The following is a 55,403-nucleotide window of genomic DNA, read 5'->3' as shown; positions in this document are numbered from 1 at the left end:
TATGAGGTGCGTCGGCTGGTCGGCTGGTTCGATGACAAGTTCCATCACGAGGTGACGTCGAAACTGCTTTATGAGCGGGTGAACAAGAAAGTCACCAAGCAGGGCTTTCCCGACAGCGGCAATGTCAAGGCGGGTGCCAAGGCGATCAAGTATCATCTCGACTACATGGCCTGGCTGCTCGACCACCGGCGCTGGCTGGCCGGCGACACGATGACATTGGCCGATTTCGCCGCCGCTGCGCATTTGTCGGCGCTGGACTATATCCGGGACGTGGACTGGAACCGAAGCGAGGCGGTCAAGGATTGGTATGCCAAGATCAAGTCGCGCCCCGCCTTTCGGTCGATCCTCGCGGATCAGGTTCCGGGCTTCCCGCAGCCGCCACATTATGCCGATCTCGATTTCTGATCCCGAGGACGGCGTGGGGGCCAGCCCCCACACCCCCGGAGTATTTCGAACGAGAAGAAAGAGACCCCCGCGATGGATTTGAAGCGGCGTGTGCATGAGCAGGCTTTGGCGGAAGGGTTTTCTCTTTGCCGTGTCTGCCGGCCGTGGGACGTGCCGGATGTGCCAGCGCGGCTGAAGGCCTATCTCGATGCCGGATATCACGGGCAGATGGCATGGATGGAAGAGCGTAGCCACTGGCGCGGAGCGCCGCAGGTGCTGTGGCCGGAGGCGCGGTCCGTCATCATGCTGGCGGAGAGTTACGGGCCCGATCACGATCCGCGCGACATTCTCGACCAGGGCGACAAGGCGGCAATCTCGGTCTATGCGCAGAACCGCGATTACCATGATATCGTCAAGAAACGGCTCAAGCGGCTGGCGCGCTGGCTGATTGCGGAGGCGGGGGGCGAGCTCAAGGTGTTCGTCGATACCGCGCCGGTGCCGGAAAAGGCGCTTGGGCAGGTCGCGGGATTGGGATGGCAGGGCAAGCACACCAATCTGGTATCGAGACAGTTGGGATCGTGGTTCTTCATCGGATCGGTGTTCACCACGCTCGACCTTGAACCCGATGCGCCGGAGGTCGATCATTGCGGCTCGTGCCGGGCTTGCCTGGATGTTTGCCCGACCAACGCCTTTCCGGCGCCCTACAAGCTGGATGCGCGGCGCTGCATTTCCTACCTGACGATCGAGCATCACGGACCGATTGACGAGACCTTGCGCCCGATGCTGGGCAACCGGATCTACGGATGCGACGATTGTCTTGCAGCATGCCCCTGGAACAAGTTCGCAAGCCGCGCGGCGGAGGTGCGATATCATGCGCGAGAGGATCTTCTCGCGCCGGATCTCGCGGAATTGGCAAAGCTGGACGATGCCGCGTTCCGCGCACGCTTCTCCGGCTCTCCGATCAAGCGGATCGGCCGCAACCGGTTTGTGCGCAACGTGCTCTATGCGATAGGAAATTCCGGCGCGGCGCCGCTCAGGCAGGTAGCGCGGGGTCTGGCCGACGATCCTGACCCCGCGGTTGCGGACGCGGCGCGCTGGGCGGTGCGCAGGCTCACGAAGAGATGAGCCGGTGTAATACGGCTTTTCATTCGTTCGGGCGGCCCCATCTATAGGGCAGTTCCGAAAGGGAGATGAGTCATGGCGAAGTATGAAAAGACCGACGCGGCGATCCGGAGCCTGACGCCCGAGCAATATCGCGTCACGCAGGAAAACGGCACGGAGCGGCCCGGCACCGGTGCCTATCTCGACAACAAGGAGCCGGGCATCTATGTCGATATCGTCAGCGGCGAGCCGCTATTCGCCAGCGCGGACAAGTTCGAGTCGGGCTGCGGCTGGCCGAGCTTCACCAAACCCATCGAGCCGGCGCATGTGAACGAGTTGCGCGATACGACGCATGGGATGATCCGCACCGAGGTGCGCTCCGCGCATGGGGACAGCCATCTTGGCCATGTGTTCCCCGATGGGCCGCAGGATCGCGGCGGTTTGCGGTATTGCATCAATTCGGCCAGCCTTCGGTTCATACACCGCGATGACATGGAGGCCGAAGGCTATGGCGACTATCTCGATCAGGTGGAGGATGTGGCATGAGTGAACGCGCTGTTCTGGCGGGGGGATGTTTCTGGGGAATGCAGGATTTGATCCGCAAGTTACCGGGGGTCGAAAAAACTCGCGTCGGCTATACCGGCGGCGATGTGGAGAACGCGACCTATCGCAATCACGGCACACATGCCGAAGGGATCGAGATCATCTTCGATCCGGAGGTGATCTCCTATCGCAATCTGCTCGAGTTCTTCTTTCAGATCCACGATCCAACCACGCTCAACCGGCAAGGCAATGATCGCGGGATGAGCTATCGGTCTGCGATCTATTATGTCGACGATGCGCAAAAGGCCGTCGCCGAGGATACGATCGCCGACGTGAATGCTTCGGGCGTCTGGCCGGGCAAGGTCGTCACCGAAGTCGAACCGGTCGGGGATTTCTGGGAAGCGGAGCCGGAGCATCAGGATTATCTGGAGCGGTTTCCCAATGGCTATACCTGCCATTTCCCGCGCCCGGATTGGGTTCTACCAAAACGCGACGCGGCGGAATAGAGCGTTTTGCCCGGCGTAGGGGGCGGCTTTTCGAATAGCCGTCCCGCCTTGCGGTCAGGCGTTCGAGCCGCCGATTCGCGGCTCGATGCCGGCGCGCAGCCGTGCGATATTGGCGCGGTGGCGCCACATGATGAGCGCGACGAGCACCAGCGTCAGCGCGAAGATTCCGCCTTTACCAAGCAGGATGCACCACAGCAGCGACCATGAGGCGGCGACGAGCGCGGAAAGGCTGGAAATCCGGCTGATCGCCGCTGCCGCCAGCCAAGTCGCGCAGGACAGCAGCCCGACCGGGAACGACAGCGCGAGCATGAGGCCGAGGAAAGTGGCGACGCCCTTGCCGCCCTTGAAGCCGAGCCAGACGGGGTAGCAATGTCCCAGGAACGCCGCAAGCGCGGCGATCTGGGCAGCCGACTCGCCGGCCGACATCCGAGCGAGCAGAACCGCGACGACCCCTTTGCCGCCATCGAGAAGCAGTGTTCCGGCGGCCGCCGTTTTGTTGCCGGTCCGCAGCACATTGGTTGCGCCGATATTACCCGATCCGATCGCGCGCAGATTTCCGAGGCCCATCGCACGCGTCAGAAGCAGGCCGAAGGGGATGGAGCCCAGCAGGTAGCCGATCACGGCCCAGAGGCCCAGCGCGGCGAGGCTCGTATCGATCTCTGGCATCAGGCGCTCCGGTAGACAGAGGTTCCGTTGACGAAGGTCTGCACAACCTTACCCTGCAGGCGCGCCCCGTCAAAGGGTGTGTTCTTGGACTTCGAGCGCAGCTGGAACCGGTCGAGGATGACGGGCTTGTCGGGATCGAATAGCACCAGATCGGCCGGCGCGCTCTTCGCCAGCCGTCCGCAGTCCAGTCCGAGACGTCGCGCCGGATTGAGGGACAGGGCGCGGAACAACGTCGGCAAATCGAGATCGCCGGAATGGTAGAGCCGCAGCAGCACGGGCAGCATCGTCTCCAGCCCGACAGCGCCGCTGGCGGCTTCCTCGAACGGGAGGCGCTTGCTTTCCTCGTCCTGCGGCGTGTGGAACGATCCGATCACGTCGATCAGCCCGGTCCGCACGGCTTCCACGACCGCCTGGCGGTCATCTTCGGCACGCAGGGGCGGCTTGACCTTGAAGAAAGTGCGATAGTCGGCAATGTCGAATTCGTTGAGCGTGAGATGGTGCATCGAAATGCCCGCCGTCACGTCGAACCCGTTGCGCTTGGCCCGTTCGAGCGGTGGCAGGGCGCGGGCGGTGGTGATCTGGTCGGCGTGATAGCGCACGCCGGTCATCTCCACGAGCGCGATATCGCGGTCGAGCCCCATGCGCTCGGCCATGGGAGAGACCGCGGGCAGCCCTCTGAGCGATGCGAACTTGCCCGATGTCGTCGCGGCGCCGGTCGACAGGGCCGGATCCTGCGGGTGGCCGACGATGAGCGCGCCGAGGGCGCGGGCATAGGTCATGGCGCGGCTCAGAACCTTCGTGTCGCGCACGACGCGGTCGCAATCGGTGAAGGCAACAGCACCGGCATCCATCAGGAACCCGATCTCCGTCATCTCGCGCCCCTCGCGTCCCTTTGTGAGAGCGGCCATAGGCAACACGTTCACAGGCGCCGCCTCGTTCGCGCGGCGGCGGATGAACTCGAGAACTTCGGGCGTGTCGATCGCGGGGCGCGTATCGGGCCGGGTGACGATGGTGGTCACGCCGCCTGCGGCGGCCGCCTGACCGGCTGAGCCGTAGCTTTCCTTGTGTCGCTCGCCCGGCTCGCAAATCTTCACGCCGATATCGACGATCCCAGGGGCGAGGCATTTGCCCCCGGCGTCGATCCGCGCGTCCTGCGGGACGTGATCGGTGCCGATCGCCGGGTCGGGCGTATCGAACACTTCCGCGATCACCCCGTTGCGCAGAAGAACCGAACCGGGAAACACGCGCCCCGCTTCGGGATCGATCAGCCGGGCATTGGTGATTAGCGTCGTCATGCGGTCTGCTCCGTCCGCGCGCGGGCTTTGTTGATCGTGTCGATCACCGCCTGCGGGTCTTCCTGATACTTGATGAGATGTTTGTCCCCGGTCGACGTCACGATCTGGACAGAACCGGCAAGGCTGCGCAGCGCCTTGATGTTTCCGAGCGTCGTATGGCGCTGGTAAGGCCCGTTCAGGCTCTGTCCCTCGAGCGTCCACACTTCGTCCAGAACTTCGGACGCCATATACCAGCCGCGCATAACCACCGCGGCAAAGCCTGCGACAGCGCCGGTCCAGACATGCGGATTGCCCAGCAGCCACAGAACGAGCATCGCACCGCCCATCGCGATGGCCGTCATCACCGCATGGGCGCGGATATAGGTCGTCCTGTCGGGGCGGAATTCGATCATCGGTGTTCGCTCGGCGTCAGTTCACGACGAAACGCGCGACGAGGATGCCGATGACCAGAAGGAAAAGCAGACCCAGAACGAGGATCCAGAGCGCCGAGCCTTGTTTCTGCTCCGGCGCCTTCGCGCCGCCGCCGATGCCTTTCGCGGCTTCACTGCGCACCGGCGCGCCGCGCGGGGAGGGGCTGGGTTCGTTGAACGTGCCGATCCAGCGCAGCGGTGCGGAAATGTTGAGTTCCTGTTCGGTCTGATCGAAGGCCTGCGACGGCAGGATCAGGACGTGACCCTTGAGCGCATCGAGTTGCGCGCGCATCGCCTCGAAATCCGCGCCGCTCACGTCATGGGCCTGCGCCAGATATTGCGAAAGCGTCATTTCCCCCAGATCGCGGATATCGACGACCTCGACAAAACTCTCGCGCAGCGATTTGGCCCCGAGCGCGTATTGCACGGGCCATTCTCCGGTGCCGGCCTGATGGGTGAACCGATCCACCGCGTCGCGGGGCAGATCGATGTGAAAGACCCGGATCACACCCCGTTCGCTGCTCTTGATCGTCATCGGCGTGCTCATGCCATCACTCCCTTGTCCATTGCACTGCGCCGCTCGCGCAGCGATCGCGCCAGCAGGTCCATCGCGGCCATGCGGACGGCAACGCCCATTTCCACCTGTTCCTGAATGACGGAACGGTTGATATCGTCGGCCAGCGTGCCATCGATCTCCACCCCGCGATTCATCGGACCGGGATGCATGACGATGGCGTCTTCCTTCGCATGGGTCAGCTTTTCGGCATCGAGCCCGTAACGATGGTAATATTCCCGTTCCGACGGGATGAAACCGCCATCCATCCGCTCCTTCTGAAGCCGCAGCATCATCACCACGTCCACATCGCGCAGCCCCTCGCGCATATCCTCGAACACCTCGACGCCGAATTCGGCGATCCCGGCGGGCATCAGCGTCGGCGGGCCGATCAGCCGCACGCGGTTTTCCATCTTGCCCAGCAGCATGATGTTGGAGCGTGCCACCCGGCTATGGGCGATATCGCCGCAAATGGCGATGGAGAGGCGATGTAGCCGCCCCTTGGCGCGCCGGATCGTCAGCGCATCCAGAAGCGCCTGTGTCGGGTGTTCGTGCCGCCCGTCGCCTGCGTTCAGCACCGCGCAATCGACCTTCTGGCTCAGCAGATCGACCGCGCCGGAATGGGGGTGGCGCACCACCAGAAGATCGGGCCGCATCGCGTTCAGCGTCATCGCGGTATCGACCAGCGTTTCGCCCTTTTTCACCGACGAGGCCTGCATCGCCATGCTCATCACATCCGCGCCCAGCCGCTTGCCCGCCAGTTCGAAGCTCGCCTGCGTCCGGGTGGAGTTCTCGAAGAACATGTTGATCTGTGTCATGCCGGCCAGAACATCCGTGCTGGTCGCCCGGCTTCGGTTGCGATCGGCATATTTGTCCGACAGGTCGAGCAGCACGGTTATCTCGTCCGGGCGCAGCTGTTCGATCCCCAGAAGATGTCGTTGCGTGAAGGTCATGCGTCGTCCTCGCCGGTCAGCCTTCCGGTTATAGGCGGGCCGCCGCGGGCCAGCAAGCAAACGAGCGATGCGATGCGCGCTTTTGTGCGGCGCGGCTTGGCGGTAGGGTCCGCGCATGGATTCGCAACTGGATTGGCACGCGGCGCGGGCGGCGCTGGAATGGCAGGTTGACCTGGGCGTAACCGAGACGATCTCGGATATCCCGGTCAACCGCTTCGAACAGGTGCCGCCGCCACCCAAGGCGGGGGTTGCGGGTGCGGTGCCGGCTCCCGACGTTCCGGTGCAGCCCGAGGCCGGGCCCGATCCGGTCGCCGAAGCAGAAGCGGCGGCACAAGACGCGCCGGATCTTCAGGCCTTGCGCACGGCGATGGCGGCTTATTCGCATTGCGAGCTGCGCAAGGGCGCACGCAATCTGGTGTTCTGCGACGGCAATCCGAAGGCGAGGGTGATGATCGTCGGTGAATCGCCCGGCCGCGAGGAGGACCGCATCGGCAAGCCTTTCGTCGGGCGCGCCGGACAGCTTCTCGACAGGATGCTGGCCGCCATCGACATGGGCCGCGAGCGCGAGGATGCGCAGTCGGTCTACATCACCAACGTCCTGCCGTGGCGCCCGCCCCAGAACCGCGATCCGAAGGCCGAGGAAATGGCGATGATGCTGCCCTTCCTCAAGAGACATATCGCGCTCGTGGACCCGGAAATCCTCGTCGTGATGGGCAACTTTTCCTGCCAGGCGCTTCTGGACAAGCGCGGCATCACCCGTTTGCGGGGGCAGTGGCACGATGCGCTTGGAAAGCCCGTTCTGCCGATGCTGCATCCCGCCTACCTGCTTCGCAACCCGTCCGCCAAGCGCGTGGCCTGGGCGGATTTGCTCGACCTGCAAGCGCGCCTGAACACGAAAGCCTGAGACATGAGCCGTATCGACGACAGCAAGCAATTCCTGCCCATTCGCATCGCCGTTCTGACGGTGAGCGACAGCCGGCAGGCCGATCAGGACCGTTCAGGCGATACGCTGGCTGGACGGATCGAAGAGGCGGGGCATATCGTGGCTGACCGCAAGATCCTGCGCGACGAGCGCGCCGAGATCGCCGCGCAGCTTCGCGCCTGGTGCGATCACCCGGAGATCGACGTCGTCATCTCGACCGGCGGCACGGGCCTTACCGGGCGCGATGTGACCGTCGAGGCGCATCGCGATGTGTATGAGAAAGAGATCGACGCATTCGGCACCGTGTTCACCGTGATCTCGTTTCAGAAGATCGGCACGAGCGCCGTGCAAAGCCGCGCAACCGGCGGCGTGCGCAACGGCACATATCTCTTCGCCCTGCCGGGCAGTCCGGGTGCCTGCAAGGACGCCTGGGACGAGATTTTGCGCGCACAATTCGATTATCGGCATCGCCCCTGTAATTTTGTCGAGATTTTGCCGCGTCTCGACGAACATTTGCGACGGAAATAACGCCCTCATCCGTGTTACGGTTGCACAGTTGTTGGAAAATATTCGGATCTGCCTATTTGTTCAGTCAGGTCTGTTTGTGAGGATGGTCGCCAATGCGCTTCTTGCGCCGTAGCCTGACCGGGCTTTTCCTGTTGTCGCTGACGCTCGGCCTGCTGGCCTTTGCCGCAATAACCGTGCGCGACGCCGTTCAGGACCGAATTTCGCAAGAACCGCGACGTTTCGAACAGCGCGAACGCGTGTTTGCGGTGAATGTCGTCCCGGTGGAGTTTCGCACGATCACGCCCGAGTTGACCGCCTTCGGGGAGGTGCAAAGCGCACGCACGCTGGAAATTCGCGCCGCCGCCGGTGGCCGCATTGTCGAACTTGCCCCCGATTTCATCGAGGGAGGGCAGGTTTCCGCGGAGCAGGTGCTTGCCCGTATCGACCGCGCGGATGCCCAGTCGGTGTTGCAACGGGTCGAGAGCGATATCGCCGATGCGCGGGCCGAACAGCGCGAAGCCGAGCGCGCCCTGATCCTCGCGCGCGATGAGCTTGTCGCCGCCGAAGATCAGGCGGCCCTGCGCGACCGTGCGTTTCAGCGCCAGCGCGATCTGGAAGATCGCGGCGTCGGCACTGCGGCTACGGTCGAGGTGGCCGAACTGGCCGCCGCGCAGGCACGTCAGGCGGTGCTGTCACGCCGCCAGGCAGTGGCACAGGCGGAGGCGCGGATCGATCAGGCCGAAACGCGCCTTTCGCGCGCCCTGATCGCAAAAGACGAAGCGCAGCGCCGTCTGGACGATACCGTCGTGACCGCCGGATTCAGTGGCACGCTCACGGATGTTTCGGTTGTCGAAGGCGGGCTTGTCGCGCCGAACGAACGGCTTGGCCGGCTGATCGACACCGACGCGCTGGAAGTGGCGTTCCGTGTCTCCACCCAGCAATTCGCGCGCTTGCTGGATGCCGAGGGCGATCTCGTCCCGGCAGAGATCAGGGCCACGCTCGATGTGTTCGGCACCGATCTCACGGCGACCGGCACGCTCAGCCGCGCGGGGGCTGCGGTGGGCGATGGGCAAACCGGGCGACTGCTCTTCGCATCGCTCGACGCGGCGCGGGGGTTTCGGCCCGGCGATTTCGTGACCGTCACGATCGAGGAGCCGCCGCTCGAACAGGTTGCGCGCGTTCCGGCCTCCGCGCTCGATGCGGCAAATGAAGTGCTTGCGCTTGGTCCCGACGACCGGCTGGAAGCGATCCCCGTCAATCTGGTGCGCCGGCAGGGCGATGACGTTCTGATCCGTGCCGATGGTCTCGATGGCCGCGATCTCGTGGCGCAGCGCACACCGCTTCTGGGCGCCGGGATCAAGGTCCGTGCGGTGCGCGAAACCGGAGCGTCCGCAAGCGCGGAGCCCGATATGGTTGAGTTGACCGAGGAGCGCCGCGCGCGGCTGACGGCCTTCGTCGAGGCCAATCTGCAAATGCCCGAGGAAGCGCGCCGCCGCATTCTCGATCAATTGTCGCAATCCTCGGTTCCCGCCCGCGTCGTCGCGCGGCTCGAATCGCGCATGGGCGGCTGAACGTGGCGCGCTCTCTTCCGGGCCGGGCGAGCGGCGTGCTCAGCTATTTCGTTCGTCACAGAACGGTTGCCAACCTGCTGTTGATCCTGATGCTCGCCGCCGGCCTGCTGACCTTTCCCAACATGCGCGCGCAGTTTTTTCCCGACGTGATCGTCGACAGCGTCAGCGTTTCGGTGAGCTGGGACGGTGCAGGCGCGGAAGACGTGGATCGCGGCATCGTTCAGGTGCTGGAACCGGCGGTTCTGGCGGTCGAGGGCGTGGAAAGTTCCGAAGCGACATCGCGCGAAGGCAGGGCCAGCATCCGGCTGGAATTCGAGCCGGGATGGGACATGTCGCGCGCGGCGGATGATGTGCAAACCGCCGTCGATGCCCTGACCACGCTACCCGAGGAGGCCGACGATCCGGTCGTTCGCCGGGGCGCGTGGCGCGACAGGGTGACCGATCTGGTCATCACCGGCCCGGTGGGTGTCGATCAACTGGCGCGTTTCGCCGATGAACTGAGTGTGCGGCTCTTCAACGAAGGCGTGACCCGAACCACCATTCGCGGCCTCTCAGCGCCGCGCACGGTCGTCGAAGTGCCTTCGTGGCAACTTATCGCGCATGACATCACGATGCAGGACATCGCCGCCGCCATTGCGCAGGAGGTCGATGCCGATCCGGCGGGCGATGTTGGAAACGCCAATACCCGCGTGCGCACTGGCGTCGAAAAACGCAGCGCCGATCAGATCGCGGGCATCGTCTTGCGCTCGCAGCCGGACGGATCGAACCTGACCGTCGGCGATATCGCGACGGTTCTGGTGGAGGGGATCGACCGCGAGCGGAGTTACTTCGTCGGTGACAATCCCGCCATTTCCGTCAGGGTCGATCGCAGCGACCGCGGCGATGCCATCGCCATTCAGGAAACGGTTGAGGAGGTCGCGGCACGGTTCGAGGCGTCGCTTCCCAATGGCGTGTCCATCGATCTTATCCGCACGCGCGCCGAGGCGATTTCCGGGCGGCTCGACATTCTTCTCGACAATGGGCTGACCGGGCTTGTCCTCGTCGTCCTGCTGCTCTTTCTGTTTCTGAACGTGCGCACCGCCTTCTGGGTCGCCGCCGGTATCCCGGCGGCCATGCTGGCGGCGGTGGCGTTCATGTGGGCGGCGGGGATCACCTTCAACATGATCTCTCTTTTCGCGCTCATCATCACCTTGGGGATCGTTGTGGACGACGCAATCGTCGTGGGCGAACATGCAGATCACCTCGCCCGTGACGGTTTGCCGCCAACACTTGCGGCGGAGCGCGCGGCGCAGCGCATGGCCATGCCGGTCTTCGCCGCGACGCTGACCACCGTGATCGCCTTTTTCGCGCTGGTGGCGGTCGGCGGGCGCTTCGGCGATCTGATTGCGGATATTCCCTTTACCGTGATCGCCGTGCTGCTTGCCTCTCTGGTCGAGTGTTTCCTGATCCTGCCGAACCATATGGCGCACGCGCTGTCGCATGGGGCGCGGCGGCACTGGTATGATGTGCCCTCCCGCGTCGTGAACCGGGGGTTCCGCTGGATCCGCGAAGCGCTGTTCCGTCCGCTGATGGCGGGGATCATTGCCGCCCGATACGCGGTATTGGCGGGCGCGGTCGTTCTGTTGGCGCTACAGGTCGCAAGTTTCATTCGCGGCGACGTTCAGTGGCGGTTCTTCAATTCGCCCGAGCAAAGCTCTGTCACCGGCAATTTCGCCATGGCTCCGGGGGCAACCCGCGCCGATACGCTCGAAATGATGCGCATCTTTCAGCAGGCGGTCGAGGATATGGGCGCGGAACTGGAAGAGCGGCATGGCGTCAATCCGCTCGAATACGTGATCGCCGAGGTGGGCGGAAATGCCGGGCGGGGGATCGCCGGGGCGGACACGAAGGATGCCGACCAGCTTGGCGGCATTTCCATCGAGTTGATCGACGCGGATGCCCGCCCCTATTCGAGCGCCGCCTTCATCGGTGAATTGCAGGACAGCATCCCGCGCCATCCGCTTGTCGAAACGATCAGCTTCCGAAGCTGGGCCAGCGGCCCGTCGCGCGATGCGCTGGGCGTGCAGTTGTTCGGGGCCGATGCCGAAACGCTCAAGGCCGCGGCCGAGGATCTGAAATCTGCATTGGCGCGCTATCCCGAAGTGTCGGGATTGGAGGACAATCTCGCCTATGACAAGGAAGAGCTGATCCTCGAACTGACCCCGCAGGGCCAAGCGCTCGGCTTTACCATCGACGCGCTGGGCCGCGTGTTGCGCGCGCGGCTTGGCGGGATCGAAGCCGCCACCTACCCGGATGGCCCGCGCAGCGCGGAGATCCGCGTCGAACTGCCCTCGGGCGAGCTGACCGCGGATTTCCTCGAACGCACGCAGATGCGCACGCCCGCGGGTGCCTACGTGCCGCTCGCCGATATCGTCAGCGTGGAGCGGCGCACAGGGTTTTCGACCGTCCGGCGCGAGAACGGCATACGGCTCATCTCAGTGACCGGTGACATTTCCGAAGACGACGCGGCGCGTGCTAATGAGATCACGGAGGCACTATCGGACGAAATCCTGCCTCAGGTTGCGAGCACGCATCAGGTCGAATACCGCCTGTCCGGTCTAAGCGAGCAGGAAGACGCCTTCCTTGCCGATGCGCGCACCGGGCTCATCATGGCGCTTCTGGCGATCTATGTGGTTCTGGCGTGGATTTTCGCCAGTTGGACGCGGCCGCTGGTCGTCATGTCGGTGATTCCCTTCGGGCTGGTCGGCACGATCTACGGTCACGCCTATTGGGACGTGCCGCTGAGCATGTTCACCGTTGTGGGGTTGCTCGGCATGACGGGGATCATCATCAACGATTCCATCGTTCTGGTCACGACCATCGATGAAAAGGCACGGACGCGCGGGCTCGTCCCTTCGATCATCGACGGCGCGGCGGATCGCCTGCGGCCGGTGTTTTTGACCACGGCGACAACGGTTCTGGGGCTTATGCCGCTGCTTTTCGAGCAATCCAACCAAGCGCAGTTTCTCAAGCCGACGGTGATTACGCTCGTCTACGGGCTGGGCTTCGGGATGTTTCTCGTGCTTCTGATCGTGCCATCCCTGATCGCCATTCAAAGCGATTTCGGCCGACTCATCCGCACGGCCCGACGCGGACTGAGATTTCGGCGCCGCCGCATGCGGGCGGTCTCAATCGTGGCATCGGCTTTGATCGCGATCTGGTTCGCTGCCACGCTTGGATCCGTGGCCGTCACCGGCGCGCTGCCGGAGCCGCTTGCGGGCACGCCTATCGGAGCGGGCGGCCTTGGCGCAGGTTTTGCCCTCTTCACCGCTGGCGCTGCGGTGATCTGCCTCGCCGTTTATCTGGTCGCGGTGATCCTGTTCGCCGTGGCCGCCCGACGCCCCGCAACCTAATCGCGCTCAAGAATGACGAAGTGCTTTTCGGTTGTCTCGATCACCTCCCAGAACCCGCGAAAGCCGTTCGGGATCAGGAAGCTCGCGCCTGCGCCGAATTCCTGCCGCGTGCCGTCCTCATGGATGAGAGCACATTTGCCGCGCAGGATGTAGCAATATTCATCCTTGTCGGTGAACGCATGCCATTTGCCGGGGGTGGACACCCAGCGCCCGACGCGCAGGCCGACGGCATCGTCGGAATGGGCGATCTCGATCTCCTGCCGGGGATCGCCCTCAATCACGCGATCCGGCTCGTCGGCAAGCCGGCGGGTTTTGGTCTCGGCGTCGAAGGAATGAAGGTCGATGACGTGGTTCGTCATGCCGGTGTCTCCTCTGTCAGACGCGCCGCGGCGGCCGCTTGTGCGCAGGTCACGGCGATCATGTGAACGATGTCTTGTGCGGAGCAGCCCCGCGACAGGTCATTGGCGGGTTTGGCAAGCCCCTGCAGGATCGGGCCGATTGCTGTGGCTCCACCGATCCGCTGCGCGATCTTGTAGCCGATGTTGCCGCTGTCGAGGTTCGGGAAAACGAACACATTGGCATTGCCGCCGAGTGGCGAGTCCGGCGCCTTCGCCGCCGCGACGGACGGTACGAAAGCGGCATCGAATTGCAGATCCCCGTCGATCAGCAGGTCCGGCCAAGCTTCCTTGGCAAGAGCGGTCGCTTCAGCCACCTTTGTCACCGCCGGGTGCTGCGCGCTGCCATGGGTCGAGAAGGACAGCATCGCCACGCGCGGAGTAGCGGCGGTCAGTTCGGCAAAGGACCGTGCGGACGCGCCGGCGATCAGCGCCAATTCGCGCGCGTCGGGATCGATCACCAGCCCGCAATCGGCAAAGACATAGGCTCCGGGTTTGGTATGGTGCTCGGCTTCCAGCAGCATGAGGAAAAAGCTGGACACGAGCGGCGCGTCCTTGTGCGGGCCGATCACCTGAATGGCCGTGCGCACGATTTCCGCGGTCGAGGTCACCGCGCCGCCGATCGTGCCATCGGCCCGCCCCGACGCGACGAGCGCGGCGGCATAGACATGCGGATTGCGCACAGCTTGCCGCGCGGCCTCCGGCGTCACGCCCTTGTGCTTTCGTCTTTCGTAGAACACCTGCGCAAGATCGTCCTGCAGCGGCGAGGTCTCTGGATCGTGCAGGTCAATCCCCGGCTCGACGCTCAGTCCAGCACGGGCGAATTGCTCCTGCATCAGCGTCATCGGACCCACCAGGATCAGCTGCGCAATGCCACGATCCCGCGCGTCCGACGCGGCGGCCACGACACGCGGATCGGCGCCTTCGCTCAGAACGATGGTTCGGTTCGTATTGGCCGCATTGGCCAGGATCTGTTCAATCGGGTTCATCTGCCTGTTCCTCAATGCCCGAGCAATGCAACGCCGATCAGCACGAGCGCCGCGATAAAGATCGTCTCGGCGACGATCAGCAGGATCGCCTGCCCGCCGACATCGAGGATGCGCTTGAGCGACGTTTTCATACCCACCGCCGCGATCGAGATGAGCAGCGCCCAGCGCGACAGGCTCGACATCGCGTCCGACACGACCGCCGGGATCAGGCCGAAGGAATTGAGCGCGGCGAAGAACAAAAAGCCGATCACGAAAAAGGGCAGAAGCGGCGGGCGCTTGCCGTCCGTCGCGGTATCCTCGACATAGCGGCGCATGACGAGCGAGATGACGAGCACGACCGGCGCCAGCATCGCCACACGGATCAGCTTGACCAGCGTCGCGACCTCGCCGGTTTCCTCAGACACAGAGAAGCCCGCGCCGACGACCTGTGCGACGTCGTGAATCGTGCCGCCAAGGAAGACGCCCGCGACCTCGTCATTGAACTCGAACACCTGCGCGAGAATCGGGTAGGCGACCATCGCCACGGTCGAAAGCACGGTGACGGACAGGACAGTGAAGATCAGGTTCCGCTCGGAATGTTCATTGCGCGGAAGAACGGCGGAGATCGCCATCGCAGCCGAAGCGCCGCAGATCGCCACCGATCCGCCGGTCAGCAAGCCAAAGCGCCAGCCGCGTCCGAGGATGCGTGCGCCCAGAAGCCCGAAGCCGATGGTCGCCACGACGCCGGCTATCACCAGCCCGATCAGATCGCCGCCCAGCCCGATCATCAGCTCCGCGCTGATGCGCACGCCAAGAAGCGCAACGCCGATCCGTAGCACGGTGCGAGCGGTGAACTCGATGCCCGGTTTGCATGCGCCTTCCTCGGCGAGAAAGTGAAAGGCGATGCCCAGAAGCAGCGCGAGCAGCATTGCCGGCGCGCCGTAATGCTCAGACAGGAACTGCGCCGCGACAGCGATGACAGTGGCGACGAGAAAGCCCTGAATGTTGGTTTGAAAGGTCTCACGCAATGTCGTGGTGACCGTCTTCGGCGTCCAGGCCAGTTGCATGACACACCTCGTATCGGGAAAAAGAAAAAGGTCCCGGCCCTGCGCGGGGCCGGGACCGGGATCATGTGCGGTTATTCCGCGGCGTGCGCCATGTCGGAGGACGAAACGCCTGCCACCTGGACCGGCTTCTTCATCGCGTCGCGGCGGAACGGATCGCCCAGCTCCTGGTTGATCATCGCCTCGATCAGCGTCGTCTTGCCGTTCTCCATCTGATCCTTGATCGCCTGGTTCAGCGCATCGGTCAGCTCTTCCATGGTGCGCGCAACAACGCCCTTCAGGCCGCAGGCCTTGGCGATGCCGGCATAGCTGACCTGCTCATCGAGTTCGGTACCGACGAAATTGTCGTCGAACCAGAGTGTCGAGTTCCGCTTCTCCGCGCCCCACTGGTAGTTGCGGAAGACGATCTGCGTGATCGGCGGCCACTCGCCCCGGCCGATTGCCGTCAGCTCGTTGACCGCGATGCCGAAAGCCCCGTCACCGGCGAACCCGACGACCGGAACATCCGGGCGCCCGATCTTGGCGCCGACGATGGCCGGCAGGCCGTAGCCGCAAGGCCCGAAAAGACCCGGAGCGAGATACTTCCGGCCTTCCTCGAAGGACGGGTAAGCGTTGCCGATGGCGCAGTTGTTGCCGATATCCGAAGAGATGATCGCATCCTTCGGCAGCGCCGCCTGGATCGCGCGCCACGCCATGCGCGGGCTCATCCAGTCGGGCTTGGCCGCGCGGGCACGTTCGTTCCAGTTCGTGCCGGGATCGTCTTCCTCGTGATCCATCGAGCTGAGCTGCTGCGCCCATTTGGATTTCGTCTCCGCGATGCGGTTGCGGCGCTCCTCGCGGCCCTCGTCACCGGCATTGTCCGACAGTTGCGACAGAATACCGTTCGCCACCTTGGCCGCATCGCCGACGATGCCGACGGTGACTTTCTTGGTCAGGCCGATGCGGTCGGGGTTGATATCGACCTGGATGATCTTGGCATCCGTCGGCCAGTAATCGATCCCGTAGCCCGGCAGTGTCGAGAACGGATTGAGGCGCGTGCCGAGGCACAGAACGACATCCGCCTTGCTGATCAGCTCCATGCCGGCCTTCGAGCCGTTATAGCCCAGCGGTCCGGCAAAGAGCGGATGATTGCCGGGGAACGCATCGTTGTGCTGGTAGCCGACGCAGACCGGCGCATCGAGACGCTCCGCCAGTTGCTTGGACGCTTCGATGCCGCCTTCGCTGAGAACGACGCCGGCGCCGTTGAGGATGACCGGGTTCTTCGCGTTCGACAGCAGCTTCGCCGCCTCGGCAACCGAGTTGGAGCCGCCCGGGGAGGATTCGAATTCGATCGGATCGGGGATCTCGATATCCACCACCTGTGTCCAGAAATCGCGCGGGATGTTGATCTGCGCCGGGCCGCACAGACGCTTGGCCTGGCTGATGACGCGGGTCAGAACCTCCGCCACGCGGGACGGATCGCGCACCTCCTCCTGATAGGCGACCATGTCCTCGAACAGCTTCATCTGCTCGACTTCCTGAAAGCCGCCCTGACCGATTGTCTTGTTGGCGGCCTGCGGCGTGACCAGCAGGAGCGGCGTGTGGTTCCAGTAGGCGGTTTTCACGGCGGTCACGAAGTTGGTGATGCCGGGGCCGTTCTGCGCGATCATCATCGACATCTCGCCGGTGGCGCGTGTGTAGCCATCGGCCATCATCCCGGCGGAGCCTTCATGGGCGCAATCCCAGAAGGTGATGCCGGCGCGCGGAAAGAGATCGGAGATCGGCATCATGGCCGAACCGATGATCCCGAACGCATGCTGGATGCCATGGCGCTGCAGAACCTTCACAAAGGCTTCTTCGGTGGTCATTTTCATAGGTTTTCTCCTTGAAACTCGAGGGATTTCAGATGACTTCGTCTTTGAGGTGATACCAGACATAGGCTATGCGCTGGCCCATCCTGCGGAACGGTGTCAAGGGGCCGTGACCGGGAAGCGGCGAAGTGAAGATCGGCAGATCGAACGCCTCCGTCTTTTGTCCGGCGACAAGCTGCGCCATGCGGCGCCCGGCCTGCGCGGAATACATCACACCATTGCCGCCATAGCCCATCGCGTAAAAGATGCGCGATTGCGGATCGGGCTGGAAAATGCGCGGCATCATGTCGTGGCTCACATCGACCCAGCCCCACCACGAATAGTCGAGGCTGATCCCGTCGAGCGCGGGAAACTTGCGCGCCAGACCCTTGCGAAGCAATTGCAGATGCTTGTCGTTCTCCGCATCGCGCCCGGTGACGGCACTGCGCGATCCGATCTGCACCCGGTTGTCCGGCAGCAGGCGGTAATAGTGCCGCAGCGTGCGCGTGTCGGTCAGCGGCGACTTGACCTGGATGCCGCACTCGTCGAGCTCGGCCTTGGTGAGCGGCCGCGTGACCATCGAGTTCGACAGGATCGGCATGAGCCGATGCTTCGTGCGCTTGTGCAGACCGACGGGCGTATAACCGGCGGTCGCGATGGCAACCGACCTGGTCTTGACGATGCCGCCGGGCGTGCGCAGGTAATGCCACTCGCCGCGCTGTTGCCAGCCCATGACCGGGCTTGCGGTATGCACCTTGGCACCCAGACGGCGGGCCATGCGCAGGTAGCCGTAGGCCAGCTTGGCCGCATGAACGCAGGTGCCGTCCGGCTCCCAAAGTGCGCCGGCGGCTTCCTGATCGCGAACGTGGTTTTCATGCAGTTCCTCGCGCGACAGGATTTTCGCGCCATAGCCGAACGTGTCGTTGAGAACCCGGCATTCGTTCTTCAGCCCGTCCATGACCTTGTCGCGATGCGCGATATAGTAGTGACCGCCCGGTTGCGGATCGCATTGCACATCGTCATCGGCGATCAGGTCCTCGAACAGTTCGAACGCCTCGGACACCTCGCGGTGCATCCCGCGTGCGACATCCACGCCCCAGCGCTTGATCCACTGGGATCGCTTCAGCCGGCCCGAGGAAATCTGCGCCTGCCCGCCATTGCGGGTGGAGCATCCCCAGGCCACGGTGTTCGCCTCCAGAACCACCGGCTTCATGCCGTGATCCTTGGCGAGGTGGATCGCGGTGGACAGGCCGGTATATCCCGAGCCGATGACGACCACATCCGCCTCGATATCGGCGGTGACGGGGCCGTCATCGTCGGGCGCGGGGCCCGCCGTGCCGATCCAGTAGGTCGGCGCGAAATCGCGGTTGTGTCCCGGCCCTGCATCGAGGATCGGGTCGTATTTCGGATCGTAGCTGGACTTGGGCCAGGTCAGAGGGATAGAGCCATCGGGCATCGTCATGTCCTCCAATGAAACGGTGGGTGAGCGGGGGTTAGGCCTTGAACGGGGGGCGCTGCTTGCGCAGGGCCTGCTTCACGACGATCTTGCCATCGCGCAGCGTGAACAGATCGGCGCCTTCGGCTTCGACGCGCATGCCGTTCGCGTCGGTGCCCGAAAAGGTCCATTCCGAAACCGCGCGGTCGCCATGCACGAAATGCGAATGATGATCCCAATGGGCATCCTTCATGCCGCCCCAGACGGCCGAGAACGCATCGGCGATGGCCTTGGCGCCTTCGATCTTGGTGCCGTATTTCTCATCGCCGCCAACGGTGTAGAAAACGCAATCATCCGCGAAATGGGTCATCACGCCATCGATGTCGTGGCGGTTGAACGCGTCGAACGTGTCGGCGAGGTCTTGCGCGGTCAGGGTCTTGTCGAGTGTGGTCGTCATCGGTGTCTCCTTCATTTCCTGGGTGTTTCGGGATCGTCCCGGTAGGGCACGATCATCGTCGGTATCTCGGAACGGCGCAGAACGCGCTTTGCCGTCGTGCCGAGAAAGGTATGCGAAAGGCCGTGGTCATGCGCTCCCATCACGATGAGATCGCAGCCAAGCTCCTTGGCGCGGCGCAGGATCACTTCGGCCGGATAGCCGTCCGTCACCTCGACCGATGTGACCTGATCGCGGATCGCGCGATCCTCGTCATCGAGCGCGGCCCAGAAGCGGGCCTGGCGTTCCTCGAGGATCTTGCGCACCATCTCGTGGCGGCGCTGCGCGGCGGTCTTGCGCGCTTCCTCGTTCAGCACGAACAGCTCGAAAGTGATCTTGGCGTCCTCCGACACCGGCTCGTTCACATGCAGCACATGGATATCCGCGCCCATCGCCTGCGCAATGCTGGCGGTGTGAGCCAGTGCAAAGGTCGAATTATGCGTCAGGTTGGTGGCGAACAGGATATTCGTGATTGACGGTTTCATGGTCCCGGCCTCCTCAATAACCCAGCAGCCGTGGCAGCCAGAGCGACAGTTCCGGCACATAGGCGATGATGAAAATGGCGATGGTGTTCACCAGCGCGAACGGCAGCGCGCGGAGCGAGATTTCCTCGATGGTGATATTCGAGATGCCCGATGCGATGAAAAGGTTCTCCCCCAGCGGCGGGGTCTGGAACCCGATGCCGAGCGCGCAGACCATGACCACACCGAAATGGATCGGATCGATCCCGACGCTATAGGCCACGGGCAGCATCACCGGCACGAGGATCAGGATCGTCGCCAGCGTTTCCATGAACATGCCGACAAAGAGAAGGAAGAAGATGATGAGCGCCCAGATGATGTAGATATTCGTCGTCATGCTGAGCATAGAGTCCGCGATCAGCGCGGGGATCTGGTTCTCGACCAGCAGGCGGCCGAACACCGTAGCCGTGAAGAGGATGAGCAGAACGCGCCCGGTGAGCCATGTCGTCGCTTCGAGCGACTGGAAAAGCGATTTCCACGTCAGTTCCCGGTAGATCACGACGCCCACGAAGATCGTGTAGGCGATGGCGACGATGGCGGCCTCGGTCGGGGTGAAGAAGCCGGTGTAGATCCCGCCAAGGATCACGAGCGGCGCCATCAGCGACCAGAAGCCTTTGTAAAGCTGCGTGCCGATGAGCGAGACCGACCAACCGTCAGCGCTGCCCGAATAGCCGCGCTTCTTGGACAGAAGATAGTTCATGAAGAGCAGCGAGGATGCGATGAGGAAGGCCGGGACAAAGCCCGCGATGAAGAGCTTGGAGATCGACACGGACTGGAACGTGCCATGTTCAGCAATTGCTTCGGCGGGCGGCGCCATACCGAGCGCGGCGATGCCGAAGATGACCATCGGGATCGACGGCGGAATGACGATGCCCAGACCGCCCGAGGAGGCCGTGACAGCAGAGGCATAGCCGCGGTCATATCCACGGTTGATCATCGCCGGGATCATCAGCATCCCCACGGCAGCGGTGGTTGCCGGACCCGAGCCGGAGATCGCGCCGAAGAACAGGCAGGCCATGACCGTCGCTGCCGAGATACCGCCGGTGAACGGGCCGGCGAAGCTTTCGGCGACGCTGATGAGCCGCTTGGAAATCCCTGCCGCTTCCATCAGCGCACCCGCCAGGATGAAGGCCGGCAGCGCCATCAATGGGAAGGAGCCGACCGAGGTGAAGGCGATCTGCACGAACTTGATCGGGTTGTCGCCCAGGTAAAGGAACGAGATCAGCGACGAGACGCCAAGCGCCACGGTGATCGGCGCGCCGATCAGCAGCAGGACCAGGAACGATCCGAAAAGGATGGACGTGATTTCGGCTTCCATTGGATCAATCCTCCTTGCGCGCGGGATCCGCGTCGCGCAGGGTTTCCGCCTTGATCGTGTCAAGGTCGATCTGGTCGGGATCGGCGATCTCTTCGCCGCGCACCAGCTTGATGTAATTGACCTGAAGGATACGGATCGTCATCAGCGTGAAGGCGATGGGCAGGACGATATAGACCCACTTCATCTCGATCCCGAGCGTCTGGCTTTTCCAGAACTTGTTCATCTTGTTGAAGACGAAATCGTAGGACATCCAGATGAAGATCACGTTGAACCCGATCCAGAACAGGTCGGCGAAGGCTTCGATGTATTTGATGTAGCGATGCGGCAGGAACCGGAACTGGAACGTCACGCGGTTATGCGCGCTTTTCAATGCGGCGTAGCTGGCGCCGAAAAAGACGAACCAGACGAACATATAGACCGACAATTCCTCGATCCACGAGAACGAGTAGTCGAACACTTCCCGCGAGATGATCTGAACGAAAAGCAGCAGCACGAAACCGCTTAGCAGGGTGCGGCAGATGATGCTTTCTATGTTGTTGAAGATCTTGGCAAACATCGAGGCACTCCTTGGTTGGTCGGAGAAGCGCATGAGGTGCGCTTCTCCGCTCGGTCGCGGTCACACAGGGAGAGGTCTTATTCAGTGACCGGGTCGCGACCGATTTCCGCAAGGGCTTCGTTCAGCTTGTCGATACCGCCGATCGAATCGTAGAACTGCGGCCAGACCGCCTTGGTGGCCAGATCAATGAACTCCTGCTCATCATTCGCCGGATCGGTGATCTCCATCCCGCGCGAGACGAGCTCTTCCTTGATCTTGGCTTCCTGATCGCGAAGATACTGCTCGGAAAACTCCGTCGCGGCCTGACCTGCGGCCAGCACGGCCTGTTGTTCTTCCTCGGAGAGATCCTGGAACACCGCCTCGGAAATCACCAGCGGCTCGATCGAGAAGAGGTAGCGCAGGTTGGTGATATATTTCTGCACTTCGTCGAACTTCATCGCGTAGACGGTGATATAGGGGTTGTCCTGACCGTCGACCACGCCGGTCTGCAGGCCTGCAAAGGTTTCGGACCATGCCATCGGGGTCGGGTTCACGCCCCAGGACTGATAGGTTGCGATCATGATTTCGTTCTTGGGAACGCGGATCACCAGGTCTTGCAGGTCCGCGACCGTCTCGACCGGCTTCTTCGAATTGGTCAGAACGCGGAAGCCGGAATAGGCCCAGCCGATGATCCGAACGCCCGCGTCGCGCACCGTGTTCTCGACCAGTTCCTGACCCACCGGCCCTTGGGTCAGCTTCACCGCATCCTCAAGGCTGAGGATCATGTAGGGCAGCGTCAGCGTGCCGACGGTGGGCGAAAAGGGTGTGATGTTGTTGATCGCAAGGATCGAGAAATCGAGAAGGCCAATCGCGGCGTCGTTCACAGTGTCCTGCTCGGAGCCGAGCTGACCGTTGAGGAAGAGCTTTCCGGTATGTTCGCCGTCGGTTTCCTTCTCCAGCGCCTCGATGAACGCCTTGCCCAGCGCTTCCTGCGTGCCGCCGGCCCCGTCGCCGACCGCGATCTTGAATTCTTTTGCCGCCGCCGGTGCAACGGCCAGAAGCGCGGCAACCGAGACCGCTGTGCCCATTTGGGCAAATTTCCTGATGAAGCTCATGACTTCCTCCCTGAGATTTTTAATGAACACCGGCAGCCCCCTCCGACTGCGGTGTGTGAAGCTCCTTAGCTTGCACCGAAGCGTTCGAAAATGATACATTTTGAAACCGATGTTTCATGGATTGGAAACAAGATCCGCATGTCCCCGCCGATCCCCACGCCCAAACTGACCGACGCGGACATAAAACTCTTGAGCGTTTTCAAGACGGTGGCCGAATGTGGCGGAGTTTCCGCTGCGGAGCCGGCGCTGAATATCGGTCGTTCGACAATCTCGAAATACCTGTCCGACCTCGAAATCCGGCTCGGATTGCGCCTGTGCAGCCGCGGGCCGGCGGGATTCCACCTGACCGAAGAAGGCTTGCAGGTGCTCTCCGCCTGTGACGATCTTTTCGATTCGGTCAGCACCTTCTCGACGCGTATCAACGAGGTGCGCTGCACCTTGGCCGGCACGTTGCGCCTCGGTGCATTCGATCACTGCATCACCAACGAGGAAGCCCGCCTGAGCAGCGCGCTTCGGCTCTTTTCCGAGCGTGCGCCCGATGTGTCTCTGGAGATGTCGCTGCTGACGCCGAACCAGATCGAGCTTCAACTGATTCAGGGCACGCTCGATATCGGGATCATCGCCATGCACAGGCCTTCGCCGATGCTCGATTACCTGCCTGTGCATAGCGAGCGCATGTATCTCTATTGTGGCCGCGCGCATCCGTTTTTCGACCGCGAGCCCGGCTCTATCGAACCGGAGGAAATACACGACACCAGCTACGCCGGCATTTCATTCAATTCCCCGAACCTCATCTATGGTCAAAAGCTGGGTCTCGATCCCAAGGCCCTTGTGCAGAACGAGGTAATGCTCGCCGCGCTCATCATTTCGGGGCGCTATATCGGCTTTATGCCCGATCACATGGCGGCACCGTTCGAACGCGCGGGACAAATGCGCCGCATCCTTGCCGAGGACATCCACTATCAGAGCGACTATGGCGCCGCGACGCGCCGCGCGCCGGAGCCGAGCCGCGTGACGCGCGTCTTTCTCGAATGCCTGCGGAAATGCTACGCCGAGCCGAGCCGCCTTGCGGTTCCAGCAGGGCGGTTCTGATCACCGCGAACAGCCCTGAATATCAACGGTGCGCCGGTCTCCGATCACGGTAAAGCGTAGCTTCGACCTGTCGAGCGCGAAGCTGCCCCCCTCGACATGGACCATCCGCGTGCTGGCGTGGAGGACATCGCCCTCGCGCCGGCTGTCGGGTTCGGCGACCCAGACATGCGGATTGCCTGTCTCGATCACGACATGCTCGGTCCCGCCGGTCTCGGGCATGTCGATTCGTGTCTGGAGCACCACGCCGCCTTCCCTCGCCGGTGCGATCCTGCAGGTCACTTCCCGCACCCCGGCCTCGGCGGCACTGTAGGGCATATCGGCCAAGGCGGCGGCGATGGTCGGATCGGGCACCGTGCGATTCCCGCGAAGCGTCGCTTCGAAGGCCAGATGCGCCGGAATGCAGATATCCTTGCACAGGCCGAACTGCATCTCGCCGGCGATGGTCATGTCGGCCCCCGGTTCATACGCCGCGAGATGCAACGGGATCACCACGTCCCGGCGATATCCGACAGACCGCATTTCCTGTTCGAAGAATACATCCGGCGTCGGCCAACTGGCCGAGACCTGCGCCACATTGCGCGAGCCGGACCAGTCGAATTGCGGCGGGATCCCGACATCTCCGGGCGCACGCCAATAGGTTTTCCAACCCGGCTCCAGCACGAGATGCAGCGCGGCCATGTGGCTGCCATCGGCCATGCGCCAGCCCGGCCGCAATTCGGCTTTGGCAAGCCCCGGCGTTTCCGCAAGGGCGGAGTGTGCGGCGACAAAGACAAGCGCGGTGAGGATGAGAGATAGAAAACACTTCATGAGGTTTCAAATGGCCGCTGCGTGCACGAATTGAAAGTCACAAACCGGCGATGGCACGCGAACATCCGTGATCTGCGCCCTTGCAACCGCGCCCCCGGAGCGCCACCTTGAGCATGTGAGCAAGACCGACACCGTGACCGAACTGACCGGACAATTGCTGATCGCAATGCCGGGAATGCCCGACCCGAGGTTCGAGCATAGCGTCATCTATATCTGCGCCCATTCCGACGACGAGGGCGCGATGGGTCTCATCGTCAACAAGCCGTCGGCCGATGTGACCTTCGACAACCTTCTTGACCAGCTATCCATCGAAAGCCGCGCCGACCAGTCCGGCACGCGCGTGCATTTCGGCGGCCCGGTCGAGTTGGGGCGCGGGTTCGTCCTGCACAGCTCGGATTTCATGTCCGAGCTTACCACGCTGGAAGTGGATGACGCGATCTCCATGACCGGAACGCTCGACGTTCTGGAGAATATCGCGGCCGGCACCGGACCGGAAAAGAAGCTTATCCTTCTGGGCTATGCCGGTTGGGGGCCGGGGCAGCTGGAGGCCGAGATTGCGGCGAATGGCTGGCTGATCTGCAGCGCCAGCACCGATCTGGTGTTCGGCACCGCCGATTCCGAAAAGTGGCAGCAGGCGCTGGCCTCGCTCGGGATTTCGCCGCTGATGCTGTCCTCCGAAGGCGGGCGCGCCTGAAACCGGCGATCAAGGGGCGCTGCCCCTCGGCGCTGCGCGCCTCACCCCGAGATATTTATGAAACGAAGAAGCATCAGCCGCGCGCCCGAAAGAGCCAGACGCCGTCTTCCGACAGGCTGCGCGTGGCGCGACCCGTGTGCCAGAGGTGCAGGCAATGGGCCATCGCCTCGACGAGCGCGAGCCCGTATTCCCCATCGCCGATGCTCCGCTTGAAAAGCGGCGCGAAGCAGGCGCCGGCGGGTTTGGGCGTGGACAGGTGCGACTCCAGCCGCTTCAGCGCGCCGTGGTGGTTCTCGACAAGCTGGCTCAGCCGCAGCGGCAGGCCGGTAAAGGGCAGCTTGTGACCGCCCAGCACCAGATGATCCTCTTGCGCCAGGGCCGACAGCCGTTCGCAGGCTTCGAGCCAGTCGGCCACGGGATCGGCTTCGGGTTCGGTTGCGTAGACGCCGATATTCGGACTGATCGAGGGCAGGATCTGATCGCCTGCCAGCACCAGATCGTCATCGCGCGACCAGAGCGTCGCATGCTCGGGCGCGTGGCCGTTGCCGATATGCACGTCCCAGTCCCGCCCGCCGGCGCGCAGGCAATCGCCCTGTTTGATGCGGGTATAGCCAAGCGGCATCGGCGCGACGCAATCGGCGAAGTTGAACGGCCGCTCGCCCGCGCGTTTTTCGAGGATCGCCGCATCCATCCCGCAGCGCTTCCAAAAGATCAGCGTTTCCGGCCGTGGCCGGTCCTGTTCGTCGAGCAGCAGCATGCGCGCCATCAGCCAAGCTGTTCGGGTGGTGACGAGTTCTGCGCCGTGATCGCTCTGGAACCAGCCGGCGAGGCCGATATGGTCGGGGTGGTGATGCGTGACGATCACCCGTCGCACCGGCTGGCCGCCAAGCGGGCCAGTCAGCAGCCGGTCCCAGATCGCGCGGCTGCGGCGGGAGGCGAAGCCGGTATCCACGATTGTCCAGCCATCGCCGTCGTCCAGCGCATAGACGTTGACGTGATCGAGTTTCATCGGCAAGGGCAGGCGCATCCAGAGCACGCCTGGCGCCACTTCGGTCGCTTCGCCTTCGGCGGGCGGCTCGGGCCAAGGGTAGCGGATGCCGGATGTCGCGCGATCCTTCACGATGCGAGATCTTCCGCGCTGAGCGCAAAAAGCGCATCCGCGCCTTGCCGCGCATGGGCCAGAAGCCCGGCATGTTCCGGCAGAAGCCGCTGGATGTAGAATTCGGCCAGCCGGGCATGTGGCCCTTCGGGATCGGCCAGTGCCGCCTTGAGGTGAAAATGCGCGCCCAGCACGCGGGCGAAACCGTGCAGGAAGGGCATCGATCCGGCCAGCCGGTCCTTCGGCGCCTGCTCGACCATCCATTCGACCGTTTCGCGCAACGTCTCGCAAGCCTGCCAGACCGGATCGACGAGCGCCGGAAGGGTGCTCCGCGCGGCCTCGGCCTCTGCTTCCATCTCGTCGAGCAGGCGATAGGCCGCTTCGCCGCCATCCATCAGCTTGCGGCCCACCAGATCCATCGCCTGGATGCCGTTGGTGCCTTCGTAGATCGCCGTCACGCGCACATCGCGCGAAAACTGCGCCGCGCCCGTTTCCTCGATGAAGCCCATGCCGCCATGCACCTGCACACCCATCTGCGCCACGGCGATGCCGGTATCGGTGCCGAAGGCCTTTGTGATCGGCGTCAACAGTGCGGCGCGCGCCGCCCATTCGGGATCGCCGGTGGCGGTCTGCATGTCGATGGCGACGGCATTGGCAAGGGCAATGGCGCGGGCGGCGAAGATATCGGCTTTCATGGTCGCGAGCATCCGGCGCACGTCGGGGTGATCGGTGATGTTGCCGCTCTCCGTTTTGCCCTGCCGGCGCCCTTCGGCATAGGCCAGTGCGTGCTGATAAGCGCGTTCGGCCACGCCGATCCCCTGCACGCCGACGCCAAGCCGCGCGTTGTTCATCATGGTGAACATCGCGCGCATCCCGTCATGTTCGCCGCCGATGAGCCAGCCGGTCGCGCCGTCATATTGCATCACTGCTGTCGGGCTGCCATGGAGGCCCATCTTGTGCTCCAGGCTCACCACCTTGAGGCTGTTGGCTTTTCCCAACGCACCGCTGTCATCGGGCAGGATTTTCGGCACGAGGAAAAGGCTGATCCCTTTCGTGCCGGGCGCGGCATCCGGCAGGCGGGCCAATACGAGATGACAGACGTTGTCGGTAAAATCGTTGTCGCCCCAGGTGATGTAGATCTTCTGCCCGGTGATCGCATAGGTGCCATCGCCGTTCGGCACTGCCTTCGTGCTGAGCGAGCCGACATCGCTGCCGGCCTGCGGTTCGGTCAGGTTCATCGTGCCGGCCCATTCGCCCGAGATCAGCTTGGGCAGGTAGAGCGCCTTGATATCGTCCGAGGCGTGATGCTCCAGCGCTTCGATCTGGCCCTGGCTCATCAGCGGGGCGAGTTGCAGCGACAGGCATGCGGCGCTCATCATGTCGTTGATCGCCGTCGTCACGGCCATCGGCAGGCCCATCCCGCCATGGGCCGGATCGGCGGCGATCGCGATCCAGCCGCCCTCGGCGATCGCGCGGTAGCCCTCGGCAAAGCCCTTCGGCGTGCGCACGACCCCGTTCTCCAGCCGCGCGGGATCGAGATCTCCGGCGCGTTGCAGCGGCGCCAGAACCTCCTCGCACATGCGTCCGGCCTCAATCAGCACCGCTTCCACGGTTTCGGGTGTCGCTTCGGCGAAACGGTCCGTCGCGGCGACCTGGTCGAAACCTGCAATGTGATCGAGGATGAAACGAAACTCGGAAACGGGTGCGCGAAATGGCATGTGTAATGGTTCCTTGAAACAGGCGAACCGCCGGGAGCGGCTTGGCAATCGGTGGTCCGGGCGATAAGCAATCGCCAGTTTGCGGGCAAGCCTGTCGAAAGCGGTGTGCCCCTTCAACCGAAACGCGGCGTCACGGGATGGGCGGCTCATCTATGGAACTTCTGAGCGATACAGATGAGGGTCGCGCGTGCGCGACGGATCTTTTGTGCAAAGGCCGGCTCGTCGCCTTTCCGACGGAAACGGTCTACGGGCTTGGCGCCGATGCCTGCGACGACCGCGCGATTGCGCGCATTTTCGAGGCGAAAGGCCGGCCGAGTTTCAACCCGCTGATCGCGCATTTTTCAGATGTCGAGGGCGTGAAGCGCCATGTCCACTGGACCGATGACGCCGAGGCACTGGCACATGCCTTCTGGCCCGGCCCGTTGACGCTCGTTCTGCGCAAACGCGAAAACAGCCCGATTTCCCGGCTGGTAACCGCGGGGCTCGATACGCTTGCCGTGCGCGTTCCGGCGCATCCCACAGCCAAGGCGGTGCTGGGCGCGTTCGGCGGGGCGGTCGCTGCGCCTTCGGCCAACCTTTCTGGCCAGATCAGCCCGACGCGGGCCGCGCATGTCACTGAGGCAATGGCAGACCGCATCGACGCGGTGATCGACGCGGGGCCATGCAGCGTCGGGGTGGAATCGACCATCGTTGGCTTGACCGACAGGCCGGTCCTGCTGCGCCCCGGTGGGGTTTCGGAAGACGAGATTGTCGCCGTCCTTGGTGGCCCGATCGCCATTCGCAAGAATGTCGAGGCGATTTCCGCGCCCGGACAGATGATTTCGCACTATGCGCCGGACGCCGCTGTCCGGCTCAATGCCGTCGATTGGCAGGACGGGGAGGCGCGGCTCGGCTTCGGTCCGGTCGAGTGCGATCTGAACCTGTCGGAGCGCGAGGATCTCGTCGAAGCCGCTGCGCGGCTCTTCGATCACCTGCACCGGCTCGACAGCGAGGGCGGCCGTATCGCGGTATCCCCGATCCCGCATCATGGGCTGGGCGTGGCGATCAACGATCGCCTGAGCCGTGCCGCCGCGCCGCGTGACTGAAGCCTAGAATTTCCAGAGCGCCGGAACGAAGCTGTAATCCTCGCCTTCGCGCATGACATGGCCGACACCGGGGAAGGGGAAGTGATAGCCCAAAACCGCCATCCCGTCCGCCGCCGCCATGTCTAGCAGCCGCTTGCGTGTGGCGACGGTCTGGTCGCCGTCCATGTCGAACTCGTTATACCAGCCGGGGTGCGCGAAATTCGTATAGGCATGGGTCATCGCATCGCCCAGCGCGATAAGCTGCTGCCCCCCGCTTTCCACCACGACCGACATATGCCCCGGCGTGTGCCCCGGCGTGTCGATCACCCGCACGCCCGGCGCGATCTCGGTGCCGTCCTGCACGAGCTGCCATTCGGCCCCGTCTACGTTCAGCGAGTTCTGCGCGCCGACGACGAATTGCTGCATCTCGGCAGGCACCTGGCTGGCAAGCCCGTCCTGCGTCCAGTAAGTCTTTTCGGTCTCGCCGATGAAGTATTCTGCATCCGGCAGGATCGCCTCGTCGAAATCGTCGCGGATGCCCCAGATATGGTCGGGATGTGCGTGGGTGATGACGACATGCGTGATCGTCGAAGGATCGAGCCCCGCCGCTTCCATGTTCTGCCAGACCCGCCCCGCCGTATCGAGGAACCGGTTGCCCGATCCGACATCGACCAGAACGCGCGCGTCGCCGATCTCGATATGGATGTGGTTTGTGTGCGAATAATTCGTTTCGGTCGAAAGGTAGTGCTTCGCCAGAAACGCCTGCACCTCGTCGTCGGGCGCATTGACGCCCAGCCCTTCAACCGAAAGCCCCAGATAGCCGTCAGAGACAACCGTGATCTTCGCCTCGCCCAGCGTAAAGCGGAAATGCCCCGCGTTGGTGCCTTCAGGCGCGCCCAGACTGGCAAACGCCTGCGCACCGGGCAGGGCGAATGCCGGCATCGCGGCCGCGGTTTTCAAAAAGGTGCGACGTGTCGGGCGCAGCAGCATGATGTCTCCTCCCAGAGATAAATTCAAAGATGCGAATAACATACCGCAAAGCCTCGCGGCAATCGCGAATCACGCGCCGTCGAAGCGCAGCACCGTCACATGCGTGTCGCCATAGCGCCGGGCGTCGAGCCGCGTGAACTCTTCCGGGGCAAGCTGAGCCGCGCTTTCCTCCCAGACGACAAGCGCCTCGGGCGCAAGCCATGCCCCCGCGACCGCCGCGGAAAGCGCCCTTGCGCCCAACCCCTTGCCATAGGGCGGATCGAGGAACACGAGCGTCGCCCGCTCCTTCTCGCAGCGCGGCAACCGGGTCGCATCGCGCGCGATCACGCGGCACTCCGAACAGCCCAAAGCCGCGATATTGGCGCGGATCAAACCGAGCGCCTTGCGCCCGTCATCGACGAACACCGCCGTCTGCGCCCCGCGCGACATGGCCTCCAGCCCCAGAGCGCCGGTGCCGGCGAACAGGTCGAGCACGCGCGCGCCATCAAAAGGCGCGCCGAACCGCCCGCCGCCCAGCATGTTGAACAGGCTCTCGCGCACGCGGTCCGAAGTGGGGCGCAAATGCGCCGCCGCATCGCCCTTGCCGACGCTCGCCAAGGAATGCCCGCGCCATTTGCCCGCGATGATCCTCACGCCTTGAGCAGCGCCTTTAACTCGCTTTGCGGATCGGCAACCAATTCAGGATCGGCGCTGCGCCCCGCCTCGATCAGCCGCTTGCCCACCATATAGGCGCGCGGATCGTTCATCGCGTCGATGGCGAGCAGCCGACCGTCCCCGTAATACCAGTGCGAGGCCGTGGCGCCCTCGCCCTCGCGCACGACAACGCGGTCGTGGCCCATGTTCAGCCCGGCGATCTGCAGCTTTACGTCATACTGGTCCGACCAGAACCACGGTTTCGCATCGTAATCGCGCCCCGCGCCCATGATGTTGTCGGCCACGCATTCCGCCTGATCAATCGCGTTGCCCACGCTTTCCAGACGCAATTGCTGCCCTCGCCACGGGAAGGACGCGCAATCGCCCGCCGCCCAGATATGCGGATCGGATGTGCGCCCCTGCGCATCCGTCTCGATCCCGTTCTCGATGGTCAGACCTGCGCTTTCGGCCAAGGCGACATTCGGCAGGATGCCGATGCCCATAATGACGAAATCCACGTCAAGCGTGCTGCCATCGTTCAGCACCGCGCCCGTGACGGTGCCGCCTTCTCCGGCCAGATGATCCAGCCCGACGCCTTCGCGAATGTCCACACCATGCGCCTTGTGCAGTTCGCGGAAATAGTCCGAAGTCTCCGGCGCCGCGACGCGTTGCAGGATACGCCCCGCAACTTCGACCAGCGTCACGTCCAGCCCGCGCTTGGCGGCAACCGCAGCCGCCTCAAGCCCGATATAGCCGCCGCCGACGATCAGCACGCGCGCGCCGTTCACAAAACGCGGTGCCATGGCGTCAACGTCCTGCAAACCGCGCACCGCAAGCACAGCCTCCAGATCGCCACCAATCGCAGCGGGCAGGCGGCGCGGCTGCGATCCGGTCGCGAGGATCAGATCGTCATAGCGCAGCACATCGCCGCCCACCGTCACCGTTTTCGCCTTGGGGTCGATCGCCGTCACCGCATTGCCCAGGCGCAGATCGATCCCGTTATCGGCATAGTAACTCTCGGGCCGCAGATAGAGCCGTTCGCGATCCATTTCGCCCAAGAGATAGGCCTTGGACAGCGGCGGGCGCTGGTAGGGCGGGAACGGCTCTTCCCCGATCAGGGTGATCCGCCCCTCATACCCCTTGGCCCTGAGCCGCGCGACAGCCGATGCCCCGGCCTGACCGGCCCCCACAACGATGACGTGACCCATGCGCGCTCCTCTGCCGAATTATGATATTGGTGTCGTTGCCGCGAACCCTATATGCCGTAGCAACGAAAATGCAATTCCACAGGAAGGACACCATCATGGCAATTTCCACGGGCGACACGCTCCCGGACGCGACACTGGTAAAACTGGGCAAGGACGGCCCCGAAGAGGTCTCGCTCGCGCAGCATTCCAAGGGGCGAAAGCTGGTGATCTTTGCCGTTCCCGGCGCGTTCACCCCCACCTGCCATAGCGCGCATGTGCCCAGTTTCGTGCGCACCAGGGATCAGTTCGCCGAAAAGGGCGTGGACGAGATCATCTGCGTTTCGGTCAACGATCCCTTCGTGATGCAGGCCTGGGGCGAGGCGACCGGGGCCAATGACGCCGGCATTACCATGCTGGGCGATCCGCAAAGCGCGTTCACCAAATCCATCGGCATGGAGTTTGACGCGCCGCCAGCGGGTCTTATCGCGCGGTCCAAGCGCTATGCGATGCTCGTCGAAGGCGGCAAGGTCAAGGTGCTGCATGTCGAGGAAGGGCCGGGCGTCTGCGAAGTATCCGCCGGCGAGTCGCTGCTGAAAGAGCTGTAAAGCCTGCGTTCGGGCCCGCCGCTCAGACCGGGTGGCGGGCCTTGTTGTAATCGCACCAATCCTCGATTTCGGGATAGTAGCGCTTGCGCCAAGCCCGCACGCGCGGGTTCATCATCGCCCGCCATTTGCGCGGAAAAAGCGCGAAAAACGTCATCACCGGGTAGCCATAGGGCAATTGCGGGGCATCTTCCTCCGAATGGGCCTGCAACAGCGGAAATCGGCGGTCGGGCTTGTAGTGGTGATCGGAATGGCGTTGCAGGTTGATCAATATCCAGTTCGACGCCTTGTGCGATGCGTTCCAGCTATGGCGCGGTTTGACGTGCTCGTATTTGCCGCCGCCCAGGTATTTCCGCGTCAGCCCGTAATGTTCGACGTAATTGACCAGTTCCAGCTGGAAGATCGCCGAGGCCGCCTGAAGCACGAAGATCAGCACCCCGAGCCATCCGCCAATCGCGAAGGCCAGAAGCACGAACGCTGCTTGCAGCGCGCCATAGCGCCAGAACGGGTTGCGCCGGTGCCACCACGGCAGCCCCTTGCGCGCCAGCATGTCCCGTTCGGCGCGAAACGACGAGACAAGGCAGGATTTCAGCACGCGCGGATAAAACCGCCAGAAGCTTTCGTTATAGCGCGCCGTCACCGGATCGCGCGGCGTGCCGACATGACGGTGGTGCACCAGGAGATGTTCCGAACGGAAATGCCCGTAAAGCGCCATCGCCATCAGCAGATCGCCCAGCCAGCGCTCCCATTTGTTGCGCTGGTGCATGAGTTCATGCGCATAGACGATCCCGATGGTGCCTGACAGAACGCCCATCCCGATGGTGACGAAGTAAATTTCCAGCGGACCAAGGTGATCTGTGCGCGGAATATACCAGACCAGCCCGAAGATCATCGCGAATTGCAGCGGCGCCCAGATCAGGGTGATGAGCCTGTGCCAGAACAGCGCGCTGTCGCGGGTTTGCGGGTCGAGATTATCGGTATCCAGCCCAAGCGCCGCATCCAGCGTCGCGAATACGCCCCATGTCGACAGCATGGGGACCAGAACCCAAAGGCCGCCCAGCGTCGCTGCGGCGAAGACGAGCGGGATCATCAGCAGCGAAAGCCAGAAGGGCAGCGCGGCGCGCAGCGGAAGGCGGGTGGGGGGAGCTGTACTGTCGGCCATGACGAAACGTCCGGTTCGGGCGGATACCAGCAGATTAGCAGCCGCGATGCGGCTTCGCCAAGCTCAACCTTTGGTCAAGAGGTCATAGGCCTTGCGCATCACCGTCGGCAGATTGCCCGCGTCGAACGCATCCGCGCTGATGAACGCTCCGCTTTCCGGTTCGCGCTCCATCGGCACAAGCGCGGTCTTGACCGTCAGACGCAGGTGAAAATGCGTAAACGTGTGCCGCGCTTCGGCCGGCAGGGTGCGCCATTCGGCGCGGATCGGCGGGGCGTCCTGCGGGTCGTCGCCCCACTCGCTGCCGGGCCAGCCGAGCATGCCACCCAGAAGCCCGCTGTCGGGTCGCTGTTCCAGAAGCCAGGCCCCGTCCACGCGGCGAGCCAGATAGGCAATGCCGAACCGTGTCGGTTTGCGTTTTTTCGGCGTCTTCTTTGGTAAGTCCTTCGCCGTTCCCGCCGCCCAGGCCGCGCAAGCCTGCCTCCAGGGGCAAAGTCCGCAGGCCGGGTTGCGCGGCGTGCAGATCGTCGCGCCCAGATCCATCACCGCTTGCGCATAGCAGCCGGGGCGCTCCATGGGCGTGAGCGCGCTGGCATAGCCCATCAGAAGAGGTTTCGCAGCGGGCAGGGGCGTGTGTTCGTCATGAACCCGCGCCATCACGCGTTCGACATTGCCATCGAGGATCGTCTCGGGTCGGTCGAACGCGATGGAGGCAATCGCAGCGGCGGTGTAAGGCCCGATCCCCGGCAGCGCGATAAGCCCGTCATAAGTGTCGGGAAACACGCCGCCATGATCGTCCCGCACCGCCCGCGCGCATTTCAGCAGGTTGCGCGCGCGGGCGTAATAGCCCAGCCCCGCCCAGGCGGCCATAACGTCGGCATCCTCGGCCCCGGCGAGATCGCGGACGGTGGGCCAGCGGGACGTGAACGCCTCGAAATAGCTTTTCACTGCCGCGACGGTGGTTTGCTGCAACATGATCTCGGACAGCCACACCCGATAGGGATCGGGCCGCATCCCGGCGCGGCGCGCATCCGGTCCGATGCGCCAAGGCAGCGCGCGGGCGTGGCGGTCATACCAGTCGAGCAGCGCGACAGGGTCAGGCTGCTCACAAGGGGCTGACGGGGCTTTGATCGGGGCTGTCATTTCAAGGCTGGTTGCTCCGGGCTCGCGGCACTAGAATAGTCTTCAGGACAGGGAGTCAAACATGCGACCGCGCACGGGTCAGACAAAAGGGTTCAAAAGCACGTCGAGCCTGCTTCAGACGCAGATCCGCAAGACGTCCGAATCGCGGGGCTTCGCGCAGTCGCGGCTGCTCACCCATTGGGAGGAAATCGCCGGGCCGGACATCGCGGCGATCAGCCGCCCGGTCGAGGTGCGCTATGGCCGCGGCGGGCTTGGCGCGACGCTGACCTTGCTGACCACGGGTGCGAATGCGCCGATGCTCGAGATGCAGAAGGAAGCCCTGCGCGAGAAGGTGAACGCGGTCTATGGCTATCACGCGATCTCGGCGATCCGCATCACGCAAACCGCCGCGACCGGGTTCTCGGAAGGACAGGCGAGCTTTCAGCATCGTCCCAAGGCTCCCCCGCCCGAGCGGACGCCCGATATCACGCCGCAGGCCCGGGATACGGCGCGCGGGGTAGAGGATGAGGGATTGCGCGCGGCGCTGGAACGTCTGGCGGGCAATGTCTATTCCAGAACGCAACATCGGACCTGACGGGTCGTTTTAACAGAATGAAGGGTTTCGCAATGAAACAACGCTTGATGACCATCGCCTTCGCGACTGCCGCACTGATCGGCGGCAGCGCCGTTCTTGCCCAGGAAACGGAAGAGGCGGGCGATGTGGCGGTGCAGGAAATGACCATCGGCGCAGAAGATGCACCGGTCGAGATCATCGAATACGCTTCCTATACCTGCCCGCATTGCGCGACGTTTCATGATACCGTTTTCGAAGAGTTAAGGAAGGACTACATCGAGACCGGGAAGGTGAAGTTCACTTATCGCGAGGTGTATTTCGACCGCTATTCGCTTTGGGGTTCGCTTGTCGCGCGCTGTGGCGGGGAGGAAAAGTTCTTCGGCATCACCGATATGATCTACGATCAGCAAAGCGACTGGACCCGTGCCGGTTCGGAAGCCGAGATCGCGGAAGCTCTGCGCAAGATCGGGCGGATCGCCGGGATCGAGAACGACACGCTCGAAGCCTGCCTGAGCGACGGCGAAAAGGCGCGTTCGCTGGTCGAATGGTATCAGGCCAATGCCGAAGAGCATAATATCACTGCAACGCCGTCATTCGTGATAGATGGCGAGACCTATTCCAATATGGGCTATTCGGAATTCCAGGAAATCCTGGACGAACAATTGTCCAATTGAGTTGTTCCGGTCAATCACCGGGAATTGATGCGCAAGACGGGAGCCGGCGAGGGATTGCCGGCTTTTTTCGTATATAGGCGGCTTCTTGATTAGGTCCGCCCCGGACCTATTGTTTCGCGCGCGAAACATTGTGTCCGCTTCGGACCTATTAACCATCTGTTAACAAATGTATTTTTTAAACGCGAAAAGATACGCCAAAGCTACAGGTTATTCGAGAAGATTAGAATTCGGTTAGATTCCGCTGTGCCAACCGTTACGCCCCTTCCATCCCTCGGGCTTTTAAATATCTCTGTTCAACGCGGTTGCGCCGGTGCTCGGCAATACTGCGCGTAAAATTGGAAAGGTAGGATCATGGCTGTAAAACTGACCCTTGTTCGAGACGGAGATGAGGCTGAGCTGGTCGTCACCGCGACGGAAGCATCCGAAACCGGTCTCGAATTCTCGTTCGATTCGAAAATTCTCGCGGAAGGCGCGGCTCTCGAAGATCTGGATCTGGGCGAATCCGGATCGTTCAGCACAAATTCGACGCGCGTCGATGATGTCATCGAAACCACCGTAAGCGGCCGGTTGAGCGTGCCTGTCGCGGTTGGCGATGAAATCCTCTCCTATGAGTTCGACCTGCTGTCCGATGGCCGCATTGAGGTGCAGGAGTTCACCGGCTCGACCGGGGGCGTCGATTTCGACCAGCCGGAGCTTGCCATGCTCGATTTCGCAGGGCCGACTGCCGATCTGATCGATGGCACCTTTGCCGTTGGCAACGACCTCACCGTGAATTTCTCGAAACTGCCCGATGCGGACGATTCCGACGACATCACCTTCGACGTCCAATGGCTCCGCGACGGGGCCGAGATCGACGGCGCAACCGGCAACACCTATACGCTCACCGACGATGACCTCGGCGCGGAAATCTCCGTTCAGGTAAGCTATACCGACGACGATCAGGACAACCGGGTTGTCAAAAGCGCCGACAATGAAACAGTCACAATCGCCGGTGAGACGATCGAAGGCACCGCCGGTGACGATGATCTGGTCGGAACGGAAGGGGCCGATATCATTCGCGGGCTGGCCGGGGATGACCGGATCGAAGGCAAGGCAGGCAGCGATCTGATCGATGGCGGCGACGGGTTCGATACCAGCGTTCATTCCGGCCCGCAAAACAGCTACACGCTCGCTGTCGCGGAAGACGGTATCACGTTGACCGACCGCCGGGACGATGGCGACGGAACCGACGGTCTTGTCGCGATCGAGGCGCTGGATTTCTCAGACAGCGACGCGCCGTTCAACATCGAACAACTGACCGGCGGTGCAGGGATCGATGACGATGCGCTCGAGGATATCATCGAGCTCTATATCGGCTATTTCAACCGGGCGCCGGATGCGGTCGGGCTGAACTTCTGGGCAACGGCCTACCAGAATGGCACGACCCTCAAGGAGATGGCGTCGCTCTTCGAAGAGCAGTCGGAATTCGATGATCGTTATGTCGATGACATCTCCACCACCGATTTCGTCGAGCAAATCTATTTCAACGTCCTTGGCCGCAATGCCGATGCCGATGGGCTCGACTTCTGGACCGGCGTTCTCGACGATGGTGCAATCGGCCGCGATACTTTCGTCTATGAGTTGCTGGAAGGCGTGGATGCGGATGCCCCTGACGGCGCGTCGGATGCGTTCAAGGATCAGAAGGAGCAGGACGAGGATTACCTCGACGCCAAGACCGATCTTGGCGCGCTCTATGCCGCCACGCTCGGCCTGACGGATGTATCGGAAGCGCAGCAGGCGCTTGCGGGGTTCAATGGCAGTGCGTCGAGCATCGCGGACTCGGTTTCGACGATCAACGGCTTCTTCGCCGACGCGACCGATGCCGAAAGCGGCGACTTCCTGATGCCGCTGGTCGGTGTGGTGGATACCGATTACCTCGTCTGACAGACGGACAAGGGGGCGGCGCTATGTGCGCCGCCCTTCGCGCAGCCATGCGCCAAGGATCAGAACCGCCGTTATCAGCAGCACAAGCCAACCCGGCAGCAGCGGCGTCTGTGTCACATCCATCGTTTCGAAAGCTTCACGCGGGGTGATCCCGAGCCAGCCGCGACCGGCGGCGGGGCGGCCCATCCCGACGCTGCGGATCGACGGCACCCCGTTTTCGAGCCGCCGCACACCGCCGCGAGTGCTGTCAATGGCCGGCTCCAGTGCGGTGCCACTGGCGATGGTCTGTTCGAACTCGCGCGGCGCGGCGGGGCCCAGGCCGACCACGGCGGTTTGATCGCCTTCGGCAAGGCGGTAGAGGCCGATTTCGGGTCCGGTGTAAAGCGCCTCGAACCGGCCGGGGGAGACCTCGTTCAGCGTGATCTCCTCTTCCGTGCCGTCCGGGCGCGTGATCGTCACCGGGCCTACGGTTTCCTCAAGCGTGCGGCGGATGATGCGCATGGTCTGACCGGTGGGCTCGGCCCATAGAGCCTCTTCTTCGAGCTCGGGCTCCTTCATCATCCAGTGAGCCAGCCGGCGCAGCAGATCGAGCTGCGGACCGCCGCCCTCGTATCCGCGCGACCAGAGCCAGGCCTGATCGGAGGCCAGAAGCGCGACGCGCCCTTCCCCGACGCGGTTCAGAATGAGCAGCGGTTTGTCGTCGATGCCGGACATGACGACATCGCCCTCCTTCGGATCGACTTCGACCTGCCGGAGCCAGCGCCCCCAATCGTCGCTGCCCTGAAGGCCGGACGTGACGGGATGGCGTTCGCCCAGATCGGTGATCGCGGGGCGGTAGCCGTTGTCGATCACGCGGGCGGTGGGTTCGGCGGGCAGCACTTCGGACAGGGGAGAGCGATAGATGCTGTCGGCGCTGGCGAAATCCGGCCCTGCAGCCACCAGCACCGCGCCGCCCTGTTCGACATAATTGCGCACGTTGTCGAGATAGATCGCCGGCAGGATGCCGCGGCGCTTGTAGCGGTCGAAGATAATGAGATCGAAATCCTCGATCTTTTCCAGGAAAAGCTCGCGCGTGGGGAAGGCGATTAGCGACAGCTCGGTAACCGGCACGCCGTCCTGTTTCTCGGGCGGACGCAGGATGGTGAAATGCACCAGATCGACAGAGCTGTCGGATTTCAGCAGGTTGCGCCATGTGCGCCCGCCGGCGTGCGGCTCGCCACTGACAAGCAGAACGCGCAACCGGTCGCGCACGCCGTTGATCTGCACAAGCGCGGTGTTGTTGCGGTCGGTCAGTTCGGCCTCGGCTTCGGGCACGGTGAACTGGATCACGTTCAGCCCGCCATGCGGCAGGGTGATGGGGAGGTCGATATCCTGTCCGATGGGCATGTCGAAGCGCTGCGGTTCGGCGCCGTCGACGGAAATGTCGATGACGGTCTGCGTCGCGCCGGGGGCGGCGCCTTCGTCTTCCACGCGCAAGGTGAGGGTGACAGGCTCTCCCAGGATGGCGAAGGCCGGGGCGTTTTTTACGATCAGGCGGCGGTCCCAGTCGGTTTCCTTGCCGGTCAGCAGAAGGTGCAGCGGGGCGGGCAGATCGGGCGTGCGTTCGAGATCGTGCAGACGGCCATCCGACAGCAGGAACATCCCCGCGATGCGCCCGCGCGGCTCCTCGGCCAAGGCATCGGACAGGGCCGACATGAGCAGCGTGCCGGTATCGGCCTCGCCATCGCCGACCTCGATCCGGCGGACCTCGGTATTGGGACGCGCGGCGATATCGGCGGCAAGCGTGTCTGCGGCGTTTTGCGTCACGCTCAGGCGTTCTCCGAGCGATTGGCTGGCGCTCTTGTCTTCGACGATCAGCACGATATCGGAGAGCGGCGCGCGATCCTCGATCTGGTAGGAGGGTTGCGCCAGAGCCGCCAGCACCACCAGCGCGGCGAGCGCGCGCAAGGCCCAGCCCTGCAATCCGCGCCAAAGCGCCAGTGCGACACCCAGCGCGGACAAGGCGGCCAGCGCGATAATCACGGGCCAGGGCAAAAGCGGGTCGAAGACGATGCTGCCAGCCATCAGTTGCCCAATCTGTCCAGAAGCGCAGGCACGTGGACCTGATCGGATTTGTAATTGCCGGTCAGCACATGCATCACGAGGTTCACGCCGAACCGATATGCGATTTCGCGCTGGCGTTCACCCGGATAGCCGCGCCCGACCGGATAGAGCGGGTTTCCACGCTCGTCCATCGCCCAGGCGGCGGCCCAATCGTTGCCGCCGATCACCACCGGCGTCACGTTGTCGTTGAGGTTGCGGAAGGGCATCCCCTCGACCTGCTCTGCATCCGGCGGCGCGGCTTCGACCCAGACGTCGCGTCCCGCGTAGCGGCCCGGAAAATCCTGCAGCAGGTAGAAGGTGCGGGTAAGGACATGATCCTCGGGGATCGGTTCCAGCGGCGGAATGTCGAGCGGAGCGGCAAGCTCTTGCAGCTTGCGGCCGTTGGGGCTCGATGCGCCGAAGCCCGCGATATCGGCATCGCGCGTGTCGAACAGGATCATCCCGCCGGAGCGCAGATAGGTGTTCAGCTTGGCATAGGCCTCGTCGGAGGGGGTCGGCTGATCGGGGGTGATCGGCCAGTAAAGGAACGGGAAGAACGCCAGTTCATCGGTTTCGAGGTTGACCGCAACCGGCTCGGCCGGCTCGACCGAAGTGCGGAAGAACAGCGTTTCGGATAATCCACGCAGACCGGCCTGCGCGACGCGGTCTATCTCGGCATTGCCGGTGACGACATGGCCGAAGGTGACTTCGCTGGTGGTGGCGAGTGCGAAAGCATCGCTTTGCGGTGTCTCCTGCGCCTGCGCCTGCGCCTGCGCGGGTGGCGGTGCGATCACAAGCGCCAGCGCGAGGGTTGCCGCCGTGCCGGCGCGCGCGCCGGACAAGCGGCCGGACAGCAGAAGCGACGCGACGATATCTGCGGCGAGCATGAGTAAAGACGCAGCCAGGAGCCACCCGGCCAGCGGTGTTTCCTCGGGCCGTGTCAGGCCTTCGACGGTGATATCGGCGGGCCATGTCGCGGGCGCGAGCGTGTCGCCCGTGCGCAGGATGTTTCGCGCCATTGCGCGGTCGTCCGATTGATAGATGCCGGGCCGCAGATCGGGGCCAAGCTCGGCGCTGGCAAGCGTTTCGCCGGGCACGCCGGGAAGCTTGCTGCCATCGCTCACCGCGCCGAAGGCGTCGAGAACGAGCGTCGGTTGCCAGACCGTCCCGGCCAGATCATCGGCGCTTGGCTGATCCGCTCCGCCCGCGGCGACGGCCAGTCGTTCGAGCATCTGCACGAACAGCCCCGATAGGGGGAGCGTGGACCATTCGGCGTTGGCCGTGACGTGGAAAAGCACGATTTGCCCCTGTCCGACCGTTTTGCGCGTCACCAGCGGTGTGCCGTCGCTGAGCTGCGCGATCACCCGTTCGGCCAGCGCCGGATCGGGCTGCGCCATCACCTGCGCGGAGACAGTCACATCCGGCGGAACGGGCAGTCCGAAAAACGGGCTGTCCTCCGGGAAGGGGGCCAGCGATTTCGGCTCGCCCCAACTCATCGCGCCCCCGACGCTGCGTCCGCCGGCGCGCAGACGCACGGGCATCAGCGGGTCTTCGGCCTCGCGGCTGACATCGCTTGCGGCAAGGCGCGGCCCGGCGAAGCGCAGCAGTAGCCCGCCGCCTTCGAGCCAGTCCGTCAGCGCATCCTGTTCGGCCATGCCGAGCGTTGCGACATCGGCGAGCGCGATCACATCGGGGTTGGCCGGGATCACGTCCATCAACGTGCCCGACAGCAGATCGGCGCTCGGCTCAAGCGCCTTTTGCAGATAGTGCACGGGCGAAAGAAGTTGCAGCCCCTCGCGGTCGTCGCGACCGGCGATCAGGGCGACCTCGCGGCGGCGCAGGCTGTCGTCGGGGAGCGTCGTGGCCCCGGCGCTACGTTCGCCCTCGATCTCGAACCGCTCGATCCGGGCGCGCAGTTCGGCAGGCAGGGAAAGGGCGGTCTCCGCGCTGGTGGCATCGGCGGCGAAGGTCGCGCTCGCGCGCGCCAGAATGGCGGGATTGCCCGCCGGATCGCGGCCCTGCGCGAGGATCGTGACCTCTCGTTCCGCGCCGGGTTCGGTGCGAAGCGCGGTCAGCGCGATGTTGCCATCCTCGAACGTCGCTGGCGTCAGGCCAAGAAGCGTCTGGTTCGTCTCGAACACGGTCAGGGTGCCGCGTTGGGCAATCGTGTCGGTCAAACTCTTTCTGCTATCGCGGCCCAGCCCGTCAGACAGCCAATAGGTGTCGAAGTTGCCTTCTGGCATCAGTGCCGAGGCTTGGGCGGTCATGTCCGTGTCAGGCGTCCACGGCTCGGGGGATATGCCGGCAAGGCGGGCGCGCAGATCCTCCGCCGATTGGAACACCGCGGGTTCCGGTGCGGTCAGCTTCATCAGAGCAACCCGCCGATCCTCGCGCGCCGCGTCGGCCAGCAGACCGTCCAGCGCCTGCATCCGCGCGCGCCAGCTGGCGGCACTGGCCCAGGACCCGTCCATCAAGACCAGAAGCGGCGCGTCGCTGCGCGCGGTATCCTCCGGTTCGGGGTTCAGGATCGGGCCGGCCAGCCCGATGATGAGCGCGGCAACGGCCAGCATCCGAAGCAGCAAGAGCCACCACGGTGTGCGGTCGCTGACCTGCTCATCGTCCTTGAGGCCCAGAAGCAGGACCACGCCGGGAAAGAGCCGCTTGACCGGCGCGGGCGGCACGGCGCGCAGGATCAGCCAGAGGATCGGCAGCGCCAGAAGCGCCAGAAGCAGCCACGGCGCCGCGAAACCTATCGGGCCGAAAAGCGCCATCAGCGGCCTCCGTCCATTGCGCGATAAATCCAGAGAAGCGCAGATTGTGCGCTGCTGTCGGTATGGTGGCACATATATTGCCAGCCGGTCAGCCGGGCGAGCCGCTCCAGCCGCTCCTTACGTTTCGTCAGCCGGTCGAGGTAGCGGATGCGCAGATCCCCGGCTTTCAGGGTTTCGTGCCGAAGCCCGCCGCCGATGCTTTCGAAGATGGTGCGCCCGTCGAAGGGAAAGCTCTCCTCGGACGGGTCGAGCACCTGAACCAGAACGCCCCGCACGCCGCGATCCGCGGCATCGGTCAACGCCTGTTCGACCGGAGCGGGATCGCCGAGGAAATCCGACAGGAAGATGGACCGCGATTGCGCGACCATGCCACGCATGTCGGGCGCGGCGTAATCCTGCGCCTCGTCGGTGGAAAGGGTTTCGGCAAGCCGGGCGATCTGCGCCCGCCCGCGCCGCGGCGGCAGATCGGAGCCGGTCAGTCCGACCCGCTCGCCGCCCCGGACGAGCAGGATGGCGCTGGCCAGCGCGAGGATGCGCGCACGCATGGCCTTGGTGGGCAGATCGCGGCTCGAGGAGAACCGCATCGACGCGCCCCGGTCGACCCAGAGCATGATGCTTTGCGCGATCTGCCATTCCAGCTGGCGTACATATTGCGCATCGCTGCGCGCAGAGCGGCGCCAATCGACGTCGCGCAGGGTGTCGCCCGGCTGCATCGGGCGATATTGCCAGAAATCATCGCCAAGCCCGGCGCGGCGGCGGCCATGTTCGCCCAGAAGGACGGTCCCCGCCAGATGTTCCGCCCGCGCAAGCAGCGCCGGAAGCCGCGCGGCTTCCGCTTCGGACTGTTGGCGCAGGGCGGCAAGTTCTGTCACGCCGCAGCCTCGGGCAGGATCGTGCCGGCGGCGATCTCGTCGATCAGGGCGCCAAGCTCCTCGCCGCGCGCGCGGGCCGAGAAGCCGAGCGCCATGCGATGGGTCAGAACCGGACGCGCCATGTTCAGCACGTCTTCGGGCGCCGGGGCGAGCCGCCCTTCGAGCAGCGCGCGGGCGCGCACCGTCAGCATGAGCGCCTGCGCCGCGCGGGGGCCGGGGCCCCAGGCGACAAGATCGCGCACGCGCTGGCTGGCGCCCGGATCGTCGGGGCGGAAGGCGCGGACCAGATCGAGGATCATCTCGACCACCGCGTCGCCGACCGGCATCCGCCGAAGCAGGCGCTGCGCGCCGATCAGGTCTTCGGCGGTGAAAACCTGATAGGCTTCGGCCTCCTCCGCGCCGGTGGTGGCGATCAGGATATCGCGTTCGGTCTGCCGATCCGGGTAGGCGACGTCGATCTGAACGAGGAAGCGGTCAAGCTGCGCCTCGGGCAGCGGGTAGGTGCCCTCCTGTTCGATGGGGTTCTGCGTGGCGAGCACATGGAACGGCGCGTCTAGCCTCCGGGTTTCGCCCGCGACAGTGACCTCCTTTTCCTGCATCGCCTGCAAGAGCGCCGATTGCGTGCGCGGGCTGGCGCGGTTGATCTCGTCGGCCATCAGAAGCTGACAGAAAATCGGGCCGGGAATGAACTTGAACGCCCGGCTGCCATCGGCCCCGGTCTCCAGCACTTCGGAGCCGAGGATATCGGCCGGCATCAGATCGGGCGTGAACTGCACGCGGTTGCCATCGAGGCCCATGACGGTAGACACCGTTTCGACCAAACGTGTCTTGCCAAGGCCGGGCAGACCGATCAGCAGCCCGTGACCGCCGCACAGCAGCGCCGACAGAACAAGCTCGACCACGCGCTCCTGGCCGATGAACCTGCGGGTGATCGCTTGGCGCGCCTCGGCCAGCTTTCTTTCCAGCGCCTCGATTTCCGCGACGAGGTCTTCGGATGCGGCCATGATGTCTCTCCCTTGAAACCTGTGGGGGCATTGCGCAAAGTGTAACGTGCAGCGGAGAAATGGCAAAAGCAATGAGCGCACAAGATCGTGTAAATCCATCTGCCGACAGCATCGCCGCGTCCGTCCGCGCAGCGCAGACCGAAAGCGGCAAGAAGCTGCCGCCGGTCCATTTGTGGGATCCGCCGTTCTGCGGCGATCTGGACATGCGCATCGCGCGGGACGGGACGTGGTTCTATCTCGGCACGCCCATCGGCCGCGCCGCGCTGGTCAAGCTGTTCGCGTCGGTGCTGCGCAAGGATGGGGACGATTATTTTCTTGTCACCCCGGTTGAGAAAGTCGGCATCACCGTAGACGATGCGCCCTTCGTCGCCACCGATTTCGAAGTCGCGGGTCAGGGCGAAGGCCAGGTTCTGACATTCACCACCAATGTCGGCGACACCGCGATCGCCTGCGCGGACAACCCGATCCGTGTCGAACGCGATCCGGACACAGGCGAGCCTTCACCTTACGTGCTGATCCGCGCCGATCTGGAGGCATTGATCGATCGCAAGAGCTTCTATCGTTTGGTCGAGATTGGCGCGCATCACGACGGATGGTTCGGCGTCTGGTCGGGCGGTACGTTCTTTCCGATCATTCCATCCGGCGAGTTGCTGGATTAAAAGCGCCGCGCCTTCCTTCTTCGTTTCATAAATATCTTGGGGGTTTGGGGGCAAAGCCCCCAAGCGCGACAGGCCGAACCCGCGCTAGTCTCCCAGTTTGGCGTGAACCTCGGCAAGATCGATCTCTCCCACGGGCATCTTGTTGCCGGGGTTTTCGAAATCGTATTTGAACAACTCGAAATCACGTTTGTAGATTTCGTAGACGAGATGCATCGACAGATCGTCGAAATAATCCTCGACCGGGTGGGCGCGTTTCGGGCCATGCCCTTCGCTTTCGTTGAAACGCGGGATTTCTGCCAGATCGATCGGATGTTTCGTTTCCGCCTTTTTCAGAACCTCGGCCATCCCGTCATTGAATTTCTCGGTCCAGAAGATGTGATCGTAGCGCCCGCCATTCACGATGAAGGTGCTGATATGGCCCGACATGGCCGACCAATGAATGTCAGGCTCCATCGGGCGGCGCCAGCGGATGGTATCGCGCGCGAAAAGCAGGAAGCGGCGGAAGCTCTTGATCTGGTCAAATTCCTGCTTGCCGTCAGGGCCGCCGACCTCGATGCCGTATTTCTGGATGAGCAGCGGCACGAGATTGCCGCGATAGCGTTTGCCGTTGCGCTGGATACCGCAGATCTTGTCGAAGAACGAGCTCAGGATGCGGGTATAGGGGTTGCGCACACAGGTGAAGGCATAGGTGTCCTGCGCCTGTATCCGGCTCGTAATCGGGTCCTTGCTGTGATCGAGCGCCCATTTGTGCAGCCCGTTTTGCGCATCGTGGATATCGCCGTCGAAAAAAGCGCCATGGTCGGAGTAAAACATGATCTGGCCGATGGTCGAGCAGGCGCATTTCGGCACCACGCGATAGACCATGCTCTCGCTCTCGGTCATCCAAGTGCCGGGGAATCCCATTTTCTGCCGCCTCCAGACATGTTCCGGGGTCTTGTCGCCCGGTAACGTAAATAAAAAATCAAAGAAATGGAGTTTATTCAATGGATGATGCGTCGTATCACACTGACAGTGAGACAAAAACAAGGGCAGATGACGGGCTGAATGGCAAAAATTGCCTTCATATTGCTATGCCACAAGGATCCTGACGCGATCATCCGGCAGGCGCTCAGCCTGACGGCGGTGGGCGATTACATCGCCATTCATTTCGACGCCCGCGCCAGTGCGGCGGCCTATAAAACGATCCACACCGCGCTGGGCGACAATCCCAATGTCACCTTCGCCAAAAAGCGCGTCAAATGCGGCTGGGGCGAATGGTCTTTGGTGCAGGCGACGCTCTATGCCGTCGAGGCCGCGGTCGCCGCTTTTCCCCATGCCACGCATTTCTACATGCTTTCGGGGGATTGTCAGGCGATCAAGACCGCCGAATACGCGCATGATTTCCTCGACCGTAACGATGTGGATTTCATCGAAAGCTTCGATTTCTTCGCGTCGGACTGGATCAAAACGGGGCTGAAGGAAGAGCGGCTGATCTACCGCCACTTGTTCAACGAACGCAATGCGAAATGGGTCTTCTACAAGAGCCTGGAATTGCAGAAACGGCTCAAGCTGGCGCGGAAGATCCCGCAGGATATCGATATCCAGATCGGCAGCCAGTGGTGGTGCCTGCGCCGCCATACGGTCGAGGCGATCCTCGATTTCGTCCGGGCGCGGCCCGATGTGAAACGGTTCTTCTCGACCACCTGGATTCCGGACGAGACGTTCTTTCAGACCTTGGTGCGCCATCTCGTGCCCGAGGCGGAGATCGAATGCCGGACGCTGACCTTCCTGATGTTCTCCGATTACGGGATGCCGGTCACGTTCTACAACGATCATTTCGATCTGCTGCTCAGCCAGGATTTCCTGTTCGCCCGCAAGATCAGCCCCGAGGCGCTCGATCTGAAGGAACGGCTTGGCTCGCTTTATTCCGCGCGCGGGGTCAATTTCGAGATCTCGAACGAGGGCCGCTCGCTCTACAAGTTCCTGACCGGCAAGGGCCGGATCGGCCGACGGTTCGCCGCGCGGTTCTGGGAGAAGGAAAGCACGCTTGGCCGCGAACGTGAATTGCTGATCGTGGTGTGCAAGAAATGGCACGTCGCCAAGCGGCTCGTCGCGCGGATCAAGCAGCAGACGAACATTCCTTGCATCGAATACCTGTTCAACGAGGAAAACACCGAATTGCCCGATATGGGCGGCATCCAGAGCACGCTTGCCAAGCGGCACCGGCACCGGCGGTCATTGATGCGGATGCTGTTCGATTATTACGAATCGGACCGGATGGTGGTGTGCATGGATCCCGGCAACCTCGATCTGCTGGAGGATTTCTGCCGCGATCGTGCCTCGACGCGGCTTCTGGAGATCAATTGCACCTTCACCGACGATTACCTGATCGGACACGCCATGCGCGTCGGGCTTGCCGGGGAGCGCACGCCGCGCGAGACGCTGGAGCGGCTCTTGCCGACGATCCGCAACGATATCGTGCATGAGAGCGATCATATCCGCGACGCCGAATTCGAGAACCACCAGCGCATCCGGGAGGAGGACAGCCCCGAGGTGAACGCGGTATCGCTGGCGTCTTTCCTGTCGATCCCGCCCGATCAGGCGCTAGAGCTTGCACGAACGGACCACCTTTTTGCCGATTGAGGAGGCACGCCATGAGCTATGAATACGACGATCAGAACATCTTCGCCAAGATCCTGCGCGGCGAGATCCCGAACGACACGGTGATGGAGACCGAGCACACGCTGGCCTTTCGCGATATCAGCGCGCAGGCGCCGGTGCATGTGCTGGTGATCCCCAAGGGGCCGTATGTCTGCTACGACCATTTCGCGCTTGAGGCGAGCGATGCCGAGATCGTCGATTTCACGCGGGTGATCGGCGAGGTTTGCAAGGCCGAAGGTGTGCAGGAGGGTGGCTATCGCGTCATCTCGAACGCCGGGCGGGCGGGCGTGCAGGAAGTGCCGCATCTGCATGTGCATGTGCTTGGCGGGCGCAATCTGGGCCGGATGCTGGCCAAGGGGTGAAGGCCCCTCGAAGGCCCTTCAAAGCGTTTTCGAAAACGCTTTTCGCGCCGATCAGGCCGAGCGCGTGAGGGACAGGAACACGTCCTCCAGATCGGCCTGTTCGGTGCGCACGTCGCGGATGCGCACGCCGTTCTCGCGCAGCATGGCAAGCACATCCTCTGCCGAGGTTTGCCGCGCGCGGTAGGTCAGGGCGAGCGTGCCGTCCTCGCGTTCGGTGGCGCTGATGCCGGGAACCTGCGGCAAGCGGCCTATGGCGGTTTCCGGCTGGATCACCAATGTCTTCGCGTCGAGCTGGCCCAGCAGGTTGCGCGTGCTGTCGCGCGCGGCCACTTCGCCGTGATTGATGATCGCGATCTCGTCGCACATCTGTTCGGCCTCTTCGAGGTAATGCGTTGTCAGGATGATCGTCATGCCGCGCTCGCGGTTCAGCTTGCGCACGTTTTCCCAAAGCATCTGGCGCAGTTCGATATCGACCCCGGCGGTCGGCTCGTCGAGCACCAGAACGCGCGGTGAATGGACCAGCGCCTTGCCCAGCAAGAGCCGCCGCCGCATCCCGCCCGACAGTGTGCGGGCATAGGCTTCGGCCTTGTCGGTCAGGCCGATCATTTCGAGAATTTCGTCCGAGCGCCGTTCGGATTTCGGCACGCCGTAAAGCCCCGCCTGCACTTCCAGCGCGCCGCGCGGCGTGAAGAACGGATCGAGGTTCAATTCCTGGGGCATCACGCCGATGGCCGCGCGGGACTGGCGCGGGTTCACGTCCTGATCCCAGCCCTGGATCGTGACCTTCCCGGCGGTTTTCGTCACCAGCCCGGCAAGGATGTTGATGAGGGTGGATTTGCCCGCGCCATTGGGGCCGAGCAGGCCGAAGACGGATCCGCGCGGCACGGTCAGATCGACCCCTTTGAGGGCTTCCTTGCCGCCCTTGTAGGTTTTGCGCAGACCTTCGATGCGAATGGCGTCCTGTGTCATTGCGATCCCTTGCTCCTGTGCCGCTGTCGTCCTAAACCGCCCATATGGGAAAACCCGAGCGAAGGGAACGCAGCCGATGACAACGCAAGTGCCTGAAACCAAGATCGTCGACAGCTATCGCATCGCCTGCGACGGCGGCGAAGGGGCGCTGGGCCATCCGCGCGTGTGGTTGCAGATCCCGGTCGACACCGGCTGGGTCGAGTGCGGCTATTGCGACGCGAAATATGTGCATCGCGATTTCGAGGGCAAGGTCTGAGCTTCAGCTGATCGGGATGGGCGCCGGGCCGCAGGGCAGCGCCGGGGTGGCATCGTTCTCATCCGTCAGGAATTGCAGCACGTTTTCGCCTGACCAGACGGTGATTTCCCGGTCAAGATTGTCGAAGCCGCTGCCGATCACCGTGCCGGTTTCATTGTCCTGTGTATGGTAGATCACGTTGGCCCGCACACCGTTTTCGCAGGTCAGAACGGCCCGGCCCGGTGTGGTGGGTCCGCCGGCGACCCATTGCCCGGTGCAGGACGTTCCGTCGTCCAGATGGCCGATGACGATGCCCGTGTCCCAGCCGTGCGCCTGCCCGTCGAAATACACGCCTTCCGTGCCCAGACAGGCCAGCGCACGCACGCAGTTTGCCTTGTCGTAGGGGATGTTTTCGCAAGCCGGCAAGGTTGATTTCGGCTCTTTGTTCAGGCCGAAGCCGTCGAAATTGCCTTGTGCGCCGGCTTGAGAGGCGCAAAGCGTCACGGCAATTGCAGCGGGAATACGGATCATCGTGCACCTTTGCGCTTGCACGGATATGTTACCGCGACCGAACGGCCTGACAAGCGCGTGCAGCGCGCCCTGTGCGGGAAACCGCCCATGCTTATTGCTGGAACCCGAGGGCGGACCATGGCACATCTGCGCAGACGCAACAGGGGGCGCGACATGACATTCGGCAAGGGACATCACCTTCATCTGATCGACGGATCGGCCTTCATCTTCCGGGCCTATCACGCGCTGCCGCCGCTGACGCGAAAGTCCGACGGGCTGCCCATCGGGGCGGTTTCGGGTTTCTGCAACATGCTGCAAAAATATGTCGAGGGGAATCACGGCCCCGATGCGCCGACCCATGTCGCGGTGATCTTCGACAAGGGCAGCCACACGTTTCGCAACGAGATGTATGACCAATACAAGGCAAATCGCGACGCCATGCCCGAGGATCTGCGCCCCCAGATCCCTCTGACCCGCCGCGCCACCGAAGCCTTCAATATCGCCTGCGAGGAGATGGAGGGGTTCGAGGCGGACGATATCATCGCCACGCTGGCCTGCCAGGCGCGCGATGCGGGCGGGCGGGTGACGATCATTTCGTCGGATAAGGATCTGATGCAGCTTGTCGGCGATGGGGTCGAGATGCTGGACGCGATGAAGAACCGCCGGATCGACCGCGATGGCGTGTTCGAGAAATTCGGCGTCTGGCCTGACCGGGTGGTCGATGTGCAGGCCCTGGCCGGGGACAGCATCGACAACGTGCCCGGCGCGCCGGGGATCGGGGTAAAGACGGCGGCCCTGCTCATCAATGAATACGGCTCGCTCGAGGCGCTACTCGATCAGGCCGATACCATCAAGCAGCCCAAGCGCCGGCAGACCCTGATCGACAAGCGCGAGCAGATCGAGCTCAGCAAGAAGCTGGTGCTGCTCGACTGCAATACGCCGCTGGATTTCACGCTGGACGATCTGGAGGTGCGCGAGCCCGATCCCGACAAGCTGCTGACCTTTCTGAGCGAGATGGAGTTCCGCACCCTGTCCAAGCGCATTGCCGAGGCGCTGGAGGTAGAGCCTCCGGTGATCCCAGACACCACGCCCGAAGGGGCCAACCCGCCCGAGGCGGATGCGCCCGAGCTTCCGGAGATGGATCCCGAGGGCTATGAATGCGTCCGCGATCTGGACGCGCTGAACGCATGGATCGCTGAGGCGCGCGAGATCGGGCATGTCGCTTTCGACACCGAGACAACCGGGCTGAACGACATGACGGCGGATCTCGTCGGTATCTCGCTTTGCATCACGCCGGGGCGGGCTTGCTACGTGCCTTTGGCGCATAAGGCCGAAGGGGGCGAGGGGCTGTTCGGCTCGGACGCGCTGGCAGACGGGCAGATCGGCATGGAGGCGGCGCTGGCCGCGCTCAAGTCGCTGCTGGAGGATCCGGCGGTGCTCAAGATCGGGCAGAACATGAAATACGACGCCAAGATCATGTCGCGCTACGGCATCGATCTGGCGCCGATCGACGACACGATGCTGATGTCCTATGCGATGAACGCGGGGCTGCATGGGCATGGCATGGACACGCTGGCCGAGCGCTATCTTGGCCACACCTGTATTCCGATCAAGGAACTTCTCGGCTCCGGCAAGAGCCAGATCACGTTCGACCGCGTTCCCATCGACAAGGCAACGCGCTACGCCGCTGAGGATGCGGAGGTGACGCTGCGGCTTTGGCTGACCTTCAAGCCGCAGTTGCACCGCGTGCGGGTCACGCGCGTTTACGAGCGGATGGAGCGGCCGTTGGTTCCGGTTCTCGCGCAGATGGAGCGGAGTGGAATCAAGGTGGATCGCGACACGCTCTCGCGCATGTCCAACGCGTTCAGTCAGAAAATGGCAGGGCTGGAGGACGAGATCTATGCCTTGGCAGGGCGCAAATTCAATGTCGGCTCTCCCAAGCAGCTTGGGGAGATCCTGTTCGACGAGATGAGCCTCGAGGGCGGCAAGCGGGGCAAGACGGGGGCTTATGCCACCGGTGCGGATGTGCTGGAGGATCTGGCGACCGAGCACGAACTGCCGCGCCGGGTATTGGACTGGCGGCAACTGTCCAAGCTGAAATCGACCTATACCGACGCGCTGCAAGACCACATCAATCCCGAAACGGGCCGCGTTCACACCTGCTATTCCATCGCCGGGGCCAATACCGGGCGTCTGGCCTCGACAGATCCCAACCTGCAGAACATCCCGATCCGCAGCGAAGAAGGCCGCCGCATCCGGGAGGCGTTCGTTGCCGAAGAAGGCAAGACGCTGGTGGCGCTTGATTACAGCCAGATCGAGCTGCGCATCCTTGCGCATATCGCCGATATTGCCGCTTTGAAGGAGGCGTTCCGCGAGGGGCAGGACATTCACGCCGCCACCGCGTCGGAGATGTTCGGCGTGCCGATGGAGGAGATGACGCCGGATGTGCGGCGGCAGGCCAAGGCGATCAATTTCGGGGTGATCTACGGTATCAGCGGCTTCGGTCTTGCGCGCAACCTGCGCATCCCGCGTGCCGATGCGCAGGGCTTCATTGACCGCTATTTCGAACGCTTCCCCGGCATCCGCGCCTACATGGATGAGACCACTGCCTTCGCCAAGAAACACAACCGCGTCGAGACGCTGTTCGGGCGGGTGATCCATACGCCGGAGATCGGCGCGAAGGGGCCGCGCGCCGGATTCGCCAAACGCGCGGCGATCAATGCGCCGATTCAGGGCACGGCGGCGGACATCATTCGGCGCGCCATGGTGCGGATGCCGGATGCTATCGCCGGCTTGCCGGCGCGGATGCTTCTGCAGGTGCATGACGAGCTGCTGTTCGAGGTCGACCAAGGCGCGGAGGATGAGTTGATCGCGGTCGCGCGGCAGGTCATGGAAGGCGCAGCGGACCCGGTGGTGAAGCTCGACGTGCCGCTGGTCGCGGATGCCGGGCAGGGGCGCAACTGGGCGGAGGCGCATTAGGCCGAACCGGAACTGAACGGTGCCGCAACCAAATCTGGAGTAGCGCGTTTTTCCCGGGACCGAAATCGGAGGGACGGAACGCGATGACACCGCCAGCCAAGGCCAGCGCGCATCTTCTCATGGCCACGGGGACGACTGCGCTCGCGGGATCTCTGGCGCTGATTCTCGGCAATATCATCGGCGGGATCGTCGTGCCGGGGCATGACTGGGTCGCCGATACCGTCAGCGATCTGGCCGCCGGACCATACGAGATCATCCAGGATTTCGCGCTTTACGGATATGCGGCCGCACTCATGGCCTGCGCCATCGGGGCCGCGCACCATCATACGGATGGTACGAGGTGGAACATCGGGATCCTGTGTCTCGCTCTGCTCGCCGCCATCGTGGTGGTGATCGGCGCGCGCAATGAATATGGCGATAGTGACCGTGACGGCATCGTGATCCACAGTTATCTTGTCTACGCGCTGGGCTTTCTCTTTGCGGTGTTGTTCGTCGTGATGGCGCGCGGCATGGCGCTGATCGGGAATGGCTACGCGAAGGTTACGCGGCTTTGCGCGGTCTTGTGGATACTCGGCGCGCCGGTGTTCTTCATTCTGCCGACGGAATATGACGGGGCCTATGAGCGTGGGCTGGGCGTGATTACGCTGCTTTGGGTGACGACTTTCGCATCCATGATGATTTCCGTGGCGCGCAGGATCGGCTGAGGGAAGCGATGTTTTTCGACCACGATATGCTCGACGCGATTGCCAAGGGGTTGCTGCTCAGCGCCATCGGGCTTTTCTGGATCATCCTTCTGGTGCGGATCGTCGGGCTCCGATCCTTTTCGAAAATGACGAATTTCGACTTCGTGATGACGGTGGCGATGGGTTCGCTTTTGGCCGGCGCGTCGCAATCGAACGCCTGGGTGGAGCTGTTTCAGACAATGGCAGCGATGGCATCGCTCTTTGCGGTTCAATACACGGTCGCGCAGATCCGGCAGCGGTCGGACCGGTTCGACGAGCTGGTGCAGAACACGCCTGTGCTGCTGATGAAGGACGGCGTGATCCTGCACGACATGCTGCGCCGCACGCGCGTGTCGGAGGAAGATCTCATCGCCAAGCTGCGCGAAGCCAACGCGCTCGATCTATCCCAGGTGCGGGCCGTGGTCCTTGAAACGACGGGCAATGTCACCGTGCTGCATGGCGAGCATGTTGATGAAAGGCTTTTTACGGGCTTGGAAGATCCAACGCAGTCTAAACGTTAGGTGCCCGGCGACGGATCGAAAAAGACGCTTGTCTGAATCGGAAAATGATCCGAGCCGAAGCTTTCGAGCCTGCCGAACGAAACAAGATTGACGTTCTCGGTCAAAAACAGCTGGTCAATCGGAAGGCGCAAAAGACGCGATTTCGTATGAAAGCTGGACACCATGCCACGCCCGACGCGGGGTTCGAGGAAATTTCCGTAATGCTTGAACCGCTGCGTTGTCCAGGACCATGCGACATCGTTGAAATCGCCCATGCAGACAGTCGGCCGTTCGGCTGATGCCGTCATCTCGGCAGCCTTCCGAATTTGCCGGTCGCGCACTTTCGTCGTGTTGCCGGGAACGGGTGGGCGCGGGTGCAGGCCGATAAAGTTGAAATAGGTGCCTTCGTTGTCAGCGAGAAGCGCCTTGAGCGCCGGTGTGTCATCACCATGTGGCCAGATGAAATCGCAATCCAGCGCCTTGAGCCGAGTGGCAAAGATCATACCATAATAGTTGTCCGAGACATGCGCCTTGATCGTATCGTAGCGGGCGAGCGTGTCGTGCAACCCATCGGCCCAATCCTGATCGGTTTCCATGAGCAGAACGGCATCGGGATTCTCGCGTTCGATGATATGGGCGAGGTCGTCGTATCTATCGTTGCCCATCTGCACATTCGCGGCCAAGAGCCGGACTTCCGACGTGTCGGGCGGCGCGGTCTTCTTGGCCATCTCCGTTCGCGCAAGTGGTGTGTAGGGAAAGATCAGGACGGCCTGGTAGGCCAATACGCCCGCCATCAATGCCATCAAAACCGGATAGAACGGCACGGCAAAGGCAAAACCCAAGAGCAATACCGCCAACGCAAGCGCTGCAAGGTGGAGGCGCGGGAAATCCCACATGCGGATCCACCAGCGGACGCTGTTTGTCAGCGGCAGGAGCGTGGCGATCAGAACGGCGCCCCCTACAAGCCAGAGAAATGCGGACAGGATGGTCTCCCAGATCATTTTCCAGCGGCCTCGCCGAGATAATCGGCCTTGACGGCATCGCGCTCGCCCATCGGTTTCTCGGCGCCTTGCGTGGTGTCCTCGCGGGTCTGCGCCTCCATCTCGGCATTCACTTCGGCCCCAATCAGGATGACATAGGCCGAGATCCAGAACCACATCAGCAGGACGACAACGCCGGCCAACGCGCCGAAACTTTCGTTGTAAGAACCGAAGTTGGCGACGTAGAACGCGAAGCCGGCCGACGCGATCAGCCAAGCGACACAAGCGAGCACCGCACCGACCG

The 55,403-nt window shown here is 63.3% G+C and carries 54 protein-coding genes (2 of these 54 running past the window's edge); 22 read left to right on the top strand and 32 right to left on the bottom strand.

Annotation, left to right across the window (positions count from 1 at the left end):
* From fzlA to msrA, 4 genes are all read left to right on the top strand, one after another.
* Positions 1 to 405 carry the 3' portion of an FtsZ-binding protein FzlA gene (gene fzlA / locus M3465_RS04280; RefSeq protein ID WP_249500458.1) on the top strand. 261 nt of this gene lie to the left of the window's left edge, so the window shows 405 of its 666 coding nt (coding positions 262-666); its start codon lies beyond the left edge, outside the window; its stop codon occupies positions 403 to 405.
* Positions 406 to 477: 72 nt separating this feature from the next.
* Positions 478 to 1,509 (top strand): tRNA epoxyqueuosine(34) reductase QueG, encoded by a 1,032-nt coding sequence (queG, locus tag M3465_RS04275; RefSeq protein WP_249500457.1) that lies wholly within the window; start codon positions 478 to 480, stop codon positions 1,507 to 1,509.
* A gap of 72 nt (positions 1,510 to 1,581) precedes the next feature.
* Complete coding sequence (gene msrB / locus M3465_RS04270) at positions 1,582 to 2,031, top strand: peptide-methionine (R)-S-oxide reductase MsrB (RefSeq protein ID WP_249500456.1); 450 nt, start codon at positions 1,582 to 1,584, stop codon at positions 2,029 to 2,031.
* Positions 2,028 to 2,534: a peptide-methionine (S)-S-oxide reductase MsrA gene (gene msrA, locus M3465_RS04265; RefSeq protein ID WP_249500455.1), complete on the top strand. Its 507-nt coding sequence runs from the start codon at positions 2,028 to 2,030 to the stop codon at positions 2,532 to 2,534. The genes msrB and msrA overlap by 4 nt, the downstream gene beginning before the upstream one ends.
* Before the next feature lie 54 nt (positions 2,535 to 2,588).
* On the opposite strand, the gene plsY is transcribed toward msrA, so the two are convergent.
* Genes plsY through M3465_RS04240 form a run of 5 tightly spaced genes read right to left on the bottom strand, consistent with a single transcriptional unit; the run spans position 2,589 to position 6,411 of the window.
* Complete coding sequence (plsY, locus tag M3465_RS04260) at positions 2,589 to 3,200, bottom strand: glycerol-3-phosphate 1-O-acyltransferase PlsY (RefSeq protein ID WP_249500454.1); 612 nt, start codon at positions 3,198 to 3,200, stop codon at positions 2,589 to 2,591.
* Positions 3,200 to 4,495, bottom strand: a complete 1,296-nt coding sequence (gene pyrC / locus M3465_RS04255) for a dihydroorotase (RefSeq protein ID WP_249500453.1) — start codon at positions 4,493 to 4,495, stop codon at positions 3,200 to 3,202. Before pyrC ends, plsY begins: the two co-directional genes overlap by 1 nt.
* A complete protein-coding gene (locus M3465_RS04250; protein ID WP_249500452.1) occupies positions 4,492 to 4,887 on the bottom strand; it encodes a hypothetical protein in 396 nt (131 codons plus the stop codon). Before M3465_RS04250 ends, pyrC begins: the two co-directional genes overlap by 4 nt.
* A gap of 16 nt (positions 4,888 to 4,903) precedes the next feature.
* Positions 4,904 to 5,452, bottom strand: a complete 549-nt coding sequence (locus tag M3465_RS04245; protein WP_249500451.1) for an aspartate carbamoyltransferase catalytic subunit — start codon at positions 5,450 to 5,452, stop codon at positions 4,904 to 4,906.
* Positions 5,449 to 6,411, bottom strand: coding sequence for an aspartate carbamoyltransferase catalytic subunit (locus M3465_RS04240; protein WP_249500450.1), 963 nt, complete (start codon positions 6,409 to 6,411; stop codon positions 5,449 to 5,451). Before M3465_RS04240 ends, M3465_RS04245 begins: the two co-directional genes overlap by 4 nt.
* A gap of 115 nt (positions 6,412 to 6,526) precedes the next feature.
* On the opposite strand from M3465_RS04240, the gene M3465_RS04235 reads away from it, so the two are divergent.
* The 4 genes from M3465_RS04235 to M3465_RS04220 all read left to right on the top strand — a co-directional run bounded on the left by M3465_RS04235 (position 6,527) and on the right by M3465_RS04220 (position 12,803).
* Positions 6,527 to 7,315: a uracil-DNA glycosylase gene (locus tag M3465_RS04235; protein WP_249500449.1), complete on the top strand. Its 789-nt coding sequence runs from the start codon at positions 6,527 to 6,529 to the stop codon at positions 7,313 to 7,315.
* A gap of 3 nt (positions 7,316 to 7,318) precedes the next feature.
* On the top strand, positions 7,319 to 7,861 hold the full coding sequence (moaB, locus tag M3465_RS04230) for a molybdenum cofactor biosynthesis protein B (RefSeq protein ID WP_249500448.1): 543 nt from the start codon (positions 7,319 to 7,321) through the stop codon (positions 7,859 to 7,861).
* Between the two features lie 92 nt (positions 7,862 to 7,953).
* Entirely contained in the window at positions 7,954 to 9,411 is a 1,458-nt protein-coding gene (locus M3465_RS04225; RefSeq protein WP_249500447.1) for an efflux RND transporter periplasmic adaptor subunit, read from the top strand.
* A gap of 2 nt (positions 9,412 to 9,413) precedes the next feature.
* Positions 9,414 to 12,803: an efflux RND transporter permease subunit gene (locus M3465_RS04220; RefSeq protein WP_249500446.1), complete on the top strand. Its 3,390-nt coding sequence runs from the start codon at positions 9,414 to 9,416 to the stop codon at positions 12,801 to 12,803.
* Here M3465_RS04220 and M3465_RS04215 read toward each other — a convergent pair.
* The 10 genes from M3465_RS04215 to M3465_RS04170 form a co-directional block, all read right to left on the bottom strand.
* The gene (locus M3465_RS04215) at positions 12,800 to 13,162 is read right to left on the bottom strand and encodes a cupin domain-containing protein (protein ID WP_249500445.1); all 363 of its coding nucleotides are present in this window, start codon (positions 13,160 to 13,162) and stop codon (positions 12,800 to 12,802) included. The genes M3465_RS04220 and M3465_RS04215 overlap by 4 nt on opposite strands.
* Positions 13,159 to 14,187, bottom strand: a complete 1,029-nt coding sequence (gene pta, locus M3465_RS04210) for a phosphate acetyltransferase (protein ID WP_249500444.1) — start codon at positions 14,185 to 14,187, stop codon at positions 13,159 to 13,161. The genes M3465_RS04215 and pta overlap by 4 nt, the downstream gene beginning before the upstream one ends.
* A gap of 11 nt (positions 14,188 to 14,198) precedes the next feature.
* Positions 14,199 to 15,233, bottom strand: coding sequence for a YeiH family protein (locus M3465_RS04205; protein ID WP_249500443.1), 1,035 nt, complete (start codon positions 15,231 to 15,233; stop codon positions 14,199 to 14,201).
* A 71-nt stretch (positions 15,234 to 15,304) separates the two neighbouring features.
* Positions 15,305 to 17,083, bottom strand: coding sequence for a sulfoacetaldehyde acetyltransferase (xsc, locus tag M3465_RS04200; RefSeq protein WP_249500442.1), 1,779 nt, complete (start codon positions 17,081 to 17,083; stop codon positions 15,305 to 15,307).
* A gap of 28 nt (positions 17,084 to 17,111) precedes the next feature.
* Positions 17,112 to 18,515: an NAD(P)/FAD-dependent oxidoreductase gene (locus M3465_RS04195; RefSeq protein ID WP_249500441.1), complete on the bottom strand. Its 1,404-nt coding sequence runs from the start codon at positions 18,513 to 18,515 to the stop codon at positions 17,112 to 17,114.
* A gap of 37 nt (positions 18,516 to 18,552) precedes the next feature.
* Complete coding sequence (locus M3465_RS04190; RefSeq protein ID WP_249500440.1) at positions 18,553 to 18,951, bottom strand: nuclear transport factor 2 family protein; 399 nt, start codon at positions 18,949 to 18,951, stop codon at positions 18,553 to 18,555.
* Positions 18,952 to 18,962: 11 nt separating this feature from the next.
* Positions 18,963 to 19,472, bottom strand: a complete 510-nt coding sequence (locus M3465_RS04185; protein ID WP_249500439.1) for a universal stress protein — start codon at positions 19,470 to 19,472, stop codon at positions 18,963 to 18,965.
* A gap of 13 nt (positions 19,473 to 19,485) precedes the next feature.
* Positions 19,486 to 20,826, bottom strand: coding sequence for a TRAP transporter large permease (locus tag M3465_RS04180; protein WP_249500438.1), 1,341 nt, complete (start codon positions 20,824 to 20,826; stop codon positions 19,486 to 19,488).
* A 4-nt stretch (positions 20,827 to 20,830) separates the two neighbouring features.
* A complete protein-coding gene (locus tag M3465_RS04175; RefSeq protein WP_249500437.1) occupies positions 20,831 to 21,382 on the bottom strand; it encodes a TRAP transporter small permease in 552 nt (183 codons plus the stop codon).
* Between the two features lie 77 nt (positions 21,383 to 21,459).
* On the bottom strand, positions 21,460 to 22,476 hold the full coding sequence (locus M3465_RS04170; RefSeq protein ID WP_249500436.1) for a TRAP transporter substrate-binding protein: 1,017 nt from the start codon (positions 22,474 to 22,476) through the stop codon (positions 21,460 to 21,462).
* A 138-nt stretch (positions 22,477 to 22,614) separates the two neighbouring features.
* On the opposite strand from M3465_RS04170, the gene M3465_RS04165 reads away from it, so the two are divergent.
* Positions 22,615 to 23,568: a LysR family transcriptional regulator gene (locus tag M3465_RS04165; protein ID WP_249500435.1), complete on the top strand. Its 954-nt coding sequence runs from the start codon at positions 22,615 to 22,617 to the stop codon at positions 23,566 to 23,568.
* On the opposite strand, the gene M3465_RS04160 is transcribed toward M3465_RS04165, so the two are convergent.
* The gene (locus M3465_RS04160) at positions 23,569 to 24,375 is read right to left on the bottom strand and encodes a protein-disulfide reductase DsbD domain-containing protein (RefSeq protein ID WP_249500434.1); all 807 of its coding nucleotides are present in this window, start codon (positions 24,373 to 24,375) and stop codon (positions 23,569 to 23,571) included.
* 115 nt (positions 24,376 to 24,490) lie between these two features.
* On the opposite strand from M3465_RS04160, the gene M3465_RS04155 reads away from it, so the two are divergent.
* Complete coding sequence (locus M3465_RS04155) at positions 24,491 to 25,069, top strand: YqgE/AlgH family protein (RefSeq protein WP_349305021.1); 579 nt, start codon at positions 24,491 to 24,493, stop codon at positions 25,067 to 25,069.
* A 73-nt stretch (positions 25,070 to 25,142) separates the two neighbouring features.
* On the opposite strand, the gene M3465_RS04150 is transcribed toward M3465_RS04155, so the two are convergent.
* Together M3465_RS04150 and M3465_RS04145 are read right to left on the bottom strand one after the other, a co-directional pair.
* Positions 25,143 to 26,189 carry an MBL fold metallo-hydrolase gene (locus M3465_RS04150; protein WP_249500433.1) on the bottom strand — a complete coding sequence of 349 codons (1,047 nt, stop codon included), beginning with the start codon at positions 26,187 to 26,189 and terminating at the stop codon, positions 25,143 to 25,145.
* Entirely contained in the window at positions 26,186 to 27,886 is a 1,701-nt protein-coding gene (locus M3465_RS04145; protein WP_249500432.1) for an acyl-CoA dehydrogenase, read from the bottom strand. Before M3465_RS04145 ends, M3465_RS04150 begins: the two co-directional genes overlap by 4 nt.
* A 137-nt stretch (positions 27,887 to 28,023) precedes the next feature.
* Here M3465_RS04145 and M3465_RS04140 point away from each other — a divergent pair, with 137 nt between their 5' ends.
* Entirely contained in the window at positions 28,024 to 28,971 is a 948-nt protein-coding gene (locus tag M3465_RS04140; RefSeq protein WP_502846097.1) for an L-threonylcarbamoyladenylate synthase, read from the top strand.
* Positions 28,972 to 28,974: 3 nt separating this feature from the next.
* Here M3465_RS04140 and M3465_RS04135 read toward each other — a convergent pair whose 3' ends face one another.
* From M3465_RS04135 to M3465_RS04125, 3 genes are all read right to left on the bottom strand, one after another.
* Positions 28,975 to 29,943, bottom strand: coding sequence for an MBL fold metallo-hydrolase (locus M3465_RS04135; RefSeq protein ID WP_249500862.1), 969 nt, complete (start codon positions 29,941 to 29,943; stop codon positions 28,975 to 28,977).
* Positions 29,944 to 30,009: 66 nt separating this feature from the next.
* Positions 30,010 to 30,573 carry a 16S rRNA (guanine(966)-N(2))-methyltransferase RsmD gene (gene rsmD / locus M3465_RS04130; RefSeq protein WP_249500430.1) on the bottom strand — a complete coding sequence of 188 codons (564 nt, stop codon included), beginning with the start codon at positions 30,571 to 30,573 and terminating at the stop codon, positions 30,010 to 30,012.
* A complete protein-coding gene (locus M3465_RS04125) occupies positions 30,570 to 31,781 on the bottom strand; it encodes an NAD(P)/FAD-dependent oxidoreductase (protein WP_249500429.1) in 1,212 nt (403 codons plus the stop codon). The genes rsmD and M3465_RS04125 overlap by 4 nt, the downstream gene beginning before the upstream one ends.
* A gap of 95 nt (positions 31,782 to 31,876) precedes the next feature.
* Between M3465_RS04125 and M3465_RS04120 the strand changes: the two genes are divergently transcribed.
* Positions 31,877 to 32,365: a peroxiredoxin gene (locus tag M3465_RS04120; RefSeq protein WP_249500428.1), complete on the top strand. Its 489-nt coding sequence runs from the start codon at positions 31,877 to 31,879 to the stop codon at positions 32,363 to 32,365.
* Positions 32,366 to 32,387: 22 nt separating this feature from the next.
* Here M3465_RS04120 and M3465_RS04115 read toward each other — a convergent pair whose 3' ends face one another.
* The gene (locus M3465_RS04115) at positions 32,388 to 33,524 is read right to left on the bottom strand and encodes an alkane 1-monooxygenase (protein WP_249500427.1); all 1,137 of its coding nucleotides are present in this window, start codon (positions 33,522 to 33,524) and stop codon (positions 32,388 to 32,390) included.
* 63 nt (positions 33,525 to 33,587) lie between these two features.
* Entirely contained in the window at positions 33,588 to 34,664 is a 1,077-nt protein-coding gene (gene mutY, locus M3465_RS04110; protein ID WP_249500426.1) for an A/G-specific adenine glycosylase, read from the bottom strand.
* Between the two features lie 61 nt (positions 34,665 to 34,725).
* On the opposite strand from mutY, the gene M3465_RS04105 reads away from it, so the two are divergent.
* The 3 genes from M3465_RS04105 to M3465_RS04095 all read left to right on the top strand — a co-directional run bounded on the left by M3465_RS04105 (position 34,726) and on the right by M3465_RS04095 (position 37,814).
* Positions 34,726 to 35,238 carry a DUF721 domain-containing protein gene (locus M3465_RS04105; protein ID WP_249500425.1) on the top strand — a complete coding sequence of 171 codons (513 nt, stop codon included), beginning with the start codon at positions 34,726 to 34,728 and terminating at the stop codon, positions 35,236 to 35,238.
* A gap of 32 nt (positions 35,239 to 35,270) precedes the next feature.
* Positions 35,271 to 35,891, top strand: a complete 621-nt coding sequence (locus M3465_RS04100; protein WP_249500424.1) for a DsbA family protein — start codon at positions 35,271 to 35,273, stop codon at positions 35,889 to 35,891.
* A 351-nt stretch (positions 35,892 to 36,242) separates the two neighbouring features.
* Positions 36,243 to 37,814, top strand: a complete 1,572-nt coding sequence (locus M3465_RS04095; RefSeq protein ID WP_249500423.1) for a DUF4214 domain-containing protein — start codon at positions 36,243 to 36,245, stop codon at positions 37,812 to 37,814.
* Between the two features lie 21 nt (positions 37,815 to 37,835).
* Here M3465_RS04095 and M3465_RS04090 read toward each other — a convergent pair whose 3' ends face one another.
* Genes M3465_RS04090 through M3465_RS04075 form a run of 4 tightly spaced genes read right to left on the bottom strand, consistent with a single transcriptional unit; the run spans position 37,836 to position 44,543 of the window.
* A complete protein-coding gene (locus tag M3465_RS04090; protein WP_249500422.1) occupies positions 37,836 to 39,878 on the bottom strand; it encodes a glutamine amidotransferase in 2,043 nt (680 codons plus the stop codon).
* Complete coding sequence (locus M3465_RS04085; protein WP_249500421.1) at positions 39,878 to 42,667, bottom strand: DUF4159 domain-containing protein; 2,790 nt, start codon at positions 42,665 to 42,667, stop codon at positions 39,878 to 39,880. Before M3465_RS04085 ends, M3465_RS04090 begins: the two co-directional genes overlap by 1 nt.
* A complete protein-coding gene (locus M3465_RS04080) occupies positions 42,667 to 43,539 on the bottom strand; it encodes a DUF58 domain-containing protein (protein WP_249500420.1) in 873 nt (290 codons plus the stop codon). The genes M3465_RS04085 and M3465_RS04080 overlap by 1 nt, the downstream gene beginning before the upstream one ends.
* Entirely contained in the window at positions 43,536 to 44,543 is a 1,008-nt protein-coding gene (locus M3465_RS04075; RefSeq protein WP_249500419.1) for an AAA family ATPase, read from the bottom strand. The genes M3465_RS04080 and M3465_RS04075 overlap by 4 nt, the downstream gene beginning before the upstream one ends.
* A 71-nt stretch (positions 44,544 to 44,614) precedes the next feature.
* Here M3465_RS04075 and M3465_RS04070 point away from each other — a divergent pair, with 71 nt between their 5' ends.
* On the top strand, positions 44,615 to 45,202 hold the full coding sequence (locus M3465_RS04070) for a DUF1285 domain-containing protein (RefSeq protein ID WP_249500418.1): 588 nt from the start codon (positions 44,615 to 44,617) through the stop codon (positions 45,200 to 45,202).
* A gap of 84 nt (positions 45,203 to 45,286) precedes the next feature.
* Here M3465_RS04070 and M3465_RS04065 read toward each other — a convergent pair whose 3' ends face one another.
* The gene (locus M3465_RS04065; protein ID WP_249500417.1) at positions 45,287 to 46,105 is read right to left on the bottom strand and encodes a sulfotransferase family protein; all 819 of its coding nucleotides are present in this window, start codon (positions 46,103 to 46,105) and stop codon (positions 45,287 to 45,289) included.
* A gap of 141 nt (positions 46,106 to 46,246) precedes the next feature.
* Between M3465_RS04065 and M3465_RS04060 the strand changes: the two genes are divergently transcribed.
* Together M3465_RS04060 and M3465_RS04055 are read left to right on the top strand one after the other, a co-directional pair.
* Positions 46,247 to 47,824 (top strand): DUF5928 domain-containing protein, encoded by a 1,578-nt coding sequence (locus M3465_RS04060; protein ID WP_249500416.1) that lies wholly within the window; start codon positions 46,247 to 46,249, stop codon positions 47,822 to 47,824.
* A gap of 11 nt (positions 47,825 to 47,835) precedes the next feature.
* Positions 47,836 to 48,204, top strand: coding sequence for a histidine triad nucleotide-binding protein (locus tag M3465_RS04055; protein WP_249500415.1), 369 nt, complete (start codon positions 47,836 to 47,838; stop codon positions 48,202 to 48,204).
* 51 nt (positions 48,205 to 48,255) lie between these two features.
* Here M3465_RS04055 and M3465_RS04050 read toward each other — a convergent pair whose 3' ends face one another.
* Entirely contained in the window at positions 48,256 to 49,173 is a 918-nt protein-coding gene (locus M3465_RS04050; protein ID WP_249500414.1) for an ABC transporter ATP-binding protein, read from the bottom strand.
* A gap of 76 nt (positions 49,174 to 49,249) precedes the next feature.
* On the opposite strand from M3465_RS04050, the gene M3465_RS04045 reads away from it, so the two are divergent.
* Positions 49,250 to 49,429, top strand: a complete 180-nt coding sequence (locus tag M3465_RS04045; RefSeq protein ID WP_249500413.1) for a zinc-finger domain-containing protein — start codon at positions 49,250 to 49,252, stop codon at positions 49,427 to 49,429.
* A 3-nt stretch (positions 49,430 to 49,432) separates the two neighbouring features.
* On the opposite strand, the gene M3465_RS04040 is transcribed toward M3465_RS04045, so the two are convergent.
* On the bottom strand, positions 49,433 to 49,939 hold the full coding sequence (locus M3465_RS04040; protein ID WP_249500412.1) for a hypothetical protein: 507 nt from the start codon (positions 49,937 to 49,939) through the stop codon (positions 49,433 to 49,435).
* Positions 49,940 to 50,092: 153 nt separating this feature from the next.
* Between M3465_RS04040 and polA the strand changes: the two genes are divergently transcribed.
* From polA to M3465_RS04025, 3 genes are all read left to right on the top strand, one after another.
* Positions 50,093 to 52,897, top strand: coding sequence for a DNA polymerase I (gene polA / locus M3465_RS04035; RefSeq protein ID WP_249500411.1), 2,805 nt, complete (start codon positions 50,093 to 50,095; stop codon positions 52,895 to 52,897).
* A gap of 83 nt (positions 52,898 to 52,980) precedes the next feature.
* The gene (locus M3465_RS04030; RefSeq protein ID WP_249500410.1) at positions 52,981 to 53,601 is read left to right on the top strand and encodes a DUF998 domain-containing protein; all 621 of its coding nucleotides are present in this window, start codon (positions 52,981 to 52,983) and stop codon (positions 53,599 to 53,601) included.
* 8 nt (positions 53,602 to 53,609) lie between these two features.
* Positions 53,610 to 54,140, top strand: coding sequence for a DUF421 domain-containing protein (locus M3465_RS04025; RefSeq protein WP_249500409.1), 531 nt, complete (start codon positions 53,610 to 53,612; stop codon positions 54,138 to 54,140).
* Here M3465_RS04025 and M3465_RS04020 read toward each other — a convergent pair.
* Together M3465_RS04020 and M3465_RS04015 are read right to left on the bottom strand one after the other, a co-directional pair.
* Positions 54,137 to 55,120, bottom strand: a complete 984-nt coding sequence (locus tag M3465_RS04020; protein ID WP_249500408.1) for an endonuclease/exonuclease/phosphatase family protein — start codon at positions 55,118 to 55,120, stop codon at positions 54,137 to 54,139. The genes M3465_RS04025 and M3465_RS04020 overlap by 4 nt on opposite strands.
* On the bottom strand, positions 55,117 to 55,403 hold the end of the coding sequence (locus M3465_RS04015; protein ID WP_249500407.1) for a YihY/virulence factor BrkB family protein. The gene runs 661 nt beyond the window's last position; 287 of the gene's 948 nt are visible here — the last part of the coding sequence; its start codon lies off the right edge, out of view — the gene reads right to left on this strand; it ends in the stop codon at positions 55,117 to 55,119. Before M3465_RS04015 ends, M3465_RS04020 begins: the two co-directional genes overlap by 4 nt.

Origin of the sequence: Marivita sp. GX14005, assembly GCF_023370775.1 — a bacterium.
In the GTDB taxonomy this organism is placed as follows: Bacteria; Pseudomonadota; Alphaproteobacteria; order Rhodobacterales; family Rhodobacteraceae; genus Marivita.
The sequence above is the reverse complement of the archived record's forward strand: the minus strand, read 5'-3'. Positions and strand labels throughout refer to the sequence as shown.

What these genes read in the sequence shown, in the direction of transcription:
- msrA (WP_249500455.1), top strand. Translation starts at nt 2,028, where the DNA reads ATGAGTGAACGCGCTGTTCTGGCGGGGGGATGTTTCTGGGGAATGCAG.
- M3465_RS04225 (WP_249500447.1), top strand. Translation starts at nt 7,954, where the DNA reads ATGCGCTTCTTGCGCCGTAGCCTGACCGGGCTTTTCCTGTTGTCGCTG.
- M3465_RS04250 (WP_249500452.1), bottom strand. Translation starts at nt 4,887, where the DNA reads ATGATCGAATTCCGCCCCGACAGGACGACCTATATCCGCGCCCATGCG.
- M3465_RS04190 (WP_249500440.1), bottom strand. Translation starts at nt 18,951, where the DNA reads ATGACGACCACACTCGACAAGACCCTGACCGCGCAAGACCTCGCCGAC.
- M3465_RS04205 (WP_249500443.1), bottom strand. Translation starts at nt 15,233, where the DNA reads ATGCAACTGGCCTGGACGCCGAAGACGGTCACCACGACATTGCGTGAG.
- M3465_RS04060 (WP_249500416.1), top strand. Translation starts at nt 46,247, where the DNA reads ATGGCAAAAATTGCCTTCATATTGCTATGCCACAAGGATCCTGACGCG.
- queG (WP_249500457.1), top strand. Translation starts at nt 478, where the DNA reads ATGGATTTGAAGCGGCGTGTGCATGAGCAGGCTTTGGCGGAAGGGTTT.
- M3465_RS04020 (WP_249500408.1), bottom strand. Translation starts at nt 55,120, where the DNA reads ATGATCTGGGAGACCATCCTGTCCGCATTTCTCTGGCTTGTAGGGGGC.
- M3465_RS04240 (WP_249500450.1), bottom strand. Translation starts at nt 6,411, where the DNA reads ATGACCTTCACGCAACGACATCTTCTGGGGATCGAACAGCTGCGCCCG.
- M3465_RS04070 (WP_249500418.1), top strand. Translation starts at nt 44,615, where the DNA reads ATGAGCGCACAAGATCGTGTAAATCCATCTGCCGACAGCATCGCCGCG.
- M3465_RS04170 (WP_249500436.1), bottom strand. Translation starts at nt 22,476, where the DNA reads ATGAGCTTCATCAGGAAATTTGCCCAAATGGGCACAGCGGTCTCGGTT.
- M3465_RS04180 (WP_249500438.1), bottom strand. Translation starts at nt 20,826, where the DNA reads ATGGAAGCCGAAATCACGTCCATCCTTTTCGGATCGTTCCTGGTCCTG.
- M3465_RS04030 (WP_249500410.1), top strand. Translation starts at nt 52,981, where the DNA reads ATGACACCGCCAGCCAAGGCCAGCGCGCATCTTCTCATGGCCACGGGG.
- M3465_RS04050 (WP_249500414.1), bottom strand. Translation starts at nt 49,173, where the DNA reads ATGACACAGGACGCCATTCGCATCGAAGGTCTGCGCAAAACCTACAAG.
- M3465_RS04065 (WP_249500417.1), bottom strand. Translation starts at nt 46,105, where the DNA reads ATGGGATTCCCCGGCACTTGGATGACCGAGAGCGAGAGCATGGTCTAT.
- M3465_RS04140 (WP_502846097.1), top strand. Translation starts at nt 28,024, where the DNA reads ATGGGCGGCTCATCTATGGAACTTCTGAGCGATACAGATGAGGGTCGC.
- M3465_RS04215 (WP_249500445.1), bottom strand. Translation starts at nt 13,162, where the DNA reads ATGACGAACCACGTCATCGACCTTCATTCCTTCGACGCCGAGACCAAA.
- moaB (WP_249500448.1), top strand. Translation starts at nt 7,319, where the DNA reads ATGAGCCGTATCGACGACAGCAAGCAATTCCTGCCCATTCGCATCGCC.
- M3465_RS04040 (WP_249500412.1), bottom strand. Translation starts at nt 49,939, where the DNA reads ATGATCCGTATTCCCGCTGCAATTGCCGTGACGCTTTGCGCCTCTCAA.
- M3465_RS04085 (WP_249500421.1), bottom strand. Translation starts at nt 42,667, where the DNA reads ATGGCGCTTTTCGGCCCGATAGGTTTCGCGGCGCCGTGGCTGCTTCTG.
- msrB (WP_249500456.1), top strand. Translation starts at nt 1,582, where the DNA reads ATGGCGAAGTATGAAAAGACCGACGCGGCGATCCGGAGCCTGACGCCC.
- M3465_RS04195 (WP_249500441.1), bottom strand. Translation starts at nt 18,515, where the DNA reads ATGCCCGATGGCTCTATCCCTCTGACCTGGCCCAAGTCCAGCTACGAT.
- M3465_RS04235 (WP_249500449.1), top strand. Translation starts at nt 6,527, where the DNA reads ATGGATTCGCAACTGGATTGGCACGCGGCGCGGGCGGCGCTGGAATGG.
- M3465_RS04185 (WP_249500439.1), bottom strand. Translation starts at nt 19,472, where the DNA reads ATGAAACCGTCAATCACGAATATCCTGTTCGCCACCAACCTGACGCAT.
- xsc (WP_249500442.1), bottom strand. Translation starts at nt 17,083, where the DNA reads ATGAAAATGACCACCGAAGAAGCCTTTGTGAAGGTTCTGCAGCGCCAT.
- M3465_RS04120 (WP_249500428.1), top strand. Translation starts at nt 31,877, where the DNA reads ATGGCAATTTCCACGGGCGACACGCTCCCGGACGCGACACTGGTAAAA.
- M3465_RS04175 (WP_249500437.1), bottom strand. Translation starts at nt 21,382, where the DNA reads ATGTTTGCCAAGATCTTCAACAACATAGAAAGCATCATCTGCCGCACC.
- mutY (WP_249500426.1), bottom strand. Translation starts at nt 34,664, where the DNA reads ATGACAGCCCCGATCAAAGCCCCGTCAGCCCCTTGTGAGCAGCCTGAC.
- M3465_RS04025 (WP_249500409.1), top strand. Translation starts at nt 53,610, where the DNA reads ATGTTTTTCGACCACGATATGCTCGACGCGATTGCCAAGGGGTTGCTG.
- polA (WP_249500411.1), top strand. Translation starts at nt 50,093, where the DNA reads ATGACATTCGGCAAGGGACATCACCTTCATCTGATCGACGGATCGGCC.
- M3465_RS04105 (WP_249500425.1), top strand. Translation starts at nt 34,726, where the DNA reads ATGCGACCGCGCACGGGTCAGACAAAAGGGTTCAAAAGCACGTCGAGC.
- M3465_RS04045 (WP_249500413.1), top strand. Translation starts at nt 49,250, where the DNA reads ATGACAACGCAAGTGCCTGAAACCAAGATCGTCGACAGCTATCGCATC.
- pyrC (WP_249500453.1), bottom strand. Translation starts at nt 4,495, where the DNA reads ATGACGACGCTAATCACCAATGCCCGGCTGATCGATCCCGAAGCGGGG.
- plsY (WP_249500454.1), bottom strand. Translation starts at nt 3,200, where the DNA reads ATGCCAGAGATCGATACGAGCCTCGCCGCGCTGGGCCTCTGGGCCGTG.
- M3465_RS04125 (WP_249500429.1), bottom strand. Translation starts at nt 31,781, where the DNA reads ATGGGTCACGTCATCGTTGTGGGGGCCGGTCAGGCCGGGGCATCGGCT.
- M3465_RS04055 (WP_249500415.1), top strand. Translation starts at nt 47,836, where the DNA reads ATGAGCTATGAATACGACGATCAGAACATCTTCGCCAAGATCCTGCGC.
- M3465_RS04090 (WP_249500422.1), bottom strand. Translation starts at nt 39,878, where the DNA reads ATGGCTGGCAGCATCGTCTTCGACCCGCTTTTGCCCTGGCCCGTGATT.
- M3465_RS04100 (WP_249500424.1), top strand. Translation starts at nt 35,271, where the DNA reads ATGAAACAACGCTTGATGACCATCGCCTTCGCGACTGCCGCACTGATC.
- pta (WP_249500444.1), bottom strand. Translation starts at nt 14,187, where the DNA reads ATGAACCCGATTGAACAGATCCTGGCCAATGCGGCCAATACGAACCGA.
- M3465_RS04075 (WP_249500419.1), bottom strand. Translation starts at nt 44,543, where the DNA reads ATGGCCGCATCCGAAGACCTCGTCGCGGAAATCGAGGCGCTGGAAAGA.
- M3465_RS04160 (WP_249500434.1), bottom strand. Translation starts at nt 24,375, where the DNA reads ATGAAGTGTTTTCTATCTCTCATCCTCACCGCGCTTGTCTTTGTCGCC.
- M3465_RS04095 (WP_249500423.1), top strand. Translation starts at nt 36,243, where the DNA reads ATGGCTGTAAAACTGACCCTTGTTCGAGACGGAGATGAGGCTGAGCTG.
- M3465_RS04115 (WP_249500427.1), bottom strand. Translation starts at nt 33,524, where the DNA reads ATGGCCGACAGTACAGCTCCCCCCACCCGCCTTCCGCTGCGCGCCGCG.
- M3465_RS04245 (WP_249500451.1), bottom strand. Translation starts at nt 5,452, where the DNA reads ATGAGCACGCCGATGACGATCAAGAGCAGCGAACGGGGTGTGATCCGG.
- M3465_RS04145 (WP_249500432.1), bottom strand. Translation starts at nt 27,886, where the DNA reads ATGCCATTTCGCGCACCCGTTTCCGAGTTTCGTTTCATCCTCGATCAC.
- M3465_RS04165 (WP_249500435.1), top strand. Translation starts at nt 22,615, where the DNA reads ATGTCCCCGCCGATCCCCACGCCCAAACTGACCGACGCGGACATAAAA.